The organism is Bradyrhizobium sp. (assembly GCF_016213215.1).
GTDB lineage: Bacteria > Pseudomonadota > Alphaproteobacteria > Rhizobiales > Xanthobacteraceae > Bradyrhizobium.
This window is the reverse complement of the sequence record NZ_JACRAW010000009.1, coordinates 1-57,671: the sequence shown is the minus strand read 5'-3', so window position 1 is coordinate 57,671 and position 57,671 is coordinate 1. Positions and strand designations below refer to the sequence as shown.

At 62.1% G+C, this 57,671-nt stretch carries 52 protein-coding genes and 1 tRNA gene (1 of these 53 running past the window's edge); 27 read left to right on the top strand and 26 right to left on the bottom strand.

What is annotated here, in order from left to right:
* The 5 genes from HY852_RS03020 to HY852_RS03000 all read right to left on the bottom strand — a co-directional run.
* On the bottom strand, window positions 1–1,063 hold the 5' portion of the coding sequence (locus HY852_RS03020; RefSeq protein WP_291602476.1) for a molybdopterin biosynthesis protein. 887 nt of this gene lie to the left of the window's left edge; the window shows 1,063 of its 1,950 coding nt (coding positions 1–1,063); its start codon is at window positions 1,061–1,063; its stop codon lies beyond the left edge, outside the window.
* A gap of 11 nt (window positions 1,064–1,074) precedes the next feature.
* Window positions 1,075–2,184, bottom strand: coding sequence for a molybdopterin-binding protein (locus HY852_RS03015; RefSeq protein WP_291602473.1), 1,110 nt, complete (start codon window positions 2,182–2,184; stop codon window positions 1,075–1,077).
* A gap of 104 nt (window positions 2,185–2,288) precedes the next feature.
* A complete protein-coding gene (locus HY852_RS03010; RefSeq protein ID WP_291602497.1) occupies window positions 2,289–3,062 on the bottom strand; it encodes a substrate-binding domain-containing protein in 774 nt (257 codons plus the stop codon).
* 76 nt (window positions 3,063–3,138) lie between these two features.
* Window positions 3,139–3,861 (bottom strand): ATP-binding cassette domain-containing protein, encoded by a 723-nt coding sequence (locus tag HY852_RS03005; RefSeq protein WP_291602495.1) that lies wholly within the window; start codon window positions 3,859–3,861, stop codon window positions 3,139–3,141.
* Entirely contained in the window at window positions 3,861–4,556 is a 696-nt protein-coding gene (locus HY852_RS03000; RefSeq protein ID WP_291602471.1) for an ABC transporter permease, read from the bottom strand. The genes HY852_RS03005 and HY852_RS03000 overlap by 1 nt, the downstream gene beginning before the upstream one ends.
* 88 nt (window positions 4,557–4,644) lie before the next feature.
* Between HY852_RS03000 and HY852_RS02995 the strand changes: the two genes are divergently transcribed.
* From HY852_RS02995 to HY852_RS02980, 4 genes are all read left to right on the top strand, one after another.
* Window positions 4,645–5,538 carry a helix-turn-helix transcriptional regulator gene (locus tag HY852_RS02995; RefSeq protein WP_291602493.1) on the top strand — a complete coding sequence of 298 codons (894 nt, stop codon included), beginning with the start codon at window positions 4,645–4,647 and terminating at the stop codon, window positions 5,536–5,538.
* Between the two features lie 229 nt (window positions 5,539–5,767).
* Window positions 5,768–6,913: an ABC transporter substrate-binding protein gene (locus HY852_RS02990; RefSeq protein ID WP_291602491.1), complete on the top strand. Its 1,146-nt coding sequence runs from the start codon at window positions 5,768–5,770 to the stop codon at window positions 6,911–6,913.
* Window positions 6,914–7,118: 205 nt separating this feature from the next.
* Window positions 7,119–8,108 (top strand): tripartite tricarboxylate transporter substrate binding protein, encoded by a 990-nt coding sequence (locus HY852_RS02985; protein ID WP_291602469.1) that lies wholly within the window; start codon window positions 7,119–7,121, stop codon window positions 8,106–8,108.
* Between the two features lie 155 nt (window positions 8,109–8,263).
* A tRNA-Ile gene (locus HY852_RS02980) sits at window positions 8,264–8,339 on the top strand.
* A 45-nt stretch (window positions 8,340–8,384) separates the two neighbouring features.
* Here HY852_RS02980 and HY852_RS02975 read toward each other — a convergent pair.
* From HY852_RS02975 to HY852_RS02930, 10 genes are all read right to left on the bottom strand, one after another.
* Window positions 8,385–9,863 carry an NAD-dependent succinate-semialdehyde dehydrogenase gene (locus HY852_RS02975; RefSeq protein WP_291602468.1) on the bottom strand — a complete coding sequence of 493 codons (1,479 nt, stop codon included), beginning with the start codon at window positions 9,861–9,863 and terminating at the stop codon, window positions 8,385–8,387.
* Window positions 9,860–11,134 (bottom strand): 4-aminobutyrate--2-oxoglutarate transaminase, encoded by a 1,275-nt coding sequence (locus HY852_RS02970; protein WP_291602467.1) that lies wholly within the window; start codon window positions 11,132–11,134, stop codon window positions 9,860–9,862. Before HY852_RS02970 ends, HY852_RS02975 begins: the two co-directional genes overlap by 4 nt.
* Before the next feature lie 67 nt (window positions 11,135–11,201).
* The gene (locus tag HY852_RS02965) at window positions 11,202–12,245 is read right to left on the bottom strand and encodes an ABC transporter permease (protein WP_291602466.1); all 1,044 of its coding nucleotides are present in this window, start codon (window positions 12,243–12,245) and stop codon (window positions 11,202–11,204) included.
* The gene (locus HY852_RS02960; protein ID WP_291602465.1) at window positions 12,242–13,759 is read right to left on the bottom strand and encodes a sugar ABC transporter ATP-binding protein; all 1,518 of its coding nucleotides are present in this window, start codon (window positions 13,757–13,759) and stop codon (window positions 12,242–12,244) included. The genes HY852_RS02965 and HY852_RS02960 overlap by 4 nt, the downstream gene beginning before the upstream one ends.
* A 62-nt stretch (window positions 13,760–13,821) precedes the next feature.
* Window positions 13,822–14,883: a TMAO reductase system periplasmic protein TorT gene (gene torT, locus HY852_RS02955; RefSeq protein ID WP_291602464.1), complete on the bottom strand. Its 1,062-nt coding sequence runs from the start codon at window positions 14,881–14,883 to the stop codon at window positions 13,822–13,824.
* Between the two features lie 60 nt (window positions 14,884–14,943).
* Entirely contained in the window at window positions 14,944–15,915 is a 972-nt protein-coding gene (locus HY852_RS02950) for a biotin-dependent carboxyltransferase family protein (RefSeq protein WP_291602462.1), read from the bottom strand.
* On the bottom strand, window positions 15,905–16,780 hold the full coding sequence (locus HY852_RS02945) for an allophanate hydrolase subunit 1 (RefSeq protein ID WP_291602460.1): 876 nt from the start codon (window positions 16,778–16,780) through the stop codon (window positions 15,905–15,907). Before HY852_RS02945 ends, HY852_RS02950 begins: the two co-directional genes overlap by 11 nt.
* Complete coding sequence (locus HY852_RS02940; RefSeq protein WP_291602459.1) at window positions 16,780–18,162, bottom strand: acetyl-CoA carboxylase biotin carboxylase subunit; 1,383 nt, start codon at window positions 18,160–18,162, stop codon at window positions 16,780–16,782. Before HY852_RS02940 ends, HY852_RS02945 begins: the two co-directional genes overlap by 1 nt.
* Window positions 18,159–18,401 (bottom strand): acetyl-CoA carboxylase, encoded by a 243-nt coding sequence (locus tag HY852_RS02935; RefSeq protein ID WP_291602457.1) that lies wholly within the window; start codon window positions 18,399–18,401, stop codon window positions 18,159–18,161. Before HY852_RS02935 ends, HY852_RS02940 begins: the two co-directional genes overlap by 4 nt.
* Window positions 18,398–19,195, bottom strand: a complete 798-nt coding sequence (locus tag HY852_RS02930; RefSeq protein WP_291602455.1) for a 5-oxoprolinase subunit PxpA — start codon at window positions 19,193–19,195, stop codon at window positions 18,398–18,400. The genes HY852_RS02935 and HY852_RS02930 overlap by 4 nt, the downstream gene beginning before the upstream one ends.
* Before the next feature lie 275 nt (window positions 19,196–19,470).
* On the opposite strand from HY852_RS02930, the gene HY852_RS02925 reads away from it, so the two are divergent.
* The 9 genes from HY852_RS02925 to HY852_RS02885 all read left to right on the top strand — a co-directional run bounded on the left by HY852_RS02925 (window position 19,471) and on the right by HY852_RS02885 (window position 29,392).
* Window positions 19,471–20,376, top strand: a complete 906-nt coding sequence (locus tag HY852_RS02925; protein ID WP_291602453.1) for a LysR family transcriptional regulator — start codon at window positions 19,471–19,473, stop codon at window positions 20,374–20,376.
* 279 nt (window positions 20,377–20,655) lie between these two features.
* The gene (locus HY852_RS02920; protein WP_291602451.1) at window positions 20,656–21,669 is read left to right on the top strand and encodes an NAD(P)-dependent alcohol dehydrogenase; all 1,014 of its coding nucleotides are present in this window, start codon (window positions 20,656–20,658) and stop codon (window positions 21,667–21,669) included.
* A 267-nt stretch (window positions 21,670–21,936) separates the two neighbouring features.
* Window positions 21,937–22,899, top strand: coding sequence for a tripartite tricarboxylate transporter substrate binding protein (locus tag HY852_RS02915; protein WP_291602449.1), 963 nt, complete (start codon window positions 21,937–21,939; stop codon window positions 22,897–22,899).
* Window positions 22,896–23,375: a tripartite tricarboxylate transporter TctB family protein gene (locus tag HY852_RS02910; protein ID WP_291602447.1), complete on the top strand. Its 480-nt coding sequence runs from the start codon at window positions 22,896–22,898 to the stop codon at window positions 23,373–23,375. The genes HY852_RS02915 and HY852_RS02910 overlap by 4 nt, the downstream gene beginning before the upstream one ends.
* Complete coding sequence (locus HY852_RS02905; protein ID WP_291602445.1) at window positions 23,375–24,898, top strand: tripartite tricarboxylate transporter permease; 1,524 nt, start codon at window positions 23,375–23,377, stop codon at window positions 24,896–24,898. Before HY852_RS02910 ends, HY852_RS02905 begins: the two co-directional genes overlap by 1 nt.
* Before the next feature lie 105 nt (window positions 24,899–25,003).
* Entirely contained in the window at window positions 25,004–25,828 is an 825-nt protein-coding gene (locus HY852_RS02900; protein WP_291602444.1) for an aspartate dehydrogenase, read from the top strand.
* 304 nt (window positions 25,829–26,132) lie between these two features.
* The gene (locus HY852_RS02895; protein WP_291602443.1) at window positions 26,133–27,269 is read left to right on the top strand and encodes a TRAP transporter substrate-binding protein; all 1,137 of its coding nucleotides are present in this window, start codon (window positions 26,133–26,135) and stop codon (window positions 27,267–27,269) included.
* A gap of 129 nt (window positions 27,270–27,398) precedes the next feature.
* Entirely contained in the window at window positions 27,399–27,989 is a 591-nt protein-coding gene (locus HY852_RS02890; protein WP_291602442.1) for a TRAP transporter small permease subunit, read from the top strand.
* Window positions 27,986–29,392, top strand: coding sequence for a TRAP transporter large permease subunit (locus HY852_RS02885; RefSeq protein WP_291602441.1), 1,407 nt, complete (start codon window positions 27,986–27,988; stop codon window positions 29,390–29,392). The genes HY852_RS02890 and HY852_RS02885 overlap by 4 nt, the downstream gene beginning before the upstream one ends.
* A 1,149-nt stretch (window positions 29,393–30,541) precedes the next feature.
* On the opposite strand, the gene HY852_RS02880 is transcribed toward HY852_RS02885, so the two are convergent.
* The gene (locus tag HY852_RS02880) at window positions 30,542–31,522 is read right to left on the bottom strand and encodes a tripartite tricarboxylate transporter substrate binding protein (RefSeq protein ID WP_291602439.1); all 981 of its coding nucleotides are present in this window, start codon (window positions 31,520–31,522) and stop codon (window positions 30,542–30,544) included.
* Between the two features lie 157 nt (window positions 31,523–31,679).
* On the opposite strand from HY852_RS02880, the gene HY852_RS02875 reads away from it, so the two are divergent.
* A complete protein-coding gene (locus HY852_RS02875; RefSeq protein WP_291602438.1) occupies window positions 31,680–32,936 on the top strand; it encodes an alpha/beta fold hydrolase in 1,257 nt (418 codons plus the stop codon).
* Window positions 32,937–33,322: 386 nt separating this feature from the next.
* Window positions 33,323–33,886, top strand: a complete 564-nt coding sequence (locus tag HY852_RS02870) for a DUF2269 family protein (RefSeq protein ID WP_291602489.1) — start codon at window positions 33,323–33,325, stop codon at window positions 33,884–33,886.
* A 183-nt stretch (window positions 33,887–34,069) separates the two neighbouring features.
* On the opposite strand, the gene HY852_RS02865 is transcribed toward HY852_RS02870, so the two are convergent.
* Together HY852_RS02865 and HY852_RS02860 are read right to left on the bottom strand one after the other, a co-directional pair.
* Window positions 34,070–35,218 carry an amidohydrolase/deacetylase family metallohydrolase gene (locus HY852_RS02865; RefSeq protein WP_291602437.1) on the bottom strand — a complete coding sequence of 383 codons (1,149 nt, stop codon included), beginning with the start codon at window positions 35,216–35,218 and terminating at the stop codon, window positions 34,070–34,072.
* A gap of 49 nt (window positions 35,219–35,267) precedes the next feature.
* Window positions 35,268–36,860, bottom strand: a complete 1,593-nt coding sequence (locus HY852_RS02860) for an FAD/NAD(P)-binding protein (RefSeq protein ID WP_291602436.1) — start codon at window positions 36,858–36,860, stop codon at window positions 35,268–35,270.
* A gap of 357 nt (window positions 36,861–37,217) precedes the next feature.
* Here HY852_RS02860 and HY852_RS02855 point away from each other — a divergent pair, with 357 nt between their 5' ends.
* Window positions 37,218–37,961 carry a FadR/GntR family transcriptional regulator gene (locus tag HY852_RS02855; RefSeq protein WP_291602434.1) on the top strand — a complete coding sequence of 248 codons (744 nt, stop codon included), beginning with the start codon at window positions 37,218–37,220 and terminating at the stop codon, window positions 37,959–37,961.
* Between the two features lie 160 nt (window positions 37,962–38,121).
* Here the strand turns inward: HY852_RS02855 and HY852_RS02850 are convergent, their stop codons facing one another.
* The 3 genes from HY852_RS02850 to HY852_RS02840 form a co-directional block, all read right to left on the bottom strand.
* Window positions 38,122–39,762, bottom strand: coding sequence for an acyl-CoA synthetase (locus tag HY852_RS02850; RefSeq protein WP_291602433.1), 1,641 nt, complete (start codon window positions 39,760–39,762; stop codon window positions 38,122–38,124).
* 72 nt (window positions 39,763–39,834) lie between these two features.
* Window positions 39,835–41,010: an acyl-CoA dehydrogenase family protein gene (locus HY852_RS02845; protein ID WP_291602432.1), complete on the bottom strand. Its 1,176-nt coding sequence runs from the start codon at window positions 41,008–41,010 to the stop codon at window positions 39,835–39,837.
* Window positions 41,011–41,023: 13 nt separating this feature from the next.
* A complete protein-coding gene (locus HY852_RS02840) occupies window positions 41,024–42,127 on the bottom strand; it encodes a phosphotransferase family protein (protein WP_291602431.1) in 1,104 nt (367 codons plus the stop codon).
* A 240-nt stretch (window positions 42,128–42,367) separates the two neighbouring features.
* Between HY852_RS02840 and HY852_RS02835 the strand changes: the two genes are divergently transcribed.
* Both HY852_RS02835 and HY852_RS02830 read left to right on the top strand, forming a co-directional pair.
* Complete coding sequence (locus HY852_RS02835; protein ID WP_291602430.1) at window positions 42,368–43,576, top strand: ABC transporter substrate-binding protein; 1,209 nt, start codon at window positions 42,368–42,370, stop codon at window positions 43,574–43,576.
* Window positions 43,577–43,843: 267 nt separating this feature from the next.
* The gene (locus HY852_RS02830) at window positions 43,844–44,233 is read left to right on the top strand and encodes a cytochrome c family protein (protein ID WP_291602429.1); all 390 of its coding nucleotides are present in this window, start codon (window positions 43,844–43,846) and stop codon (window positions 44,231–44,233) included.
* A 222-nt stretch (window positions 44,234–44,455) separates the two neighbouring features.
* On the opposite strand, the gene HY852_RS02825 is transcribed toward HY852_RS02830, so the two are convergent.
* The 3 genes from HY852_RS02825 to HY852_RS02815 all read right to left on the bottom strand — a co-directional run bounded on the left by HY852_RS02825 (window position 44,456) and on the right by HY852_RS02815 (window position 45,932).
* Window positions 44,456–44,761: a hypothetical protein gene (locus tag HY852_RS02825; protein WP_291602428.1), complete on the bottom strand. Its 306-nt coding sequence runs from the start codon at window positions 44,759–44,761 to the stop codon at window positions 44,456–44,458.
* A gap of 221 nt (window positions 44,762–44,982) precedes the next feature.
* Window positions 44,983–45,231, bottom strand: a complete 249-nt coding sequence (locus tag HY852_RS02820) for a hypothetical protein (protein WP_291602427.1) — start codon at window positions 45,229–45,231, stop codon at window positions 44,983–44,985.
* Window positions 45,232–45,425: 194 nt separating this feature from the next.
* The gene (locus HY852_RS02815) at window positions 45,426–45,932 is read right to left on the bottom strand and encodes a MarR family winged helix-turn-helix transcriptional regulator (protein ID WP_291602426.1); all 507 of its coding nucleotides are present in this window, start codon (window positions 45,930–45,932) and stop codon (window positions 45,426–45,428) included.
* A 127-nt stretch (window positions 45,933–46,059) separates the two neighbouring features.
* On the opposite strand from HY852_RS02815, the gene badH reads away from it, so the two are divergent.
* The 7 genes from badH (at window position 46,060) to HY852_RS02780 (ending at window position 52,872) form a co-directional block, all read left to right on the top strand.
* Window positions 46,060–46,827, top strand: a complete 768-nt coding sequence (gene badH / locus HY852_RS02810) for a 2-hydroxycyclohexanecarboxyl-CoA dehydrogenase (protein WP_291602425.1) — start codon at window positions 46,060–46,062, stop codon at window positions 46,825–46,827.
* A gap of 22 nt (window positions 46,828–46,849) precedes the next feature.
* Window positions 46,850–47,632: a 2-ketocyclohexanecarboxyl-CoA hydrolase gene (gene badI, locus HY852_RS02805; RefSeq protein WP_291602424.1), complete on the top strand. Its 783-nt coding sequence runs from the start codon at window positions 46,850–46,852 to the stop codon at window positions 47,630–47,632.
* Between the two features lie 70 nt (window positions 47,633–47,702).
* Window positions 47,703–48,854, top strand: coding sequence for a cyclohexanecarboxyl-CoA dehydrogenase (gene aliB / locus HY852_RS02800; protein ID WP_291602423.1), 1,152 nt, complete (start codon window positions 47,703–47,705; stop codon window positions 48,852–48,854).
* Between the two features lie 42 nt (window positions 48,855–48,896).
* Window positions 48,897–50,540 (top strand): cyclohexanecarboxylate-CoA ligase, encoded by a 1,644-nt coding sequence (aliA, locus tag HY852_RS02795; RefSeq protein WP_291602422.1) that lies wholly within the window; start codon window positions 48,897–48,899, stop codon window positions 50,538–50,540.
* Between the two features lie 68 nt (window positions 50,541–50,608).
* Window positions 50,609–51,628 (top strand): zinc-binding dehydrogenase, encoded by a 1,020-nt coding sequence (locus tag HY852_RS02790; protein WP_291602421.1) that lies wholly within the window; start codon window positions 50,609–50,611, stop codon window positions 51,626–51,628.
* Between the two features lie 69 nt (window positions 51,629–51,697).
* Window positions 51,698–52,252 carry a GNAT family N-acetyltransferase gene (locus HY852_RS02785; protein WP_291602420.1) on the top strand — a complete coding sequence of 185 codons (555 nt, stop codon included), beginning with the start codon at window positions 51,698–51,700 and terminating at the stop codon, window positions 52,250–52,252.
* Window positions 52,253–52,419: 167 nt separating this feature from the next.
* The gene (locus HY852_RS02780; RefSeq protein WP_291602419.1) at window positions 52,420–52,872 is read left to right on the top strand and encodes an Rrf2 family transcriptional regulator; all 453 of its coding nucleotides are present in this window, start codon (window positions 52,420–52,422) and stop codon (window positions 52,870–52,872) included.
* A 198-nt stretch (window positions 52,873–53,070) separates the two neighbouring features.
* Here the strand turns inward: HY852_RS02780 and HY852_RS02775 are convergent, their stop codons facing one another.
* Window positions 53,071–53,910 (bottom strand): 2-oxoacid:ferredoxin oxidoreductase subunit beta, encoded by an 840-nt coding sequence (locus HY852_RS02775; RefSeq protein WP_291602417.1) that lies wholly within the window; start codon window positions 53,908–53,910, stop codon window positions 53,071–53,073.
* Window positions 53,907–55,637, bottom strand: coding sequence for a 2-oxoacid:acceptor oxidoreductase subunit alpha (locus HY852_RS02770; protein WP_291602416.1), 1,731 nt, complete (start codon window positions 55,635–55,637; stop codon window positions 53,907–53,909). The genes HY852_RS02775 and HY852_RS02770 overlap by 4 nt, the downstream gene beginning before the upstream one ends.
* Before the next feature lie 280 nt (window positions 55,638–55,917).
* Here HY852_RS02770 and bcrC point away from each other — a divergent pair, with 280 nt between their 5' ends.
* A complete protein-coding gene (gene bcrC, locus HY852_RS02765) occupies window positions 55,918–57,102 on the top strand; it encodes a benzoyl-CoA reductase subunit C (RefSeq protein ID WP_291602415.1) in 1,185 nt (394 codons plus the stop codon).
* On the top strand, window positions 57,099–57,671 hold a 573-nt coding region (locus HY852_RS02760), incomplete at its 3' end, for a 2-hydroxyacyl-CoA dehydratase (protein ID WP_291602414.1). The genes bcrC and HY852_RS02760, both read left to right, overlap by 4 nt.

The following is a 57,671-nucleotide window of genomic DNA, read 5'->3' as shown; positions in this document are numbered from 1 at the left end:
GAACCTTGGCATCGGTGCGCGGCGGCAGGCCGGCCATCCGCCGCAATACCGGCACGATCATGTCGTGGAACGTGAACATCGCCGAGGTCGGAAATCCCGGCAGGATCACCACCGGTTTGCCGTCGCAAACCGCAAGGCACAGCGGCTTGCCCGGTTTGAGCGCCACGCCATGGGCGATGATGCCCGGCTTGCCGAGTCGGTCGATGATGCGGTGGGACAGATCGCCTGCGCCCTTCGACGTGCCGCCGGAAAGCACCAGCATGTCGCTTTCGAGGAGCGCCTGCCGCATTGCGGCCTCGAGCTTTGCCTCGTCGTCGGGAATGGCGCCGAGAAACATCGCCTTGCCGCCGTTCTCGTCAATTGCCGCGGCGACGATCGCGCCGTTGGTGTCGTAGATCGCCGCCGGCCTGAGCGGCGAGCCGGGCTGCACCAGTTCATCGCCGGTCGAGATGACGCCGACGCGCAGCTTGCGGATGACGGCAACTTCCGCGATCCCGCACGCCGCCAGCATGCCGATCTCACGCGAGCCGACTACCGTTCCCGCCCGCAGCACGGTTTCGCCGCGCGCGATGTCAGAACCCGCATAGGAGACGAACTGTCCGGGCGAAAGCGCGCGGCGAACGTCGATGGCGCCGGCACCCGCCGGCTGGGTGTACTCGACCATCACGACGGCGTCAGCGCCGCGGGGCAGGGGAGCGCCGGTTGCAACGAGCGTCGCGCTTCCCGACAGAACCGGCTTTGTCGGCGCGATGCCGCAGGCCACCGTTTCACCATTCAGGATCAGGCGAACCGGCGCGCCCTCGCCGGCGGAAGCAACATCAGCCGAGCGCACGGCAAAGCCGTCGACATTGGACCGATCGAACGGCGGCACGTCGAGCGGCGCGATCACATCTTCGGCAAGCGCGTGGCCGAGCGCGTCGGCAAGCCTGCGCCCCTCGCTCGGGATTTCGCGCGGAAACAGCGCGGCCTGAAACCGTTCAAGCGCCTCTTCTCGCGACAGGATAGTCAGGAACTGGTCCTGATCCAGGCTGTCGCCGTCTTTGGGCAGCGGAACCTTGTCCATTGTGTAACCTGTCACTCGCGCCATAGATGGGCATCGACGGGCGTGCCTGCAGCAAAGCCTTCGCTCCAGGCCGGAACCAGGAGCCAGGCCTCGGCGCGCACAATGGCCTCAAGCGACAGGTGGCCGACCGCGAGCGGCAACCATGCGCCTTCCCGCTGCTCGAGCAACGCAATCTCGGCCAGACCGACGCTGGAAGCAATCTTGCGCGCCAAAGGCCGTGTGACCGGGCTGCTGCGCTCTCGCCCGCACAAATGATCCAGCGCCGGCACAGCCAGCGTGAGCCACGCGGCCAACGCCTGATCCGGCGATCCCGGCAGAGCCAGTGCAGGAACGGCGCCAACGCGTGCGATAGCTGCAGTTCGTCCGGGCTGCAGCGCGACACCATGCACAAGAACCTCGCCGCGCCCGGCGAGCGCGGAAATCGTCGCGTCGTTGCGGCCGACGCCACTGCCGCCGATGGTGATCAGGAGGTCGCAGTCGCCGATATCGAGCATCCGCGCGACCGAGCCCGTATCGCGCGCCCTGGCTTCGATGTTCGTGACGCTGGCGCCGGTCGAGCGCGCGTAATCGGCGATCAGACGTGCGGTGGCGTCTCCGCCGGGAAGGTTGACGATGCGCAGCCGGGGGCGGCGCACCTGCAATTTGCCCAGGCCTGCCGCACGCGCGACCAGGAAATCCAGCGAACCTATGGGAATGCCCGGCACGATGGGCGGCGGACCTCCGGCGAGATCGCTGCCGGCACGCCGCACGCCCCGTCCCGGCGCCCCTTCCGCGACGATTTCGGCAATCGGACCGGAGGTTTCGACGGCGTCCGCATCAAGCACGCAGTCGCATCCGTCCGGCATGGCGTCGCCAACATTGACCCAGACCGGCGGCCTCACCTGCGGTAGCGGAGAATAGGACGAGGCGCCGATCACATCATTGGTGCCCACCGCCCAGCCATCGGCAGCGGCAACATCGAACGCTGGACATGGTGAAACAGCCGGCATCTCCGCCGCAATGCAGCCGAGCGCCTCTTCAAGCGAAAGCTCCATCGGCGGCACCGGCTGAAGCCCGTGCAGCAATGTTGCGAGCGCCTGGTCGTACGGCGTGAGCGATGATGGCAGGCGCTGGGTGGTCATGGGTATGGTGGACCATGCATCGCACGGTTTGGCAATCTCCCAGACGTCCCGGCGAAAGCGGGACGTCTCAAATCCAGATCGCGACAGCTCCGAGGTTGCGGCCCTCACCTTCCCCTCTTGTCGGCGTTGGGGAAGAACAGCTGCTGGCCGTCGATCCTGTAGCCGGCGATCCCCGTCTGGCCTTCCGGGGAGATCAGCCAATCGATGAAGGCCTGGCCAAGTTCCTTCTTCACCGATGGATGCTTTTCCGGATTCACCAGAATGATACCGTATTGGTTGAACAGGTGCTTGTCGCCTTCGACGAGGATGACGAGATCGCCGCGGTTCCTGAACGAGATCCAGGTGCCACGATCAGAGAGTACATAGGCGTTCATCGCGCTCGCCGTGTTGAGGGCCGCGCCCATGCCCTGCCCGATCTCGCGATACCACGGGCCCTTCGCACTCGCGATGTCGATCCCTGTCTGCCTCCACAATGCAAGTTCGGCCGCGTGGGTGCCGGAACGATCGCCGCGCGACACGAACGGCGCCGCCTTGGCTTCGATGGTCCTGAGCGCGGTTACGATGTCCCTGCCCTTGATACCTGCCGGATCGCTCTTCGGACCGATCAACACGAAGTCATTGTACATGACGTCGAACCGCTTCACGCCAAAGCCTTCTGCGACAAACTTCTCCTCCTGCGGTCTGGCGTGCACGAAGACGACATCGGCATCGCCGCGTCGGGCGGTGTCGAGCGCCTGCCCGGTTCCCTGCGCGATCACCTTCACCTCGATGCCGGTCCTCGCCTTGAAAATTGGCAACAGATAGCCGAACAGCCCGGAATCCTGCGTCGAGGTTGTCGAAGCGACGACAATCGAGCGCTCCTCGGCCAGCGTCGGCATGGACCCCGCGATGATGCCGAACAGGACCGCGAACGTGAATGACACAAGGCGAGAGCCCATGAAATCCTCCTTCCATTCAGATCACGAGATCGCCGCGCAGGAAGGTTGCAGCCTCCGATGTCGACGGACGATCGAAGAAATCGCCGACGGCGGCGCGTTCGCACACGGCCCCCCGCACCATAAAAACAACCTCGCCGGCGAGGCGCCGCACCTGGCCGAGATCATGCGAGGCCATCACGACCTTGACGCCCGATTGCGCCGCCATCCGCACCACATCTTCCACGCTGCGCGTTGCGGCGGGGTCGAGATTGGCGGTCGGCTCGTCCAGCAGGAGGATTTCTGGATCGCGCGCCAGCGCCCGTGCTAGCGCCAGGCGCTGCTGTTCGCCGCCGGACAGCCGCCGGGCCGGACGGTCGCCAAGCTCGGCAAGTCCCACGCGCTCCAGCAGAAAGGCGACCCGCTGCGCGCGCTCGCCGCGCAGCGTACCTGCCTGCGCCAATCCATAGGCGACGTTGGCCGCAACCGATCGCCGCAACATCGCCGGTCGCTGAAACACGATGGCGCGACGCACCGGCGCATGATCGGTACGGCCGCCCCAGCTGATGCGGCCACTGGTCGGCGCGACAAGCCCCATGCACAGCCGCAGCAGGCTGCTCTTGCCGGCGCCGTTCGGACCGACGATCAGCGTCGGCGCTCCAGGGGTGATCGTCAGGGTAATGCGATCCAAAATCGTGGTCGCACCCGCCCGCACCGATACATCATCGAGCAGCAACGGCAGGTTGCTCATCAGCGCGCGCATCATCCGCTCACCTGGCGTTCGGACCACAGGCGGGTGCCCCATGCCGCGGCATTGATGAGGAGCACGATGACGATGAGGATGGACCCCAATCCCATCGCCAGCGGCAGATTGCCCTTGGACGTCTCCAGCGCGATCGCCGTGGTCATGGTGCGGGTGAAGCCGTCGATATTGCCGCCGACGATCATCACGGCGCCGACTTCCGCGGCGGCGCGGCCGAAACCGGCGAGCCATGCGGTCACCAGGCTGAACCGCGCATCCCACAACAGGGTTGTGATCCGGCCGAGCGGGCCGACGTCCATGGCCGTCAATTCATCGCGATACTCGATCCAGAGGTCTTCGACGGTCTGCCGCGTCAGGGCGGCTATGATCGGCACGATCAGCACCGTCTGCGCGAACACCATCGCAGCGGGCGTGAACAGAATCCCGAATTCGCCGAGTGGCCCCGAGCGCGACAACAAAAGATAGAGCGCAAGCCCGACCACGACCGGCGGCAGGCCCATCATCGCGTTGAGCAGCACGACGACGACGGCGCGGCCGGGAAAACGAACGAGCGCTGCCAGCGCACCGAGCGGCATGCCGATGACGGCCGCGAGCGCGGCGGCGGACAGGCTGACCAGGAGCGAAAGGCACACGATCTCAAAGAGTGCTGGATCGCCCGTGATGATCAGTTGCCAAGCGGTTGGTTGATCGGACATGGTGCCTCCGTAACCGCATTCATCCGCAGGGATTCTAGCTGATAGTCAAATGGCGGAAAATAGGCAGAAGAATGCACAAAGGCGCAGCATGGAGTTCCTGACGACCAGTGAGGCCGCGGACTATCTCCGCCTTGGCGAGCGTAAGCTGTACGAACTGGTTACCTCAGGCGCGATCCCTTGCAGCAAGGTGACGGGCAAGTGGCTGTTTCCCCGCCCCGAACTCGACCTGTGGGTACTCTCGGGTCTGGCCCGGCCGGCCGGCATGCTGGTCGCCGAACCGCCGCCGATCATGGGCGGCAGCCAGGATGACCTCCTCGAATGGAGCCTGCGGGAGTCCGGCTCGGGGCTCGCCTCGCTGAACGAGGGCACCGGGCGGGGCATCGAACGGTTGCTGCGCGGGGAGGTCGTAGCCGCGGCTGTGCACTTCCACGGCGTCGATCCATCCGACGATCCCAGTAATGATGCCAATGTCACAGCGGTGCGGGCAACGCCGGGCCTGCATGACGCCGTGCTGGTGGGCATGGTGCGGCGCGAACAGGGTCTCCTGCTGCCGGCGGGCAACCCAAAGCAATTGCATAGCTTGGCCGACGTTCTTTCCTCCGGGGCGAGAATGGCGGTGCGGCAACCGGGCGCGGGGGCCCAGATGCTGCTCGAAGCGCTGCTGGCGCGCGCGGGCGCATCCCGCAACGATCTGCGCCGGCTCGATGCACCGTGTCTGACCGGTCCCGATCTCGCCGCCGCCATTCGCGCCGGTAACGCGGATTGCGGGGTGGCTACCCGCGCTGCAGCAAAGTCCGCCGGGCTCTACTTCGTACCGCTGGTCTGGGAGAACTTTGATCTGGTGATGCGGCAGCGCAGCTATTTTCGGCCGGCAATGCAGGCGCTGATCAGGTTCCTCACTCAGGATCGAATCAAGCAGCGAGCCCACGAGCTGACGGGGTACGATTCCGGACCTGCGGGCAGCATCCGCTTCGCAGCTTGAATCCCAGCTGCGGTCTCGGGATCCCGGCCCGAAAACAGCAGGCCGAGCGCCTTTGCCTCCAGGCGGAGGGCGTTGACGCCCACCCGCAAATAGTTGCAAAAGAAACCAATTGGCAAAAGCAATAGCGGCCAATGAGCCGCGGATGAGGGAGGACTATGTGAAAAGTGCCAGGAGAGGACTGTCCACCATTGCCGCTTTTGCGGCCGCGACGCTGCTGTCGTCGGCCGCAATGGCGCAAGCCTCAGATGACGTCGTCAAGATCGGTGTTCTCACCGACATGAACGGGCCGGCATCGACACCGACCGGCCAGGGCTCGGTGACCGCCGCCCAGATGGCGGTGGAGGATTTCGGCGGCACGGTGCTTGGCAAGCCGATCAGCGTCATCGTTGGCGACCATCAGCTCAAACCCGATATCGGCTCCAGTCTTGCGCGGCGCTGGTACGACGTCGATCAGGTCGATCTGATCGTCGATGTGCCGGTGTCGGCGGTCGGGCTTGCCGTGCAGAATGTCGCCAACGAACGGAAGAGGCTGTTCATAACGCATTCGACCGGCGCAACTGACTTCCACGGCAAGTTCTGCTCGCCTTACGCGATCCAGTGGGTGTTCGATACCCGGGCGCTCGCGGTTGGCACGGCGCAGGAAGTGGTGAAGCGCGGCGGCGACAGCTGGTTCTTCATCACCGACGACTATGCGTTCGGGCACTCGCTTGAAAAAGACGCATCAGCCGTCGTCACCAAGAACGGCGGCAAGGTGCTGGGCGCAGTGCGGCCGCCTTTTGCAACGCCCGATCTGTCGTCCTTCATTCTGCAGGCGCAGGCGTCGAAAGCGAAGATTATCGGCATTGCCGCCGGCCCCCCCAACAACATGAACGAGATCAAGACTGCCGGCGAGTTCGGCGTGTTCAAAGGCGGCCAGCAGATGGCCGCGCTGCTGGCGCTGATTACCGACATCCACGGCCTCGGATTGCAGGCGGCGCAGGGTCTGTTGCTGACGACCTCGTTCTACTGGGACATGGACGAAAAGACCCGGGAGTGGTCGAAGCGCTTCTTCGCCAAGACCAATCGCATGCCAACGATGTGGCAGGCCGGCGTCTATTCATCGGTCATGCACTATCTCAACGCGATCAAGGCGACAGGCACCGACGATCCGCTGAAGGTCACCGCGAAGATGCGGGAAAAGCCGATCGAGGATTTCTTCGCCCGCAACGGCAAGCTGCGCGAGGACAATCTGATGGTGCACGATCTGTGGCTGGTGCAGGTCAAGTCGCCACAGGACAGCAAATATCCGTGGGACTACTACAAGATCCTGACCAAGATCTCCGGCGAGGAAGCCTTCGGCCCGCCGGACCCGGCCTGCCCGTTGGGGAAGAAGTGACTGCGTAGCAGTCATTCCGGGATGCGCCAACTGGTCCGGCGAAGCGCGTCCCGATGAGGCTTCGCGCAGACCTGGAATCTCGAGAATCCACGGTGCGTAATTACGCACCGGGGTTTGCGTCATGCCGATTTGGCCAATTTGAGCCCTGCGGTGTAGGCAAGGTCGGGATTTTGTGGAAGCATGGGCCCAGCAACGACAAGAAAACATGGGGGGAATGATGATCCGTAGTTTCCGCACGCGCTTGTTCGGCCTGGTCTGCCTTGCGAGCCTTTTTGTGGCGACCGTCCCCGCAGCAGCCGCGGATTATCCGACCCGGCCGGTGCGATGGCTGATCGGATTTTCGGCCGGTGGCCCGGTCGACATCGTGGCAAGGATCATGGCGCAGTGGCTGTCGGATCATTTCGGCCAGCAGTTCATCGTGGAGAACCGAACCGGCTCGGGCGGGAACATCGCGGCTGCGGCCGCGATCAATTCGCCGCCGGACGGCTACACGCTGTTGTTCGTCGCGCCTAACAATGCGATCAGCACCTCGCTCTACAAGAAGCTGCCTTACGACTTCCTGCGCGACACCGCGCCGGTCGCCAGCATCATGCAGCTCACCAACCTGATGATCGTGTCGAACGCGATGCCGGCGAAGACCGTTCGGGAATTCATCGACTACTGCAAGGCCAATCCCGGCAAGATCTCCTACGCCTCCTCGGGCAACGGCACGTCGGTTCACATGTCGGCCGAGTTGTTCAAGGCGATGACCAAGTGCGACATGCTGCACGTGCCCTACCGCGGCTCGGCGGCGGCCCTGCCCGATGTCATCTCCAACAAGGTGCAGCTGATCTTCGACAACCTGCCGTCGGCACTGGAACAGGTGCGCGGCGGCACTGTGCGCCCGCTCGGCGTCACCTCCCCGCAGCGCTGGCCCGTGGTGCCCGATATTCCGGCGATTGCCGAAACCGTGCCGGGCTTTGAATCGGTCGGCTTCTACGGCATTTCCGCCCCCAAGGGCACGCCGCCGGAGGTCATCGAGATACTCAACAAGGCGGTCGGCGAGGCCCTGAAGGATCCGAAGCTGGTGGCGCGGCTCAAGGAAACCGGGGGCATCCCGAAGCCGATGACGCCTGCCGAGTTCGGCAAGCTGGTGGCGGACGAGACCGAAAAATGGCGCAAGGTGGTCGAGTTCGCCGGCGTGTCGGTGGACTGAAGCGCATCGCGCTTTAGTCCTTTGATTGAGCATGATCTTGTCGGAAAACCGGTCTCCACTTTTCCGGATCATGCTCGAGCCACGGCATTGCACCCTCGCCGCGCGCCCTGTAAACGGTGGCAGCACCGCTGCCGCCGTTTTGGCAGGTCGCGGCGGGGCCTGTAGCTCAATGGTTAGAGCCGGCCGCTCATAACGGTCTGGTTGCAGGTTCGAGTCCTGCCGGGCCCACCAACCAAATCAGTGGGTTAGCTAGCCCATGAACGACGATCGTGATCGTCACACCTGCATGCACAGATACTTGATCTCCAAGTAGTCTTCAGCGCCGTACTTCGAGCCTTCCCGTCCCTGACCCGACTGCTTGACACCTCCGAAAGGCGCGACTTCGGTCGAGATCAGACCGGTGTTTATGCCGATGATTCCATATTCCAGGGCCTCCGCGACCTTCCAAACACGAGAGAGATCGCGAGCGTAGAAATAGGCCGCAAGGCCGAAGATTGTATCGTTTGCCTGTGCGATCACATCGTCGACATCTTCGAAACGGAACAACGGAGCGACGGGGCCAAATGTCTCCTCGCCCGCGATGGTCATCTGGGCGTTGACGCCAGTGAGAACGGTCGGCTCGTAAAACGTGCCGCCGAGCGGATGCAGTTTACCACCCAGGGCGATGGTGCCGCCCTTTGCCAAAACATCCGCAACATGTCTCTCGACCTTCCGCAAGCTGTCCTGGTCAATCAGCGGACCAATATCGACGCCGGCGTCAAAGCCGCTTGCGACATTGAGCCGAGAAACCCGTGATGTTAATCGCCGCGCGAACTCGTCGTAGATCCCCGACTGAACATAGATTCGATTAGCACAGACGCATGTCTGGCCGGCATTGCGAAACTTCGACTGTATTGCGCCTTCTATGGCAGCGTCCATGTCTGCGTCGTCGAACACGATAAACGGAGCGTTGCCGCCTAATTCCAGGCTAACCTTCTTGATGTGCGCAGCGGACTGCCGCATCAGAATGCGGCCAACTTCCGTCGAGCCCGTAAAGCTGATCTTGCGGACTTTTTCGCTGGCGCAGAGCGTCCTCCCAATTGCCGGCCCATCGCTCCCGACAATAACGTTGAGAACGCCGGGCGGAATACCGGCCCGCTCGGCCAGAATCGCCAGGGCGACCGCGGAAAGCGGAGTTTGCTCGGCCGGTTTGGCCACGACGGTGCAACCGACGGCCAGAGCCGGTGCAAGCTTCCGGGCGATCATCGCATTTGGAAAGTTCCACGGCGTGATCACGCCTACCACGCCGATCGGTTGCTTCAGCACGATGATGCGCTTGTCGTGCTGATGCCCCGGTATCGTATCCCCGTAAATGCGCTTGGCTTCCTCGGCAAACCATTCGATATAGGCAGCACCGTAAAGAACCTCGCCGCGGGCCTCGGCAAGGGGCTTGCCCATCTCCGCAGTAAGTATGATCGCCAAATCGTCGACATTTGCCACGATCAGATCGTACCAGCGACGAAGCACCGCGCTCCGTGCTTTGCCTGTGAGGGCGGCCCAACTCTTGAAGGCCGAGTAAGCCGCGTTGATCGCGGCCTCGGTCTCCGTGCAGGCCATCTCGGGCGCGGTCGCGACCTTATCGCCCGTCGCGGGGTCCAGGATCTCGAACCGCCGGCCGTCCGAGACATTGTCGATCCACGTGCCGCCAATCAGTCCGGCGGCGCGCAGCAAGCTACCGTCCTTCAGTTTTGCTGCAATTGTTTGCGATACACTCATGCTCTGGCGTCTCTGATTGCAGCCTCGAGTAGGTCGAGCGCCTCGTTCATGACGCTGTCCTCGATGGTAATCGGTGAAAGAAAACGGATGACGTTGCCGTATACGCCACAGGTTAGCAGGATCAGCCCTCTCTCAAGGGCTTTCAGCCTGACGGTCCCTGCGAACTTCTCCGACGGCAAACCCTTCATCGCATCGTTGAACTCGATCGCGTTCATGAAGCCGGGCCCGCGAATGTCCGCGATCTCCGGCACGTCCTCGCGCAGCGATTCGAGCCGCTGCTTCAAGCGCGCACCAAGCAGACTGGCACGGTCGCACAGCTTCTCTTCCTCGATGACGTCGAGCACGGCATGCGCGGCGGCGATGCCGACCGGATTGCCGCCATACGTGCCGCCAAGGCCGCCTGGGCCCGGCGCATCCATCAACTCGGCCCGGCCCGTAACCGCCGCAAGCGGAAAACCGCCGCCAAGGCTCTTTGCCATGGTGGTGATATCAGCCACCACACCGGGACGTTCCATGGCAAACATTCGCCCCGTCCGCGCGAAGCCGGTCTGCACTTCGTCTGCGATCAAGAGGATGCCGCGCTGGTCGCAGATCTCACGCAGGGCAACCAGGAAATCGCGCGGCGACTCGTAGAAGCCGCCCTCGCCCTGAACCGGCTCGACAATGATGGCCGCGACACGAGCGGGGTCCACGTCGGCTTTGAACAGTCTCTCGAGCGCCGCAAGCGAGTCGGCCACGGAGATGCCGTGCAGCGCCACCGGGAACGGCACATGAAAGACGTCGCCCGGCATCGAGCCGAAGCCGATCTTGTAGGGAGCGACCTTCCCCGTCAGGGCCATGCCCATGAACGTGCGCCCGTGGAAGCCCCCGGAGAAGGCGACAACCGCTGAGCGCCCCGTCGCAGCTCTCGCGATCTTGACGGCGTTTTCGACAGCTTCAGCTCCCGTCGTCACGAAGATCGTCTTCTTGGCGAAAGATCCGGGCACAAGCCGGTTCAGCCGCTCGGCCAAATGCACATAATTTTCGTAAGGAACAACCTGATGGCACGTGTGCGTGAACCGATCGAGCTGCTCCTTGGCCGCGGCGATGACCTTGGGATGGCAGTGGCCGGTATTCAGCACGGCGATGCCGGACGCGAAATCGATATAGCGGCGTCCTTCGGCGTCCCAGATCTCCGAATTGCGTGCGCGGGCCGCATAGATCTGCGTCGTCACCCCAACTCCGCGGGAAATAGCCTCAGTGCGCCGTGCGGCGATCGATGCATTGCTCAAGTTCAGTCTCCTGGTATGTGCGGCACTGGTCTCGAGCCTGGCCGAAGGCCCGAACGCGCTCTTTGCGTTAGCGATCCCCGATCAGCAGCCGATAGCGAAGTTGATCGAGGATGACGGCGAGCACCAGCAACGAGCCCAACAGCACCATCTGCATGTACGAGCCGATCTGGGCGATGTTCATCCCGTTTTGCAGCAGCGTGATGAAGAACGCGCCCAGCACCACGTTTTCCACGCGGCCGATGCCGCCGCGCAGCGACACTCCGGCAATGACGCAAGCCGCGATCGACTCGAGCGCGATCTTGCCTCCGAGATTGGTTTCTCCAGATCCGACCCGCGCCGTCAGAAGAAGGCCGGCAATCGACGCCAGCAGCGCGCACAGCACATAAGTGATGAACAACACCCTCTTCGTGTTGACGCCCGACAGATGTGCCGCCTTTAGATTGCCCCCGACGGCATGGATGTGTTTGCCGAGGCGGGTGCGGTTCATCAGGATCCAGACCGCAACCGATGCCACCACCGCGACCGCCACCGGAATGGGGATATCGAAGATGCGGCCGAAACCAAGGACGTCCCCGAACTGGTACGGCATGCCCGATACCGGTACGCCGCCGGTCAGAAACAGTGCGACGCCAGCACCGACCGACTGCACGCCGAGCGTCATGATGAAAGGAGAGACGCCAAACTGCGCGACACCAATTCCATTGAAACCGCCAACCACCAACCCCGCACCCAGGCCGGCGCATATTCCGAGCGCGACCACAAGCCAAACCATTCCGGGCAGGACCGGCGTCAGCGCCACCATCGCGATCGCAGATACGACAGAGGTCAGCGCGATCGCGGTGCCGACCGACAAATCGAAGCCGCCGGTCACGAGCGCCAGCATCTGCCCGATCGATACCAGGATCAGATACACCGACTGTCGCGCGACATTGGTCAGATTTTGCAGCGCAAGGAACTCACGCGATATCAAAGCAAACGCGACAAGGGTCGCGACGAGGAAGAACGGCAAAACGCCGACCCGCAGAAATACGTAAGTAATGGCCGAGAAGAGGACGTTGGAGCGGCGGGGTGCACTGGTCTCCTCGACGACCGACGTGGTCTGAATGCTCACGCTGAACCCTCCGTTTGGGCAAAGAAGTATTTCAGGACGGTTTCTTCGCAGATTTCCGCGTTGCTAAGCTCGGCAGAGATCCTGCCCTTGGCGAAGACGACCAGGCGATGGGCAAGATTCATGACTTCCGCAAGGTCGGACGAAATCACCACCACGGCCTTGCCCGCCTCGGCGATCTCCTTGATCAACTGATAGAGCGCCACGCGCGTGGACATGTCGACGCCGACTGTTGGCTCGTCAAGAATGTAAACGTCGCGCGGTTCGCCGAATCCTTTGCCGAACAGGACCTTCTGCTGGTTTCCGCCTGACAGCTTCGATACCGCGCGATCCATTGCTCCCTTGGCAACACCGACTTTCTCACCAATGGAATCGGTGAGACTCCGGCTGCGCCGCGACGATACGATGCCCATCCGGCCGACGACGTCCGGCCGGTCTAGCAGGCTGAGCTCGATATTCTCACGCGCGGTCGCCGTCATCTGCAGCCCATCACTCTTGCGATCGGAGGGGAGGAAAAAGACCCCGCTCCTGAGCAGATGTCCTGTCGGCTGATGGGTGACATCGCGGCTCTTCAAACTGACGGTGCCAGCGGTGATCGGCTGCAGCCCGAGTGCGCCTCGCCAGATCCGGGACTTCCCGCTTCCCACGAGTCCTGCAACCCCGAGCACTTCGCCGGCCCGCACCTCCAGATCGACCCCATGGACGCCGGCTGTGTGGATTCCACGAAGTGTCATTACCGCCGGGCCGTCGGGCTGCCGGTCGATCTTTGGGTAAATCATGTCGATCGAGCGCCCGGTCATCAGCTCGATCAGCTTGTTTTCCGAAATGCCCTTTGCCGGGACGGTGGCGATCAGGCGACCGTCGCGCAGAACGCTGATCCTGTCCGCAATCTTTTCAAATTCGTGTATCCGGTGCGAGATGTAGATGATGCCGACGCCGGCGGCAGAGGCCTTAGCGATGAACGAGAAGAGTTTCTCGGTCTCGCGCTCAGTCAGCGACGCGGTCGGCTCGTCGAGGATAAGCACCCGTGCATTGGAGAGGAACGCTTTCGCGATCTCGACCATCTGCTGCTGGGCGCGCGAGAGGCTTGATGCCGGTCGATGGACATCGATGTCGAAGTCGAGATCCTCGAACAGCTTGCGCGCGCCGGCAACCATTGCCCGGCGGTCGATAAAGGGCCCGCGCTTGAGTTCGCGGCCAAGATAGAGATTTTCGAACACGGTCAATGTCGGAACTAGCGAGAATTCCTGGAACACCGTGCCGATGCCGGCATCCGTCGCGTCGTGCACCGAGTGAAAATGAACCTCCTCGCCGTCGATGCTGATAGAGCCGGCGCTTGGCCGGTAGACGCCGGAGAGGATCGAGATCAGGGTCGATTTCCCGGCGCCATTCTCGCCGAAGAGGACGTGGACCTCGCCCCGCTCCACCGTCAGGTGAACGCCGCTCAGCGCTCTGACGCCCGGAAACTCTTTCGAAATTCCCGTCATCTGTACCAGGGGTAATGCTGCGCCGCTCATTTCTCTGCCTCGACCATCCGGCCATGTTCAGCTGAACACGGCCGGATGATGATTGTGTCGGATCAGTTGAAGACCGGCTTGAAGCCTTCAGGCGGCAAGATGTTCGCCTGCGGCACCGTGTTGATGTTCTTGGAATCCACCACGAAGATCTTCGGACCGAGATGCTTAACGTAGTCCTTGCCCTCCAGGATGCGGACCGCCTGATCGACGGCGATGCGGCCCTGGATCACCATGGAATCGGCGGGTGCAGCCAGGATAAAGCCGCGCTTGATGCCTTCGTAGACGCCGGGCGTCATGTAGAACGCCAGGAGATCGACCTTGCCCTGCAGGCCGCGCTCGCGGATCACACCTTGTGCAGCTTCAGCGGTCACGGCCGTACCGACGACATAGCGAATATTCGGGTCAGCCTGCAGCGCGTCCTCGACGAGCTTCTGCTGCACCTCCTTGCCGGTATCGCCATATTTCGGCTGAAGCACCTTTACAGCCGACCCTTTGATGGCTTCGAGGAAGCCCTTGTTGGCGGCTTCGACCCAGCCGGCGCCCGCCGGCCCCGGGAACCAGCCAACCACCACCTCGGGCGAACCCGCCGGATGCTTCTTGGCAAGGTAAGCGCCGGCTTGCGCGCCCATCGTGTAGAATGACACCAGCGACTTGGCGGAGACTTCTGGAGAAGAAATTCCGTTGACGAGGTCGATTACCGGAATCTTCTTCTTGGCGATCTCGGCAATGACCTTGTTCAGTCCGTCGGACGAAATCGCTCCGATGATGACTGCATCGGTGCCGCTCGCCACGCAATCCTCGATCTGCGAGATCTGCTTGTTGAGCTCGGTGTAACCGCCCGCCTCCACCAGGTTCATCTTGACGCCGAGGCGCTTGCTCTCCTCCGCAACACCATAGTCGACGCCGAGCCAGTAGGCGTCTTTCATGTGCGGAAACGAAACGCACAGCTTCCAGGGCTTGGACGCCTTCTCCAGGGGAACGTACTTCACGTCGACTGATTTTCCGTCGGCCGCAAAGGGGGGATCGATTTTCGCCGCGTCGTAAGGGAACCAGTCTCCGGCGCAGGCTGCGCCGGCAAACAGCGTTGCCGACGATGCTAATAGCAGTCGTGCAAAGTACTTCATCTTCAACTACCCTCTCTGTGTTGCTAGCTCTCGCATCGACCCGCTCTTCGACCCTGCAAATCAGGCGAGAGCGTTTCGAATCTTTTGTAACAACTTCGCCCGCTCGGCACGGGCGCGGAGCGCGCTGTCCATGTCGACTTCGACAAAGCTTGTCGGCATGTTCGGTTGAAGTTGCCCGATCAGATCCATGTCGGCAGAAATGACGGTGCCAACCATGAAGTAGCCGCCGCCGGACACGGCATCGCGATGCAGGATGATCGGCTCCTTGCCTCCCGGTATCTGGATCGAGCCATATGGGTAGCAGCTATCGACGATGTTCGACGGATCCGATCCTGCGCCGAACGGCTGTTCGCGCTCGACGAAGTGCATCGGCTGGCCGCCGCGGAAGCGATAACCCATGCGATCGGCTTCCGGCGCCACCTTCCAGTGGTCGCTGAAAAAGCTCTTCTGCGACTCGGGGGTGATACGGTGCCAGTACAATCCGGTCAGGACGCGCAGCTCAGCGGGATTTCCCGGCCGCCGGCGCAACTCGCCGGGTACGCCAAGTCGTGCTTTCCGGTGTGAAGCTTCACCGACGGGCAATGTGTCGCCCGCGGCGATTGCGCGCCCCTTGAAGCCGCCCAGCGCACCGATCGGATAGGTCGAACGACTGCCCAGTGCGAGCGGCACGTCGATCCCGCCGGCGATCGCGATGTAGATGCGCGCGCCGGCCTGTAGATAGCCAAACGTCAGCACTTGACCCGCCTTGACCTCAAGCGCGGTCCAGCCCGGCCTTTCCTCATCATCGAGCTTGATGGGCATGTCGGCGCCGGTTACCGCGATGATCGCGTCGCGGGTAAACTCCAGGTGCGGCCCGATGAAGACCGCCTCGAGACAGGCGGCGCCTTCGTCGTTACCGACAAGCAGGTTTGCCGCGCGAAGCGCCAGGCGGTCCATGGCCCCGCCGATCGGGATACCGAGATGAAAATATCCGGGACGGCCGAGATCCTGGACAGTGGTCGACAGACCGGGATTGATTACCCTAACGGGCATGGAGCGCGCCCTCCAGTTTGGTGTTGTAGCCGTTCATGTCTTTCTGAAACTCGCGAAAATCAAAGGTGACGTCGCGAATGATCGGCGCGAAGCGCCCGGCGGCAACGTCCTCGACCGCCTGATCATAGGCGTCGCGGCCGATCGGCTTGAACTTCACGATGTCGCCGGGCCGGAAGAACACCATGAACTCGCGCAGATATCCGATCTTCTGCTCGGGATCGAAGATCGGCATCGGCGTGATTCCGAACATCTGATAGCCGCCCGCGCCGCGAACGGAATAGATGCAGGAGAAACAGCCGCCGTGGCCGATCGTAAGCTTGGGTGTATCGGTGCGCGGCCGCAGATATTTGGGTACCTGAAGCTGCCGCGCCCGCTCGACCATCTGGTACATGAACGGGAGCCCCGCCACGAAACCGACCATCGATACGAACCAGGGCGATCCGGAATGCGCCGCGATGAACGCATCGACGTCGGGCAGGCCATTGACCCGCGCGGCGTATTCGAGATCGGTCGCGGTCGGATCCTGGTGCCGTTCGCGGAATCGCATCAACGTCTCATGCGTCCATGGATCCTGATAGAACACCGGGATCTCGATAATCCGGGTGTTGATGACCGGATCGTGTTTTTCGGCCGCGCTTTCGATCGCCTTCACTTCCCGCAAGATCTCGCTCGGCTTGATCAAGTCGGGATCGAACTTGATCTGGAACGATGCGTTGGCGGGACATATTTCGGTGACCCCTTTGATGCGGCTGTCGCGCACCGCGTTGGTCATCGAGAGGCTCTTGAAGAAGGCATCGAGCGACATCGCTTCGTCGCATTCGACAAAGAGATGTTCGTCACCTCCGAAAGAGTAGCGTGTCGTCATCAGGCCTCCTCCTTGGCGCGCGTCAGCGCCGCGAAATCGGTATCGAGCCAATGCTCGAGAAAGCGGGTGTGGGTCCGTCCGGCCCTCACATGGGGGTCGGCAACGAGCGCTGAATGAAGCGGAATCGTGGTCGGGATTCCGGTGATCGCCAAGCGATCGAGAGCGTCGCGCAGCTTGTCCAGGCATGCGGCGCGGTCATCGTCATGAACAATGAGCTTGCCGAGGAGGGAGTCGTAGAACGGCGGTACCGCATATCCGGGAAACAGCAGCGTATCGAAACGAATCCCGCCGCCATTGGGTACGGACAGCGTCTCGACCGTTCCCGGCCAGGGCATGAAGTTCCTTAAAGGATCCTCGGCGTTGATGCGGCATTCGATGGAATGGCCCTTGATACGGATATCTTCCTGACGGACGGAGAGATTTTCGCCACCCGCAATCCGCAACATCTCCTGAACCAGATCAAGACCCGTGATCATTTCGGTCACGGGGTGCTCGACCTGAATGCGCGTGTTGACCTCGATGAAATAGAACTGCTGCGTCGCGTCGTCGTAGAGATATTCGACAGTACCCGCGCCGCTGTAACGAACGGCGCGGGCCAGCGCCACCGCGCTTGCGCACAGCCGCTCCCGAATATTGTCGGGCAAGCCGACGGCCGGAGCCTCTTCCCAGACCTTCTGCCGGCGCCGCTGCAGCGAGCATTCGCGCTCGAAGCAATGCACGAAGTTCTCGCCATCACCTAAGATCTGCACCTCGATGTGCCGCGCCCGCTCGATCAGCTTTTCGATGTAGAGGCCGCCATCGCCAAAAGCTGCGGCCGCTTCGGCGGAGGCCTGTGGAAACTGCCGCTCGAACACCTCGACGCTGTCGGCCATGCGGATGCCGCGGCCACCGCCGCCCGCCGCCGCCTTCAGCATCACCGGAAAGCCGATACGAGCCGCGATTGCCGTGGCTTCAGCAAGGTCCGACACCCGACCGTTACTACCCGGCACAGTAGGCACACCGGCCTTCTCCGCGACCTGTCGCGCCATCACCTTGTCGCCCAACAGCCGGATCGCCTCGCCGCTCGGGCCCACGAATTTCATTCCGGCCGCGGTCACGGCGTCCGCGAAATCGGCGTTCTCGGCAAGAAAGCCGTAGCCTGGATGTACCGCGTCAACATCCGCGGCTTTGGCTGCCGCAAGAACGGCTTCGATGTTGAGGTACGACTTCTTTGCCGCGGGCGGCCCGATTTCGATCGCTTCATCTGCAAGCTGAACCGGCAGCGATTCAGCATCGGCCCGGCTGTAAACCTGGACGGTTCGGAGCCCGAGGGCCTTCGCGGCACGGATGATCCGCACCGCGATCTCGCCCCGGTTGGCTACCAGAACCGAGCGGATGTTCATTGCTGAACCTCCGCAAGAGTCTGCCCCGCCATGATCGCATCGGCATCATCCACCACGAAGCGGATGGAAGCCCCAGCGATGCCGGCGCGGACTTCGTGGAACGACTTCATCACCTCGATCAGTCCGACAACATCGTCTGCGGCAACGGCATCGCCGTCATTCTTGAAGGGCGCACTGTCCGGCGAGGGCTTGCGGTAGAAGACGCCCGGGAGGGGCGACTTGATGTCTGCTGTGGTCATTGCGACGCCTGTTCCTTCTGGGGAATGATTTCCGAGACGGGAGCAATCCTGATTCCGCTCGCAATCAACGCCGCGCGCATCGCGCTGGCGATTTCCAGCGCGCCCGGCGTGTCGGAATGGAAGCAGATGGATTCGAATTCGATATCAATATCCTCGCCTTCAACCGTGCGAACCTTGCCGGTTTGGCAGGCGCGCACGACCTTTTCGGCCACCGTCTGCGCATCGAGCTTCTTGCCGTGGCGGGTGAACACGATCGAGCCAGAGCGGTCGTAGTCGCGGTCGGCGTAGAACTCGCGGATGACCGGCTGCCCCGCTTCGACGGCGATGCGGTACGTTTGCGAAATGTCCATGCAGAACACGAACGCGGTGGGAGCGACCGTTCGCATGAGCTTGATGAATGAGCGGGAGAGCGCCTCGTTGGCTGCGAGCTCCATGTAAAGGGCGCCGTGCGGCTTGACGTGCTGCAGATCTGCGCCGTGACGGCGGGCAAATTCGCGCAGCGCGCCGATCTGGTAGACCACGTCGTTGACGATCTCGTCGCTTGCGCCGTCGATCCTGCGGCGCCCGAAGCCCTGAAGGTCCCGGTATCCCGGATGAGCCCCGATCCCGACGCCATAATGCGCGGCCAGGCGCACCGTCGTGTCCATCAAGTTGGGATCGCCGGCATGAAATCCCGCGGCGATGTTCGCCGAACTGATCACCTGCATGAGCTTGGCGTCGTCAGCGTCGCTCAGCCGCCATGGGCCGAATGCTTCACCCAAGTCGCAATTGATATCGACGGCCTTGACCGGCACCGATGCCCTCCCCCAAGCGTCGCCTTCGAATTCCGGAGACGTGGGCGGACATTATGTCGACAAGCCAATATAGGAAAATACTATTATTGGAGCTCTATTTTCGTTTTTTTCTATGCTGCATTGCCTGCTTTATAGGCAGGCAATGTTACCAATGCACTGAGCGCATTAGCGAATCTTACCGACTAAATTTGCATCAGCGCTGCGTAACGGGTAATCTATTCATAGGATACGAATGCGTACCGCATAAGAATCTGATTTTTTGATGGAGAGTCTAGGTGTCGGTCAGCCTGCGGCAGATCCGTTATTTTGTCGCCACCGCCGAGCAGGGGCAGATCACCCAGGCGGCAGCGGCTCTCTCCATTTCGCAGTCCGCGATCACCACGGCCATCAAGGATCTCGAACAGTCCGTCGGTGCCGAGCTCTTCAGCCGCTCGCCGCAAGGCATGGAGCTGACGACCGTCGGACGCCAGTTCCTGTTTCATGCCTACGACATCCTCAACAAGGTCCAGGAAGCAACCAGCCTCAAGGTCCCGACGAGTGACGTCGAAGGCAGTCTGACGGTTGCAGCGACCTACACGGTGATCGGATATTTTCTTCCCAATCACCTCGAACGTTTGAAGCGCAATTTTCCAAACCTCGAAATCCAGCTATTCGAGCTCAACCGCGAAGCGATCGAGGAAGGGTTGTTGTCAAACCGCTATGACATTGCCGTTCTGCTCACCTCGAACGTCCAGAATCCGGACTTGTCGACCGAAACACTGATCAGCTCGCGACGTCGATTGTGGGTCGCCTCTAAACACCATCTGTTGCACAAGGATTCCGTAGGACTAAAGGAAGTCGCTGCGGAGCCTTACATCATGCTCACCGTCGACGAAGCGGCGAACACGTCTCTTAGATATTGGAGCAATACGCCGTATCGGCCGACGGTCACGCTGCGCACCTCCTCGGTGGAGGCCGTGCGGTCGATGGTCGCGAACGGACAAGGCGTAGCAATACTTTCCGACATGGTGCTGCGGCCCTGGTCGCTCGAAGGCCGGCGCATCGAGACCGTGGTGCTGAGGGATCCGATACCGGCCATGGACGTTGGATTGGCATGGCGACGCGACGTCGAGTTCACGCCGTCAATGGAAGTATTCCGCTCGTATTTCAGACAGGCGTTTTACATACCTGCCATCCGCTAACACGCAGCGCAGCACCTCCGCCGTCTCACCCGCGTTCATGTCAACGTAAGGTATTTCACCGGGCGGTTTCTTGTTGCTCCAAACGCGACGCGAGGCGACCCACACGCCTGCCCGCTTTGCGCCCAGAACCGGTCGCACTTAGAGCTAGCCGGTTACCGGTCGCTCCAGAGGAACTTCGGCACCTCCGCATAGCCTCGCGGCAGATAACGGGATACGGTCCGTCGAATTTCGAATCCGTTCTCAATCGGAGCGGCACCGAACTCAGGAGGAGTGCTACCGTTGAAGAGCTATGAACTACGCGGCCCGAATGGAATTGACGGGCTCACGCTCGTCGACAAGCCCGTGCCGACACCTGGTTCGGGTGAGGTACTCGTCCGATTAAAGGCAGCGACCCTCAACTACCGTGATCTCCTCACGATCAAGGGTGGGTATGGTTCACGGCAGAAGTTTCCGCTCATTCCCGTGTCAGACGGGGCGGGAGTGGTCGAGTCGGTTGGTCCGGATGTGAGCGCATTCTCGCCGGGCGACCGCGTCATCGGCAGCTTCTTCGAAGATTGGATCAGCGGCGAGCCGACCGAAGCAAAGATGCGGACAGCGCTTGGCGGTGGAGTGGACGGCGTCTTGACGCAGTACCGGGTATTTCGCGCGCGCTCGTTGGTAAGAACGCCAGAGCACCTCAGCGATATTGAGGCTGCCGCCCTTCCCTGCGCCGGGCTCACGGCCTGGAACGCCGTCGTCAAGCTTGGCAATCTCAAGCCGGGCCAGACAATTCTCACACAAGGGACAGGAGGGGTCTCCATCTTCGCGCTTCAATTTGCAAAGCTGTGCGGCGCTCGCGTGATCGCAACCTCATCCAGCGATGCGAAGATCGAGCGGCTCAAGATGATCGGCGCTGATGTCGCGCTCAATTACAAGGACACGCCCGATTGGGGAAAGCGAGCCCGGGAACTGACCGGCCGCGGCGTCGACCTTGTTGTGGAAGTTGGCGGAGTCGGCACACTCAACGAATCGATCAGGGCGACCAGGATCGGCGGCACAATTGCGTTCATTGGCGTTCTTGCCGGACCGCCGCCGCCTGAGCTGCGCCTTCCGCTGATGGTCATGCAGCAGCAAAGGCTCGAAGGCGTGACGGTGGGGTCCGTCGAAGATCTCCAGGCGTTAGTTGATGCGATCGCAATCAACCGAATGAAGCCGGTCATCGACAAGACGTTCTCGTTTGATCGGGCGAAACAGGCCCTCACGTACATGGCGAGCGGAGCGCATTTCGGGAAAGTGGCGATCGCGATCGATTGAGGGAGCTATCAGGGCGTGCTGCATGCAACGGCTTTCGGCAGCTACGCGGATGGCCGGCCCTTAGCCGACCACCGCAGCGCGCATAATCGGCAGCGCGGCGCGCATACAATGCATGGTGCCCCTCACATGCGAGGCGCAGCGCCCGTCAGCACCGCACCCTTTGCTCGCTCTTCGACTCCCCGCCGCAGGACTTTCCCCTGCGTGGCTCGACTGCTATTGTCCCGATCGAGAGCCTGAATGGCCCACCAGACAACAGGGAGATGACGGATGGCAAGGACGTTCGTGACGATGGCCGGCGCCGCCGCGCTGACCGGTGTACTTGCCGCTTTATCGGCGCCCGCGATGGCGCAATATCCTGACCGCCCCATCAAGATGATCGTGCCGTGGGCCGCGGGCGGCGATACCGACAACATCTTCCGGCCATTCGCCGCCGAATTCCAGAAGCAACTTGGCCAACCGGTAGTCATCGCCAATGTCGCCGGCGCATCCGGCACGGTCGGCGCGCGCGAAGCCCAGAAGGCGGCGCCCGACGGCTACACCGTCTACGCGGTGCACGACTATATCCATCTGACGTTTTACGCGGGCATCAGCGAGGTCAAATACAGCGACTTCGAGCCGATCTGCCTGGTCGCGGCGACGCCCTCGATACTGACCGCAAGCGCCAAAACGCCATGGAAGAACTGGCAGGAGCTCGCCGACGACGCCAAGAAGCGGCCGGGCCAGATCTCGGTCGGCGCTACGCTCGGGTCGACCAGCCATATCTTCCCGGCGATCGTCGAGAAGATGGCCGGCTTGAAGTTCAAATACGTGTCCTACGACGGTCTGGCTCCGCGCATGAACGCGCTGCTCGGCGGCCACATCGACCTCACCGATTCCAATCTGACGCAGAAGGGCAAAGTCGAAGCCGGCCTGCTGCGCTTCATCGCGATCGCGAGCGAGAAGCGCGATCCGGAATCTGCCGACGTGCCGACGTTCAAAGAACTCGGCATGAACATCGTGTACGAAGTGGCGCGCGGCATCTTGGTCCCCAAGGGGACGCCCGCGCCAGTGCGCACCAAGCTCGAGGAGTCCTGCGCAAAGGCGACCAAGGAACCGAGCTTCGCCCAGGCGATGAAGGTGCAAGGCACACGCGTGGCGTTCCTTAATGCCAGTGACTATGGCCAGTTCCTCGCCAAGATCGACAACGACAACAAGGTCGTCATGACCGATCTCGGCCTGATCAAGAAATGAGCATCGGCCGCGACGGAATTGCCGGGCTGGTCCTGCTCGCGATCAGCCTGGTCCTCCTGGTCAAGTCCTTTCAGCTTCCGTCCCTTCCGATCGTTCCGGTCGGGCCGGGCTTTTATCCGTCCATCGTGCTGTCCTTCATGGCGACCGCGAGCGCGCTATTGGTCCTGCAGGACCTCTTGAAGCGCCGCACGCCGGCCGTAGCCGGCGCGGACGAGGGGCCGCGGCGAAGTTATGGTCTGGTCGTGATCGCATTCGCGATCGTCGGCGCCTACGTGGTGCTGCTGCCGCTGCTGGGGTTTCGCGTCGCTACGGTCTTGTTCGTCGGCGCGCTGCAGGCCGCATTGGGCCGGCCGCAAACGGCGCGGCAATGGGTGGTGCTCGCTGCGATCGCGCTCGGCACCGCCGTGCTGAGCTATTTCATTTTTGAAAAATACCTGCTGGTGCTGCTGCCTCGTGGCGCATGGACGGGTTTCTGATGCTCGATTTGCTTGCGAATGGCCTCGTCAACATCGCCCAGTGGAAATACCTTTTGCCGCTGCTTGCGGGCACATTCGTCGGCGTGATCGGCGGTTCTCTGCCGGGCGTCACCATCACCATGACGGTGATCGTGGTGTTGCCGTTCACCTACGGGCTCGATCCGCTGGCGGGCCTTGCGGCGATGACCGGCGTCTATGTCGGCGGATCGACCGGCGGCCTTATCGCCTGCTGCCTGCTCGGTATCCCGGGCTCGCCGGCTTCGATCGCCACCACGTTTGACGGCTTTCCAATGGCACGCAACGGCGAGCCTGGCCGCGCCATCTGGCTGGGCGTGTGGGCCTCGGTCTGGGGCGGTCTGCTCGGCGCCTTCTTCCTGGTGTTCCTCACCGGTCCACTTGCGGCGATCGCGCTGGAATTCGGGCCGTGGGAGTACTTCTCACTATTCGTGCTCGCCATGGCGATGGTAGCTGGGCTGACCGAATCCTCGCTCCTCAAGGGACTGATCTCGACCGCCATCGGGCTGTTGATCACGGTGGTCGGTCACGATCCGATCGGCAGCGTGCCGCGGTTCACCTTCGGCTCGGAGTTCATCGGCAGCGGCTTTTCGTTCCTCCCCGTGCTGATCGGCATTTTCGCCTTCGCGCAGATCATGACCGATCTGGAGAAGCTGAACCAGCCGCGCGGCCAGGCGGCAGAGTCGTTGATCGGGGTCAGGCTCGAGCGTTTCTCGCATCTCAAGGTGAACCTGGAAATCTTCAAGCAGCCGTTCCTGCTCGCGTGGTCAACGATCGTCGGGCTGATCATCGGAATCCTGCCAGCGATCGGCGGCAGCGCATCCAGCGTCATGGCCTATGACCAGGCCAAGAAATTCTCGAAAACGCCGGAGCGTTTCGGCAAAGGCCACCCCGAGGGGATCATCGCGTCGGAAGCCTCGAACAACGCCAATGTCAGCGGCTCACTGATGACCATAATGGCGTTCGGGATTCCCGGCGACGCTGTCACCGCGGTGATGCTTGGCGCAATGACGATCCACGGCATTCAGTCGGGACCGCTGTTCATCTCTCAAAACCCCGACATCGCCTATGGCATCTATGCGGCCTACATCCTGGCGCACCCCTGCATGCTGCTGATCTGCTTCGTGCTGATGCCGCTGATGCTACGCGTGACCTCGGTGCGGATGGCGGTGCTGGCACCGGTCGTGCTCGTGCTCTGCGTGGTCGGCGCCTACGCGCTCAACAACACGATGCAGAGCGTCTACGTGCTTCTGATGTTCGGCGTCGTCGGCTACGTGCTGGTCAAGCTCGGCTTTCCGCTGGCGCCCCTGATCCTCGGCTTGATTCTCGGCGACCAGATCGAGATCAACCTTGTGCGCGCGATTATGACCGACGCGAATCCCTGGCTCTTCCTGACGCGGCCGATTTCCGGTCTGCTGCTCCTGGCGGCGGCAGCCTCGGTCGTGTTGGCCATATGGCAGCATCTGCGTCACCGGAATCGGGTGGCCGAGGAAGAGCCGGATTTTTGAACCGAGGTGATGGTGCCTTTTTGACCAGAAAGAGGATTACAGCTATCACGACAGTGTTCCGGGAGACCGCTGCTGAGCGGTCGCAGGGGATCGCGAAGCTACTCGATGGCAAACACGAGCTTACGACCTGACTTGCGAATTGCGGTTGCCGGGCTGGGAGCAATTGGAACCCGGGTCGTCGAAGCGCTGGACCGGGGAATTGATGGATTGGTGCTCACCGCCGTGTCGGTGCAAAACCCCGAAAAGCACCGAGGCCGGCTTGCCAGTCTGACAAGAACGCCCGCCGTCCTGCCGATCGAGGCGCTCGTCGATGTCGCCGACATCGTAATCGAATGCGCCCCGAGCAAGCTCGTCAGGTCAATCGTTGCGCCGTTTGTAGCTAATGGAAAGACCGCGGTCGTCCTCAGCGCAGGTGCGCTCCTCGAGCTCGAAGACCTTGTTGAACTTGCCAAGCAAAATGGCGGGCAAATTGTGGTGCCCACGGGCGCGCTCATTGGCCTCGACGCGGTGACCGCTGCAGCGGTCGGGACAATCCATTCGGTCCGGATGGTAACCCGGAAGCCGATCCGTGGGCTCGCAGGCGCTCCATATATCGTCGAGAACAACATAGACATCGAACAGATTACCACACCTCTCAAGATATTCGACGGTACCGCACGCGAGGCGGCAAAAGGATTTCCGGCAAATGTGAATGTTGCTGCGGCACTGTCACTTGCCGGGATAGGTCCGGATCGAACGAAAATCGAGATCTGGGCAGACCCCACATTGACGCGCAACACGCACCGGATCGACGTGGACTCCGATTCCGCCCGCTTTTCCATGTCGATCGAAAACATCCCGTCAGAAAATCCAAAAACGGGTCTCATCACCGCGCTCTCCGTCATCGCCTATCTTCGCAAGCTGCGTGCATCGCTTCGCGTCGGGACATGAACAAGGCGCGCGGGATGCTCCACCACATTGGCGCTCGGAGCGATAACGAGAGTGCATCTCCTCGGTCGCCATTGTCCTGACGACGATGGAACGCGCACGACGTCGTCAGTCTCGGAACTTTGATCGCTATTGACGGCAATTCGATCCGGAGCGGGCGAGGCGCCGGTTGCGTGAGGCGTGCCAAAATGCCCTGAGGCGGAGCAGAGCGATTGATTTGATGCGCAAAAGCTCCTACCCTGCCGGCATTAGACTGCGCCACAACAAGAAACCAAAAACCAGTGGCGCCTTTGGGAGGAGACAGGAAATGCGTAGACGCATAACGATCCTGCTCGCCTTGGCGGTAGCAGGTCTTTTCTTGGCTTCGCCGGCCCCAGTGTTGTCCCAGGCCGCTCCGACGCCGTTGCTTCTGAAGGGACAGTCCTCGCATCCCGCTGCAGCCAACTTCCACCAGATCTTCAAGCTCTGGGCCGAGGAAGTGGAGAAGATGTCGGGAGGCCGGCTGAAGATCGAGGTCTTGCCGGGCGGCGCGATCGTCCCGCCTTTCGAAGTGTTCGATGCGACTTCGAAGGGTGTGCTGGACGTCGGCATGGCGCCTTTCGGGTACATCCAGGGCAGGAACACGGCGACAATTCCCATGTCGCACGGGCCGCTGTTCGGGATGGACGGGCAGGACTATTACGCCTGGTACTATGACGGCGGCGGCACGAAGCTGCTCGATGAGTTCTACCGCGATGTCCTCAAGCTGAACGTTGTGGGCTTCCCCATCCCCACCGACTATCCGCAAGGGCTTGGCTGGTTCAAGAAGCCGATCAACAGCCTGGCCGATCTCAAGGGCTTGAAGTACCGCATCTACGGCATCGGTGCCGAGACCTATGGAAGGCTTGGCGTCTCGGTTGTGACGATACCCGGCCAGGAAATCGTGCCGGCGATGGAGCGCGGCGTGATCGAGGGCGCGGAATGGATCAATTGCCTGGAAGACAAGAAGCTCGGTCTGCACAAGGTTGCCAAGCACTACTACACACCGGGCATGCACGAGCCGGTGACCGGCGGACAGTTGATGATCAATGCGGACGTCTGGAAGAAGCTTACGCCCGACCTGCAGGAGATCGTCAAAGTGGCGTCCGTGTACGCCACGAACATGCGCAATTTCGCATTCAACCGCGAAACCGCCGACGCCTGCCTGGAACTGCTGAAGGAAGGAGTCCAGATCCACCGCACGCCGGATGAGATCCTGAAGAACTTCCTGGACGAGTGGGAGAAGATCCAGGCCGAGTACGCCGCGAAGAACCCCTTCTATCAGAAGGTGATGGACAGTCAGAAGAAGTACGCGGAGACCGTGGTGCCCTTCCGCCTGTCGTGGTGGCCCCCGTACGACTTCGCGGGACTCTACTACTGGAAGGACAAGATCTACCGCAAGGCGGCGGAAGCGCCTGCGAAATAGGGAGCTGGCACGCGCAGCTCGCGACCTGTGCCGCGGCGGGCCGCCGGATTCTTCGGCGCCCGCCACGCGCAGGCACGGGCGGCGAGCACGCCCCTCGTCCGCATGTAAGGCTGGCCAAAGGGAGCATCGATGCCGGCAGACACCGCGAGGTCGCGCGCTGACGGCGCAAGCGGCGGTTTCCCGCGCGCGTTCTACGCCGTCATTCGCTGGATCGACCATTTCTCGGACCTCACGGGAAAGCTGATCGCCCTCTCGATGCTCTTCCTGGTGGCATCGATCACCTACGAGGTGGTCGCGCGATACTTCTTTCGCGCCCCCACAATCTGGGTCTACGAATCAAGCTTCATGGTGAACGGTTCCGCGTTCATGCTCGGCTGCGCCTATGCGCTGCTCAAGGGCGCACACATTCGAACCGACATCTTCTGGGACAATTATTCCGAACGCACCAAGGGCCTCATCGACCTCGCGTCATACCTGATCCTCTTCTTCCCGACGATGATCACCATGATGATGATCAGCATCGACGACGCATGGAGTTCGTACCAACTCGACGAACGCTCGCAGGAGAGCGTCTGGCGCGCGGTCATGTGGCCGTTCCGCGCCGCAATTCCGCTCGCGGCGCTCCTCTTCATGATCCAGGGCATCTCCGAAGCGCTCAAGTGCTGGTACCGGATCCGTTTCGGGCGCGAGTTCGAGCATCGGGAGAAACTCGAAGTATGACCGGCCTCGAACTCCTCGGCGCGGTGATGCTGCTGGTGATGCTGGCAGCGATCTTCATCGGCCTGCCGATCAGCTTCACCTTGCTGTTCCTCGCGCTGATCTTCGGCTACTTCGGTCTCGGCGTCCGCGTCTTCAACCTCGCCTATCTGCAGACCATCGGCCTGATGAAGCAGGACGAGTTCGTTGCGGTCCCGATGTTCATCCTCATGGGATACGTGTGCGACCAGGCGGGTCTCATGGAACGGCTGTTCAGGGCGTTCCGCGATCTGTTCGCGCCGGTGCGGGGCGCGCTCTATGTGGTGGTGATCGTGACCGCCACCCTGTTCGGCATCGCCGCGGGCACGGTCGGAGCAACCGTGGCGCTGCTCGGCATCATGGCTGGCCCGATGATGATCAAGGCCGGCTATGACGTCCGCATGTCGGCGGGGGCGATCGCGGCCGGCGGCACGCTGGGCATCCTCATCCCGCCATCGGTGATGCTCGTGGTGATGGCGCCGGTGCTCGACATCTCGATCATCGACCTCTACGCCGCCGCATTCGGCCCCGGCTTTCTGCTGTCGGGCATGTACATCGCCTACACGCTGGCGCGCAGCTACTGGAATCCGAGGCTCGGTCCGCCCGTGCCAAAGGAGGAGCGGCCCGAGTCCATGAAGATCGTGCTGTGGGAGTGCCTTGTCGGCCTCGTTCCGGTCACGGTCCTCACCATCATGACCCTGGGTGTGATCCTGATGGGGCTGACCACGGCTGCCGAAGCGGCCGCGCTTGGCGCGCTCGGCGCCATCCTGCTCGTCATCGCCTACGGCCGCTTCACCTGGCACGGTTTGCTCGACGCCTGCTACAAGACGCTTGCGACGACCAGCATGGTGCTATTCCTCGCGGTCGCCTCCAATGTTTTCGGCGCCGTGTTCGCCTGGCTCGGCACCGCAAGCTGGATCACCAACACTCTGATTGCAGCGCCCTTGCCCGCATGGGGGACGATGTCTGTGCTGCTGGCCGTCATCTTCCTGCTCGGCTGGCCGTTCGAATGGCCGGCGATCGTGCTCATCTTCCTGCCGTTGCTTGCTCCCGTTGCCAAGGGGCTGGGTTACGACATGGTGTGGTTCGGCTGCATCGTGGCAGTGGTGTTGCAGACCGCATTCCTTTCGCCGCCGGTCGCGATGTCGGCCTATTACCTCAAGCAGGTGGTCCGGGAATGGAATCTGAAGCTGATCTACCGCGGCATGGCGGACTTCATGGTGATCCAGTGCATCTGCGTGGTGCTGGTGCTCGCGTTTCCGTCGATTGCCATGTGGTTCCCGAACTGGCTCGATGAGCGCCGCAAGGCGGAGCGGTCCGTGCAGCTCGAGCAGCCTCTGCCGGCCAGCGCGCTGTTGGAGGAGGGCCGGATCAGGATCGTGCGTTGACGACGCGGACGGACACCACTTCGGCCGAAGCGCTCGCAAACGGTTTCTCCGCATCATTCTCAAACGGCCGAGGGAGCGTGAGTCCGCATTCTCGCGGCGCTTTGCGCCCGAGTTTTGCTGTACTTCCACACCCTCTTTTGAAGAGGGCGCAGGGAAGGCCGGGTGCCGGCTGGCACCCGCGGTCCGTGCGCAAGACGCACACGGCTTGGACCACAGGGCAGCCGGAGCAACCCGGCCTTCCCTGCGCGGATGGTTTACGGCTTATGTCGTGATCTCCCCGGTGAGACGAGCTCTATTGCCACCGTCGCCGCGCGGTTCTGTGGCGCCTCACACCGGTTGGCCTGAGACACCGCCACGGGCTTGACGCCAGCTTCGGGCGCCAGGACCACACGATTTCGCCGTCCGCGGACGTCCTCGCCGGGCTGTCGACGGCTGGCGTGTGCTCACCATCGAGACCCAAGCGAAGACGCTCTTCAGCGCCGTTCGTCCGCGCGCCGCATGATCGCTCACGGGAATACTCTTGGACCCGCCCTGCGATTTCCTGCGCGCCCGACGCTGCCGCGTCCACCGCATCCCGACCCGCGTTCGTGACGACGTACGACCGCCCCCTTCGGGGGTGGGACGAACGCCATATACGCCAATTCCGAAATTCGGAAAAGGAGAATATTTTTGCAGCGGAGACTTGACAGGCTTTTGGATCGATTTGCCCGTCGGGCGCACATTTGACCCGAAAGCGCAGCTGATCGCCGCGGCCACGCTGCCGCCTTGCAGCCAAAGCATCTGCGGTAGCGGAAGAGCAATTCGATCGAGGGCGCGTACTCGTAAATCGAGCTTGATTGGTGCGGGCTCGGTCAATGTCCGTTATGCCCCGGCAGCGACGCAATTCGAAATGACGCGATGGGCCAACTCCGGACATCCTGAGTGGTCGCCTCCAGACGGAGGGTCAATCGCGTATGGCGGGCGTACTTACCGCCCACCGAGCCGCGGAGCCGGTCGGTTACGCTGAATTGCTATATCAGTGGGCCGGAGATATCCCGTTCACCAACTATCGATGGCGTCCCCGACGGCTTCTCAATTACCCCTCGTCGTGCGCCGCGCGACGCTCACTCTTGCGATGGTACCGGGGACAAGTCCACGACCGAGCGCAACCTAATCGTGCAACTTTATACCCGCTTCTCTAATCAGCTTCGCCCATTTCGGAATCTCGTCGTCAATGACGGCGGCGAATTCCGCGGGTGAATTCCCGATCGGCTCGATTCCAAGGTCACCGAAGCGCTTGCGTATGTCGGGAATGGCGAGAATCCTCGCTGTTTCACGGTACAGCTTGTCGACGATCGCCGGTGGAGTTCTGGCAGGCGCCAAGAGGCCGAACCATACTGTAAGGTCGAAGTCAGGGAAGCCTGACTCTGCCATCGTCGGGAGATCGGGCGCGCCGGCATGGCGCTTCAACGACGTCATCGCGAGCGCCTTGACTTTTCCGTCGCGCGCGAGCGGCAAGGCGCCGGTAGGAGGAACAAAGGCCATGCTGATCCGTCCAGCGACCACCTCCTGCCCAAACGCAGTGCCGCCATACGGAACGTGTAGGATATCCACTTTGGCCATGGACTTCAGCAGTTCCCCGGCGAGGTGCAGCGTTGAGCCAAATCCTGCGGACGCATAGGTGAGTGCGCCCGGCCGCGCGCGTGCCAGTGCCACAAGCTCTTGCACATTCTTCGCCGGCACGTCGTTGCTGACGATGAGGATGTTTCCATAAGCACACACCTGAGAGATCGGCACAAGCTCCCGGACCGGGTCGAACGGCATCTTCTCATAGAGGCTCGGGTTGATGACAATACCTGGGGCGGCCGCGAGCAGCAGCGTATGGCCGTCCGGCTTGGTCCTCGCGACGCGCTCCCCGGCAATATTGCCGTTGGCGCCGACCGTGTTCTCGATGACGACCGGCTTGCCCCATGCCTGGAAAAACTGATCGCCGAGCAAGCGCGCGACAATATCTGGCGCGGTGCCCGGTCCGAAACCGACAACAATTCGGACCGTCCGGGCTGGATAATCCAGCGCCTGAGCAGTCCGTCCCGGCGTGACAGCGATAATCAGAGTGGCAAAAACCAACACCAATGAATGCTGAAGCTTCATTGTTGCCTCCGTTCTGTTATATCATCCGTCTCTGCGGGGTATCATTCGTCCGCCTACCGGCTTGGTGCCCTTTGCAAGGCATCCGAAGTAATCCGGGTGGCCCGCCCCCCAGCGGGTCGAGACTGCCACGCCGGGTATCCGATGTAACGATGGCGCGATGAAATTCCGCCGAAATATCGGTGAAGGTGGCAAGACGCATAAGGTCGCGGTGGAGGTGAGGATGCATTCCAACTCCCCCCGGGTGCTCTGCTTCAGCGGTTACGCCCTCGACTTGCAGCGCTGCGCCGTATTGCGCGGCGGGCGAGAGCTTCAACTTCGGCCGAAATCCTTCGACGTGCTACGCTATCTCGCCGAGCACGCTGGCCAGCTCGTTCCCAAGGAAGAGTTGATCAGGGCAACCTGGCCCGACGTGTTTGTATCCGATGACTCTCTCGTCCAATGTATCAAGGACATTCGCGAAGCGCTATCTGACGATGCCCATGAGATCGTCAGGACCGTTCCACGCCGCGGCTACCTGTTTGCGGCCGAGTTGACCGGCGTCGAACTGAACAATCGACCGTCAGCGATCGGTTCGCGCGGTCAGGAGCTTACATTCTGCCGGACCCAAGACGACGTCAATATTGCCGTTGCTTGGGTGGGTCAGGGCATGCCCCTTGTGTGTATTCCCACCTGGGCCACCCACCTGGAGTACGACTGGCAGAGTCCTATCCGCGGACCGCTTTGGCGTTTCCTCGTCGACCGCGTCCGGCTCGTTCGCTACGATGGTCGAGGCTTTGGGTTTTCCGATCGAGACGTCACCGATATTTCTTTCACAACGTTCGAGCGCGACCTGGACGCGGTGGTGGATGCTTTGCATCTGCATCGTTACGCCATCCTAGGCATATCGCAGGGAGCCGCAATCGCCATCGCTCACGCTGCCCGCTATCCCGAACGTGTGTCGAAATTGATCCTTCACGGCGGCTTTGCGCTGGGCCGCAACAAACGCGGCTCCCCGAAAGAGGCCGAAATCGCCAAGGCGTGGATTGCCATCATGCGACAGGGATGGAGCGACGACAATTCCGCCCTGCTAAGGATATTCAGCTCTGTCTTTCTTCCCGGCGCTTCTGCCGAGCAGATCAGGTGGTACGCAAACCTGCTGCGTCTGTCGACAACGGTCGAAAACGCGACCATGAACCGATACGCTGTTGACGAAATCGACATTCTCGATCTATTGCCGAAGGTATCGGCCCCCACCTTGGTCCTTCACTGTCGTAACGACAACGCGGCGCCGTTTGACGAGGGGCGCCGGATCGCCACGACCATCCCAAACGCCAAATTCGTGGTCCTGGATTCAGAGAACCACGTCCCCATACCGGGCGAGCCCGCTTGGTCAAAGTTCATCGGCGAAATTGAGACGTTCTTGTTGAATCTCTGACACTACCTGTTCGCGCATTTCGAGCGAAGGCGAGCTTGCGTTGGGATTGCAGGAGAAGTGTTGTTCTTTGACTCGCTTGTCTCCTCTGACAGGAGCCGCTGGAACGATATTCTGTTCTTCGATGAAGCGCTGCATACCGAACCTCCACGCCGAGTGGGCAGTTCCGGTTAGGGAACCAGCGCCTCTATCAAAAGCGCGCAAGTTAAAATGGGGGCGCGGACTGCGTCGCAGGGTAGAGTACATCCGCTCTGAATAGACCTTATCGATAGTCCAGAAACGGAGAGGTAATCTAGATTTCGCCCACCACGCATATTGCTCGTCGCCGCCCCAAATCCACTTTGCCAGGACCATGAGTTGGAAGGAGTGACGCTGTGGAATATGGTTTGGTGAAGTTCTTCCATCTCGTCGGTGCTATTCTCATGGGTGGTGGGCTCATAGGCGTGTGGATGTCCGATTTGCGCTCGCGGCAGCTGTACGAGCTAAAGCCCTTTTCGGAGGCGGTTCGCAATATCGCGGTTTTCTACGACGGACTTGTCGTGCCGGGGGCCCTATTGCTACTGGGTTCTGGCACTTGGATGATCGTGACGTTCTATGGGGGTTGGAACTTCTTACACTTGCCTTGGCTCGCAGGAATGGTTGGGCTGTTCGCCTTCGAGTTCATAGAGGGCAACACGGTTACGCGCCTTTATTTCATGCGGTTGCGCCGTCTGACGCGGTCTGCGCTTAACGCGGGCGAGGTGACGCCTGAACTCCAGAAGGCGCGGGCCGAGCGCGTGCCCACATTCACGCACTTTCTCGATCTACCGATGCTGTTTCTCATCGTAGCTCTTGGGGCTATACAGCCAACGACTTGGTCGTTGTTTATTGCTGGTTTGGTTGCGGCGGTGGCGCTTGCGACAATACTGACGCTCGTCATTCCCCGGCTCTATCCCTGGGGTTCGGAGGCATAACCTGGCTAGGACCAAGTACCTGGCTAGGGCCAAGTCATTTTCGAACCAGGTACCCGATTAGCTTAGCATTTCGCGTCTGCTGATATGAGTGCAGATGCTTCTCTTGGCACTGCTGATAATGCCTTTCATGGCACGCGGCCTTGGTCGAGACTTCGCCGCGAGCGTATTCCTCAGCCTTTTGGTTCACCGTGATGGCGTCGGGTGCCACCAACGACCGCCGATGACGACCCCTTCGGAGACAATCTTGCGATCGCCGATCAGGTGCTCGCCGACCACGTCGACGTAATCGAAACGGCCTTCCCTCATCGAGATAACAGTGGCGTCTCCGACGCTTCCCGGCTTGAGGCTTCCGAGTTCGGGACGCCGCAGTGCCATGGCGGCGTTGACCGTCGAGGCCGCCACGACGTCAGGCAGCGGCATGCCCATGCAGAGGAATTTCGACATCGTGGTCACCTGATCAAACGCGGGACCGTCGATGCACAGCGCATGGACGTCCGAGGAGATGGTGTCCGGGTAGAAGCCGTTGGCGAGCATCGCACGCGCGGTCTTGAACGCGAAGGAGCCCTTGCCGTGGCCGATGTCAAACAGCACGCCGCGTGCTCGCGCCTCCAGCACAGGCCTTTTCACCGTTCCCTGGGCGGTGGCGAGTGAATTGGGAAACGGGCGGAAGGCGTGGGTCAGGATATCGCCTGGACGCAGGCGGGCGAGAACCTCCTCGTTGCCGGGCGGCGGATGGTCGAGATGCACCATCACCGGCATGCCGACCTGCTCGGCGACCTCCAGCGCGATTTCAAGCGGCGCGATTCCCGAGGTGCCACCGGAGTTGCGGCCGACCCGCACCTTGATGCCGACGATAACGTCGCGGTTGGCGTCCGCCACCTCTGCTGTATCGATCGGGTTGAGCAGCCGGAGGTCCTCGCTCTCACCGACCATCACCCGCTGCGAGAAGCCGAAGACACCGGCGTGCGAGACATGCAGATAGGCCAGAATGCGGACCTCGCTCCGTTCGATGACGTGCTTGCGGAAGCCTGCGAAATTGCCGGGGCCGGCACTGCCGGTATCGACCGCCGTGGTGACGCCGGACATCCGGCAATAATGTTCAGCGTCGATGCTGATCGAGGAGCCGCCCCAATAGACGTGGGTGTGCAAGTCGATCAGCCCCGGAGTGACGATATAGCCGGACACGTCGCGGACGTCCGTTCCAGGATCCGCCTTTAGTCCGTTCCCGACCATGGCCACCTTGCCGGCTGAAAAGCCGACATCCGTCACGGAGTCGAGCTTCTGAGACGGGTCGATCACCCGACCTCCGCGCAGGATCAGATCGAAAGGCATCGCGATCTCCAAAATTGCCGCACCGCTCCCGGGAGGTTCGCCAGGCCCGTCAGCGGCCGGCTGCCGGTTCTGCCGGGACAAACATCCCCGCCAACAGCCGCTCGATCACGGTTGCCATGATGAAGGCGCCGCTGGTGAAGAAACCCGGGCCCCACAGCAGCATGCTTGCAAGATAGACGTTTTGCGAGCCCTCCGCCCGCAGGGTCTTCATGTCGACGGTTGCCCCGAGCGTCGCGAGGCCATCGCGATCGTAGGCGTGCAGCAGGCCCTGGCGAGCGAGATCGCGGATCAGCTCGGGCTGTCCGGCACTGTTGACGTCGCGGTTCATCCTGCTCGTCGTGTTGACAAGGTTGAGTGCCCGCTCGACGCCAAAGTCGTGGACAATTCGATACTCGTCCGAACCCGCATCGAAAATCACCTCGCGGACGCCCCTGACAATCGACAGGCGACCGGCAGCGTGCAAGGCGGCCAGTTTCTCCAGCGTAGAGACCGGACACGGGGCCGCGTAGCCCAGCGTCGATGATTCCAACTTTGCCCGGTAGAGTCTTTCATCATCGGGCGCGAGGACCCGCTCACCGAACACATCCCAGACGTCGATCCTGGCATCGGAGAAGAGGTCGACGAGAAAGTTCCGAGCCTGCGGATCGCCAGCTTCCGCGATGGCGTGACGAAGAAGCTCTCCGGCCCGGTCGTTCACCTCTGCACCGGATTTGCAGCCGGCATACGGTTCGCTCACCGACGGCCAATCGACCGCAACTCCGTTGGCATCGGCCTCGCGCTGGATCGCCGCGGCAATGTCGGCAAGACGCAAGCCGTCCGTCGCGGCCGCCGCACGCATCGCCGCCGGCGTGAAATGGCGACGCGTCAGTTTGCGTGGATAACGGCTCTGGGCATGCTTGAGGCGGCCGGTGCGCGAGCAAAGAACGACATGCCGCTGGTTGGGCCCGGGCCGAAACGTCAACACGCCACCGACCCGTTCGAACGCGCAGCCGGTCTCCGGCGAGAACAGCCGGTTTATCACGTCATAAGCGCTGAGCGAGGCACCAAGAACGTGCACCGTGGCATCGAGCGGAAGAGAGTCCAAGGTGTCGGTCCGAATGTGGGTCGGGAAGTATCTGGCCCGCGAGCCCGCAGTCGGGTGCGGATAGGGATCGAACTCCGGACACCGACCGGTCGTCAGAATTGCGGCGTCTGCTTCGACTTCCCCCGAGGCGGATCGAAGCATGACCCGGCCGCTTGCCGTCTCTCGCAGCGCCGTGACTTCCTCAGACACGAGACTGACATTGATCCCCTTGATTGCCGCGACCGTGCAGGTGGCCGCGAAAGCATCCTTCAGAAACGCGCCGTACACCCATCTCGGCAAGTGCCCCTTCTCGTCGAGGCCCGGGGCGAGATCGGGCCGGCCCTTCAGCCAGGTCACGAAGGCCCGGAGATTGGAAGGGACCAGGCACAGCGTATCGCTCGTATTGTTGAGCAGGTACTCGGCACACTCATCCAACCGGTAGGGATAGCCTGGACCAAAGTCGCCGGTCGCCTCGAAGATCGTGATCTGCTTGACGGGATAGCGGTCGACGAGCTGAAAGAAGGCGCTGGTGCCGGTGAAGCCGCAGCCAACGATCGCAATGTGATTGGGTGTCGTCACGAGTGTCCCCCCAGGTGACGAGGAAAGTGCGGATGCCGGATCAGCCATCCTCGCCGACCCCCGTGGCAGACACTACTCCATCACCCTCCAACAATTCCACTACTGTCCGACAATGGATCGCGTCATCGACAGGCTCAGACGCCGGGCAGTTCTTCCGGACCTTTGTCCGGCCGAGACCTGGTTGAGAGGCAATCGTTTTGGTGAGGCTTGCCGATGGATCAGATCCGAGCGACCGGGATTGCAGGCGACCGTTATCTGTTGAATGGTCGGACGATCAAACTATAATTCCCAACTGCAATCGTTGACGGCACGGCGCCTTTGGGGACAACCGGCCTCATTCTACCATTGGTGGGACACTTGGCCTTAAAGCTTGAGCCGATCCGAAACGAGCCGGCCTATCGGATCGTGGCGCGCGAAATCGGGGACAGGATCATTCGCGGCGAGATTGCGGTCGGAGAAGCCCTGCCTTCGGAAATGGCGCTCGCCGAACAGCTCAAGGTCAACCGCTCCACCGTCCGCGAAGCCATTCGCGTGGTCGAACAGAACGGCCTCGTTCGCCGCAGGGATGGCGGCAAGAAACTCTACGTTACGGCGCCTCGCAGTGCGGACCTCGCCAAAGGCGTGCAAGCCGCGATGATCCTTCAGGAGGTCACGTTCCGCGAGCTTTGGGAAGTGCTGCAGGCCGTCGAACCGCTGGCCGCCGAGGCATCGGCGCGCAACGCCACCCAGGAGCAGATCGACAAGCTTGCGGACAATTTCGAGCGGACCAGATACGCGCTCGACAACCGTCACAACCTCACCGAACTCGATATCGAGTTCCATCACCTCGTCGCGGAAGCCTCCGGCAACCGCGCACTTCAGCTGTCGCTCGCCCCGATAAGCCAGCTGTTCTATCCCGCCTTCTACAAGGTCTTTGCCCGCCTCAATGCGGGCGACCGGCTGTTGTTCGCGCACCAGAAGATTATCGAGGCAATCAAAACCAAGGACGAGCGCGAGGCGCGGGCCTGGATGGAAAGGCATATCGCCGACTTCAAGCGCGGTTACGAGCTTGCGAACCTCGACATGGAAACGGTCGTCGGCCCCGCCAGGTCCGAGCCCTAAGGCATGAGAGGGCTCAGGTCTGGCGGGAGACCGCACCCCTCACCCGGCGCTTCGCGCCGAACCTCTCCCTATGGGAGAGGTGACCTACGTTCTGGCCGACTGACAATCGCGAAAACCTGATGATGCGCCGTCACGCTCGCCGCCATCAAGGTCGGGCTTCTCACGCTGCCGGTTGCTCGCCGTTCGAAAGCTGGGATCGCCGCTGCTCCAGATCGCGCAAAGCCCGGCGCTGCGTCTTGCCGGTCGCGGTCTTCGGCAGCTCGCCGACGAATTCGATGGCGCGCGGGTACTTGTAAGGCGCGGTTGACCGTTTCACGCACTCCTGGATCGACTCCGCGAGAGCATCCGAAGCCGCAACGCCGGGACGCAGCACGATGAATGCCTTGACGATCTCCCCGCGTTCCTTGTCCGGCGAAGCGACTACCGCGCACTCGAGCACATCCGGGTGCTCCAGAACCGCATTCTCGACTTCCGACGGGCCGATGCGGTATCCCGCCGAACTGATGATGTCGTCACGCCGGCCGCGGTAGAAGAAATACCCGTCTTCATCGCAAACGCCGAGATCTCCGGTCACGAACCAGCGGCCGTCCGGACCGTCCACGAACGATTCCCTGGTGCGTGCTTCGTCGCGCCAATAGCCGAGCATCAGCTGAGGATTTGGCGTGAGCAGCGCGATGTCGCCCTCCGTTCCCGGAGGAAGCCTGCGGCCGTTGCCGTCGATGACACCGAGCTCGACGCCGGGAGCTGCAAGCCCCATCGAACCGGCCTTCTGCGGCGTATCCACGATGTTGAGTACAGTCATCAGCGTTTCGGTTTGACCATAGGCTTCCAGGATCGGCCGCCCTGTCGCCTCGCGCCACTTGTCCGATACCACCGTGTTCAACGCCTCGCCAGCGGAGACGGTACGGCGAAGCTTTCCGAGATTGTAGGCACTGACGTCCTCCGCCACGACGCGGAAGAGCTCCGTTCCCGGCGCGCAGTAAACCGTGACCCCGTATTTCTCAAGCAGGTGAAGCCGCTGTTTCGGCTCGAACGGGCCATCGTAGAACAGGGCGCAAGCGCCCCAGCTCCAGGGTCCGAACAGGATCGAAGTTCCGGCCTTGCTCCAGCCGGTGTCGGCCGTGCACCAGATGACGTCATCATGCGAGAGACCAAGCCAGTAGCGAGCTGACATGCGCCAGGCATAGAGTGCCCGCGTGGCGTGAAGCACGCCCTTCGGGTTTCCCGTCGATCCGCTCGTGTAATAGAGGATGGCGGGATCGTCCTTATCCATCGGGCTCGCCGCAAAATCCTCGCTCGCCGCCGCCATGGCGTTGTCGTAGCTTTCGAAGCTCGATGCTTCGCCGATACAGATTCGCACCGGCAGCATCGACTCCAGGCCGTCGAACTTGCCGGCATGCTCCGCCCTGACGAACGCGCCGCGGGCGCCCGAATTCTCCACTCGGTACGCGATGTCCTTTGGCGTCAGCATCTCGATACAGGGAATGGGAACCGCGCCGAGCTTCAGACAGCCAACGATCGCGATCTGCCACTCCGGAATGCGCGGCATCATCACCAGGATGCGATCTCCCTTTCGCAGCCCGCGCTGATGCAAGGCGGAGGCGAAGCGCGAGGCCAGCCGCGACATTTCCGAAAACGTAAACGTGCGCTCCTCTCCCGCCGCATTGGTCCAGATCAGCGCCGGACCGTCGGCCTCGCGCGCGATCCTATCGACGACGTCCGCGGCGAAGTTGAACGTATCCGGGACATCCCAGCGAAACGCCTGCTGGACTGCACGATAGGACGTGAGCGCGTCCGCCATGTCTTCCTCCATTACTTGTCGTTCATCCGTAGCATCATCCGCAAAACCCGCAACTGCCGCCTTGCGCGGCCGTCACGTCCTCACCCTGCCCAGCTTGCGCGCAATGCTCCATCGGTGGACCTCGGACGGACCGTCGTAAATCCGGAAGGCGCGCACATCCCTGAAGATGCGTTCCACTTCGGTGTCTCGCGTAATCCCAAGGCCTCCCAGAACCTGGACGCAGCGATCGACAATGCGCCAGACCGCCTCGGAAACGTAGACCTTCGTCATGCTGCTCTCGAGGTCGGCACGCTCGCCCTGGTCGAGCAGCCAGGCGGCGTGTCGGATCGCAAGCTGCGCGGTATGCATGTCGATCGCGTTGTCGGCGAGCATGAAGCCGACGCCTTCGTGGGAGATGATCGGGCTACCGAAGGCATGCCGGCGGCGAGAATGCTCCAGCGCGATGTCGTGCGCGCGCCTGGCCGCGCCCAGCCACCGCATGCAATGAGTGAGGCGCGCCGGCACCAGGCGAACCTGCGCGTTGCGGAATCCCTCCCCGATCGAGCCCAGCACGTCAGTCGCGGGCACCCGCAGATCCTCCAGAACAATCTCCCCATGCCCTCCCGTGAACGAGCTGTCGAGCGTATCAAGCGAACGAACGCAGCGGAAACCCGGCATCGGCAGATCGCAAAGGAACATGGTGGCGCCGACATCCTGCCCGTCCACGACCGTGCGGGCCATGATGATGGCAAAGGCGGCTCCTTCGGCTCCCGTGATCAGCCATTTGCGCCCGTTGATGATGAATTCATCCCCGCTCTTGACCGCGGTCGTCATCAACAGCGAAGGATCCGCACCGGCCCCGGGATGCGGCTCGGTCATGCAGAAGCAGGAGCGCGTCTCGCCCGCCGCCAAATGTCGCAGCCAGCGTTCCTTCTGTTCCGGCGTGGCGATCCTCTCCATCAGATGCATGTTGCCTTCATCCGGCGCCGCGCAATTCATCGCGACCGGCCCCAGCATGGAGTAGCCGGCGGCTTCAAAGACCACGGCTCTGCCCAAATGCGTGAGGTCGAGTCCCCCCATGTCCCGGGACACGTGCGGGCTGAGCAGGCCGGCCGCGCGGGCATGCGCGATCAGTTCGTGCCTCAGTGCATCGTCGGGTCCATGAGCGGTTCGCCGCGGATCTCTCTCATAGGGAATGATCGTATCCCGTATGAAGGATTGCGTGCGGTCTTGAAGCTCGCGGAGCTCGCTCGTCAGGCTGAAGTCCATTTGCGCAGCACCTTTAGAATATCTTGTCGTTGATGATTTGCAGGGTGAAGGCGAAGAGGTCGTTGCCCAGATCGCCAAACGCCGCATAGCGGACGTCGTTGGTCTCGCCCGACCGGTATCGGAAGTTGAGTTGATGAAATACCACGCCAAGCTTGAGCATGGTCAGGACGCGGTAGGGCTTGATTTCCGCGATCGAACGGCCCGTGATACGGTCGTACATCTGCGCCGCCGCTTCCCGGTCGGGAAAGCCCTCGCGCGCGGTCGGCATCTGCGCGAGGCGGTGCATGCACGCGGCATCGTTCGCCTGGCACCAATAGCTCAGCGTCGTCGCAAGATCGAACAGCGGATCGCCCTGCGTTCCCATGTCCCAGTCGAGAATTGCCGTCGGCATCAGGCTCGCCGAATCAAGCAGAAGATTGTCGAGCTTGAAGTCGTTGTGCAGCAGGGTGGCACGGTCGACTTTCGGAGCCGGCGCACGGTCGAGCCATTCGGCGATCGCCGCAGCGTCGTTGGACAATCCGCCTTCGATCACTCGGGAAGCGCGATCGACCCAGCTCGCGGCGGTGCGCCGGAAGAAGCCGCCCGGCCGGCCGAGATCTTCAAGTCCTGCCTTTCGAACATCGACCGCATGAATCGCGCTAAGGGTTTCGATCATCGTGTTGGCGAGGCTGCGCGCAACGACCGCGGTCTCGCCCAGCGGTGCCATCCGGTCACCGCGGACGGCAACCCCGGATCGGAATTCGAGCAGCTGGAACGGCGCGCCGGCCACCGCCGCATCATCGCAATAATGCAGGCTGCGAGGCGCGAGGGGCAGTTCGCGCCATAGGCCGGAAAGGATCCTGTGTTCGCGCCGCATGTCATGGGCGCCGGGAGGCAGCGGTCCATCGGGTGGACGGCGCAGCACGACCCAGCCGGACTCGAGCCGAACCAGGAAGTTCAGGTTGGCGAGCCCGCCCGAAAACTGTCGCGGCGTGAAGGTTCGGTCGAAGGCGAGGCCGCTGCGCTCAAGTCGCTGAGCAATTCCGTACCAATCAAGCGGGCGCGTTTCCTCGGCGCCCTTCAGCGCGATCCCTGTCGGTAGCGCCAATGGGGCTCGATCGTCAGCGGCTTTGGACATCAAACGGCGACCTTTTTCGTATGATTGTCTGACAATTATTTTGGCGTCAAGAAGGTTGCTGGCATGACGGTCCTACCGCTTTTTCAGCGTATATGTCTGTTTATACTCCAGTATTTAGCTGATGCAGCCGAATTCGAGGTATGTTCCCTTAGGGCTTTATCAAACTTAATTGTCGGGCTATCGTACAAAAAAGGACGGGGCCACCCGTCCCTAATCGTTGTGCAGGAGGAGGAAAGGCCCATGAAGAGAGGATTGGCAGCCGCCATCATGACCGCGGCAATCTGCTTCGCGTCGACCGCGAGCGGACAGCAGACGGCGGTCAAAATCGGAATTCTCAACGATCAGTCCGGACCCTACGCCGATCTTGGCGGCGCCGGGTCGATCGTCGCCGCGCAAATGGCGATCGAGGACTTCGGCGGCAAGGCGCTTGGCAAGCCCGTCGAGCTGACCAGCGCCGACCATCAGAACAAGCCGGATATCGGCGGGGCCATCGCCCGGCGCTGGGTCGACGTTGAGAACGTGGATGCGATCGTGGACGTCCCGCATTCCGCCACCGCGTTCTCGGTCCTGTCCGTGACGCAGGCCACCAACCGCATGCTCCTGCTTTCCGGACCGGCTCACACGGACTTCACCGGCAAGAGGTGCGCACCGACCACGATCCATTGGACATATGACAGCTATGCGATGGCCAATGGTACCGCTCGCGCGATGGTCAAGGGCGGCGGCAACACCTGGTTTTTCCTGACCGGAGACAATGCCGGCACGATTGCGCTGCAGGACGACGCGAAGCGCTTCGTCGAGCAGGCCGGCGGCAGCGTCCTCGGCGCGGTGCGTGCGCCGCTCAACAGCCCCGACTTCTCATCGTTCCTGCTTCAGGCGCAGGCATCGAAGGCGAAAGTCATCGGGCTGGCGAATGCCGGCGCCGATACGGTGAATTCCGTCAAGCAGGCGGCCGAATTCAACATCGTCAATCAAGGCCAGAAGCTTGCGGGACTTCTGATCTTCCTCTCCGACGTTCACGGCATCGGACTCAAGGAAGCGCACGGGCTCGTCGCCACGGAAGCCTTCTACTGGGATCTCAACGACGAAACCCGCGCCTGGTCGAAGCGCTTCATGGAGCGCCACAAGGGTCGGGCGCCCACCAGCGTGCAGGCCGGCGTCTACGGCGCGGTGCTGCATTATCTGAAAGCCGTCAACGCCGCGAATACCAAGGATTCCGTGGCGGTCGCCAAGAAGATGAAGGAGTTGCGGGTCAATGATTTCTTCAGCAAGGATGTCGTTATCCGGGAGGACGGCCGCGTGGTGCGCGACATGTATCTGCTTGAGGTGAAGAAGCCGGAGGAGTCGAAATATCCCTGGGACTACTACAAGGTGATGGCGACGATCCCCGGCGCGGAGGCGTTCCGTCCGATGGCTGAAGGCGGATGTCCTCTGGTGAAAACCCAATAGCAGGACATCACGGAGAGGTCCTTGAACGTTTCAGACGCTGTTGCAGCGCGAATCTCGGTGAGAGCGTTCAAGTTTGCGGGTCCTTCTGCGAACCGCTCGCACCAGCGCAACCTGGTGGGAGCGGTTTAACTTGAGGAAACCCTTCCGCGTGGAACAGGCTCACTTGACCGGCACAAAAAATACGGCTTTGAAACCGGCCATTTGATGGGCGGCTTATTTTCGCTTATCGGTTATCCCGTTCTGACCCCGTTCCCAAAGGAGAAATGAATGAAACGACTGGTCCTCGCCGCCCTGGCCATGGGACTTGCCGCAGGCAATGCGTCCGCCCAGGACGCGGCCGCCGGCGAAAAGGTATTCGTGGTGTGCAAGGCCTGCCACCAGGTGGGCGATAGCGCCAAGAACACCGTCGGCCCCGTGCTGAACGGGCTGTTCGGCCGCAAGGCTGGAACCGTCGATGGCTACAGCTATTCGGCCGGCAACAAGAGCTCGGGCCTGACCTGGGATGAGGCGACTTTCTCCGATTATATCAAGGACCCCAAAGCCAAGGTTCCGGGCACGAAGATGGCCTATGCCGGCCTCAAGGACGAGCAGAAGATCAAGGATCTGATCGCCTACCTGCACACGTTCGACAAGGCGCCGGTCAAGGTCGCGCAATAACGAAAAGCTGCCATGGTGATGACCGGCGTGATTGGCATTTGCCAACGTCACGCCGGCGTCACCTGGCAACTCCGCGCGCCGAGACGGATGGATCCGAGAGGTTGCAGCCACCCGTCACATCGGGCTTCCCGGACGAAGCCGCGTGTTTGCCATCGACGGCGGCCACCAGCGTCAGCGTGTCAACGACGACGCCAGAGATCGGCGGTCGCTCATACCCGATCGTCAGTCTTCAGCCTTACCGCCATCTATCACTGTAAGCAGCGGACCGGGCTGCGCGGCCTCCGCGAGCAGTTCATCAATCATGGCGGTCGCCGCCTCGACGTACTTCCGCGTTGGCCGGTCCAAGGGACGCTTGGCTTCGTCCTCAAGGGCAAGTTTGGCTGCCTCAACGACCCGCCGCATACGCACCGCCGACTCATCCCCGACCGTGAGCGCTGCCCTGGCAATCGTTCGTAGTACAAACAGCTCGCCTTCCAGACGCAGCAGGCGATCGTTAAGCTTGGCCAGGGCGATGTTGATGTCCGACATCACGAATTTCCCAAAAAACTGCTTAAATCTAATCCACGGAAAGAGATCACGTGGCGATCGAAACGCGCAACAGGAAACATTTGCGCAATTGCCCCGCGGCACGTTCAAGGAATCCTGGCTGGTCGTATCCAAGGCCCGGCTGCGTATCTACTTGAAGACGAACTCTTGACGGGCACCTCCCTGTACGAGCCCTACACCAACATCCTCCCTCGATCGCCCCTTCACCTCCGAGACCGCCTCAGACCAAACCAGCCGAAGCGGGGCTGCTCGGTTTCCCTTCTGACAACCTTCAGCCCCGCATTCTGCAGCTCGATCAGGTTGCCCCGGCCTGCCCGGACAGATTCGACCAGCTCGTCAGCAATGCGCCTTCTCAGCTCATGGCTATCCTTGTCGGCGGGGATCTTCTTGCAGACATAATCCAGAGCCGCCGTCAGCATGACGATGGTGTTTTGATCGAACCTGGTCAGCATGCTTTCTCCCTCGTCCGGCCAGCCGAATCATGGAGCAACCGTTGACTGGCGGGGCGTGCTTGACGTTTCCAGTACCCGATTCCTTCGGCCGCCCGAAGCACTCCGCGCGCAGATTCGATCACGCGCCAACTTAGAGCTCTGAATGCTTGCTCAACGGCCCGTGAAGCTCCGCAACCTGACAATTCGCGCGACCATCAATCGTCGGCGCCAGGCTCACCCTGGTCGATCCGCTGCATGGCTTCCAGCATCTTGAGCAGGTAGTGGAGCGCATGCGCGATATCGTTGATTGAAAAGTCGGCGAGGACCTTGTCGTAGTATGCATGGATCTTTGGCAGCGCCCTGTCCTGCCAGACCCGACGGCCCGCCGCGGTCATCGTTACAATTCGAGAGCGCCGATCGCGGGTGTCGGCAGCTACCGCGATATGGCCGTCACGCTCCATCCGGCCGACGAGTCCGGCCAGGTTCTGCCGGCTCACCATCAGATACTTGGCAAGATCGCCGATGCTGACCCCGTGCTGCGCGCCTTCGCGTGACAGCGCGCCGAGCACAGCCCATTGCTGGGTGGTGAGACCTTCGACCTCGACCGCACGGCTTCCGGTCTTATGCAACATGTTGGCGCATTGATAGAGACGAAAGAACAGCCTGTTGGCCAGTTCAAGCTTGGCTTCTTCTCGAGTTCCGTTCGTCTTTACCTTCGGCATGAAGCGAGCGCTCTTGTAAGTGGGGACATCTTATGACAATATATTGTCATATCTGGTCCGGGCAAGGATATTACCCCGGGGCCGGGGCGAGGGCCCGAGAGAGGCCAAAGCGCGACGGGGAGGTGCCATGAAGCGTTTCGAAAACAGAACTGTGATCGTCACGGGCGGCGGCGGCGGCATTGGCGGCGCGACGTGTCGCAGGTTTGCCCGGGAGGGCGCGCGGGTCGCCGTGTTCGATCTGAACCTCGATGCGGCGGAGAAGGTCGCGGCCTCCATCCGGACGGACGGCGGCGTCGCCCAGGCATTTCGCTGCGACATAACGGACAGAACGAGCGTCGATGCCGCCCTCGCCGCGGCAGAATCCGGCCTGGGACCCGTTGACATATTGGTCAACAACGCAGGCTGGGACGTCTTCCGTCCCTTCACCAAGACCGAACCGGCGCAATGGGACCGGCTCATCGCCATCAACCTTGTCGGCGCACTGCATATGCATCACGCGGTGCTGCCCGGCATGGTTTCGCGGAGGTCGGGACGGATCGTCAATATTTCGTCGGATGCCGCCCGCGTCGGATCGTCGGGCGAGGCCGTCTATGCAGCCTGCAAGGGCGGCATTGTGGCGTTCTCGAAGACGATCGCCCGCGAACATTCCCGCCATGGCATCACCGTGAACGTGGTCTGTCCAGGACCGACCGACACGGCCCTGTTTGCCGATTACAAGGAAGGCGCCGGGAACCCGGAAAAGCTCGAGGAAGCTTTCAAGCGCTCAATTCCCCTCGGGCGGATCGGCCAGCCCGAGGATTTGCCGGGCGCCATCCTGTTCTTCGCGAGCGACGACGCAGGCTATGTGACCGGCCAGGTGCTGAGCGTCTCCGGCGGACTGACCATGAACGGCTAATCTGGAGTGCGGGAGTAAAGTCATGGAATTCGAGGATCTCATCTACGAAATCCGCAACGGCGTCGCCTGGATCATCATCAACCGTCCCGACAAGATGAACGCGTTTCGCGGCAGGACGTGCGACGAACTGATCAAGGCGCTGTACAAGGCCGGCTACGACAAGAACGTCGGCGCGATCGTGCTTGCGGGTGCGGGTGACCGCGCCTTCTGCACCGGCGGCGACCAGTCGTCCCACGACGGCAACTACGATGGGCGCGGCACCATCGGCCTTCCCATGGAAGAATTGCATACGGCGATCCGCGACGTGCCGAAGCCGGTGATCGCGCGCGTCCAGGGCTATGCCATCGGCGGCGGCAACGTGCTGTGCACGATTTGCGATCTGACGATCTGTTCCGAAAAGGCCATCTTCGGCCAGGTCGGCCCCAAAATGGGCTCCGTCGATCCCGGTTATGGAACCGCCTTCCTGGCTCGCGTGGTCGGAGAAAAGAAGGCGCGCGAGATGTGGTACCTGTGCCGCCGCTACACGGGGCAGGAGGCGGTCGCGATGGGGCTCGCCAACGCCTGCGTGCCGCACGACCAGCTCGATGCGGAAGTGCAGAAGTGGGGCGAGGAATTGTGCGAACGCAGCCCGACCGCGATCGCAATTGCCAAGCGCAGCTTCAACATGGATACCGCGCACCAGGCCGGCATCGCCGGCATGGGAATGTATGCCCTCAAGCTCTACTACGAAACGGATGAATCGCGCGAAGGGGTCAAAGCGCTGCAGGAGAAGCGCAAACCCGAATTCCGCAAGTTCGCCAAATAGCGGACCGCACCGACATCGTTCAAAGACCGTCTCAGGCGGCGAGCCGACATAAGCCCCGGGAGCTGACAAGGTGAATCCATATCTGGACGAAGATCTGGTCGCGCTCGGCGAGCAGGCCCGCCGTTTCGCGGCCGATCGCGTCGCGCCCGGATATCTTGAACGCGACAGGACGCGCGTTCTCGATCGGGGGCTGATGAAACAGATGGGCGCGATGGGGTTCATCGCGCCCGAGCTGCCGGAGCAATTTGGCGGCCTGGGCATGAGCTGCCTGGCCGCGGGCGTGATCCACGAGGAGATCGCCCGCGCTGATCTTTCCATCTCCTACATCAACCTGCTCGGCTCGCTGAACGGCCAGATTCTCGCGCATCACGGCCGGCCCGAGGTCGTCCGCCCGTGGCTCAGTCGGCTGATCGCCGGCGAGGCATTGCTCGCGCTCGCGTTGACCGAGCCGCGAGGCGGCTCCGATGCCGGCAACCTGCGGCTTCAGATCGAACGCGCTGGCGAGGAATACATCCTCAACGGCGAGAAAACGTCGATTTCGGCTGCGGATCAGGCCGATGCGGCCGTGGTGTTCGGCCGCACCGGCGCTCCCGACTCCGGCGCCCATGGGGTAACGGCGGTGCTGGTTCCGATGGACCTGCCCGGCGTGACAAGAAGTCGATTCGATTGCCATGGTCAGCGCGCCATCGGACGCGGCTCCATCTTCTTCGAGAATGTCCGCGTTCCGGCTTCCCATCGCCTCGGCGAGGAGAACAAGGGGTTCGTGCAGGTCATGCAGGGCTTCGACTTCTCGCGCGCCCTGATCGGCCTGCAGGTCCTCGCCGTTGCGCGCGTCGCTCTGGAGGAGACCTGGGTCTATGTCGCCGAACGGCAGTCCTTCGGCAAGCCGCTGTCGGCCTTTCAGGGCGTGTCGCATCCCCTCGCCGATCTCGACACCCAGGTCGAGGCGGCGCGTCTGCTTTGCCTGCAGGCGCTGTGGCTGAAAGACCGGGGAGCCCCGCACAGCGCCGAGGCGGCCATGTGCAAATGGTGGGCGCCGAAGCTCGCATACGAAGCCGTCCATCAGTGCCTGCTGATGCACGGCCACGGCGGCTATGATCGTGGTCCGATGGAACAGCGGCTCCGCGACGTGCTCGGCTTTCAGATCGGCGACGGCACGGCCCAGATCATGAAGACAATTATCGCGCGCGCCCGTGCCGGCCGCAACGCGGTCCCGGCCTGACAACAAGAACGCGAATCGTGGCAACGACATTGGAGAGGAAACATGGAATTCGATGCCGTTCTCCTGCCGAGGCGGCGCGCCGAGAGCATCGCACGCGGATATTGGCATGACCATACGATCAATACCTATGTGGACGCCTGCGTTGCCGCCTGCCCCGACAAGCGCGCACTGACCGCAGTCCGCGCGGACAGCGGCGAGGTTCGCCAGTTTACCTACCGGGAACTCGCAACGCTGGCCGATCGCATCGCAATCGGGCTGTCTCGTCTTGGCGTTGGACGCAACGATGTCGTTGCCATGCAACTGCCGAACTGGTGGCAGTTTACGGCGCTGTACCTTGCCTGTTCACGCATCGGCGCCGTTCTCAATCCGCTCATGCCGATCTTTCGGGAGCGGGAGCTCGGCTTCATGCTGAGGCATGGCGAGGCAAAGGTCCTCGTTGTTCCGAAACAGTTCCGGAACTTCGACCACGAGGCCATGGCAAGGAACCTGAAGCCGGAGCTTCCGTCGCTGACGCGTATCGTTGTCGTCGACGGTGGCGGCGCGGACGACTTCGATACGCTGCTGACGAAACCGGAATGGGAGAAGCAACCGGACGCGCGCGACATACTGGCGGCGAACCGTCCCGGGCCGGACGATATCACGCAACTGATCTACACCTCCGGCACGACCGGCGAACCAAAGGGCGTGATGCATTCGGCCAACACGCTCATGTCCAACATCATTCCCTACGCGGAAAGGCTGAAGCTCGGAAGTGACGACGTCGTCCTGATGGCCTCTCCGATGGCACACCAGACCGGCTTCATGTACGGCCTGATCATGCCGATCATGCTGCAGGCCCGCGCCGTGCTGCAGGATATCTGGAATCCGGAAGTAGCCGCCGATGTGATCCGTCGGGAGGGTGTCACCTTCACCATGGCCTCCACGCCTTTCCTGACCGACCTCACGCGCGTGGTATCGGAGACCGGCAAAGCGGTGCCGAGCCTGAAGACCTTCCTCTGCGCGGGAGCTCCGATCCCCGGGCCGCTGGTCGAGCAGGCGCGCAAGACCCTCGGGACCAAGATCGTTTCGGCGTGGGGAATGACCGAAAACGGCGCGGTTACCTTGATCAGGCTCGAGGATGACGACGTCCGCGCCTTCACGACCGACGGCTGCGCCCTGCCGGGGGTCGGGATCAAGATCGCCGACTCCGAAGGCAAGACATTGCCGCCCGGCGAGCCCGGCAAGCTTCTCGTCCGAGCCTGCTCGAACTTCGGCGGATATCTTAAACGCCCGCAATGGAACGGCACCGATGCCGACGGCTGGTTCGACACCGGCGATCTCGCGCGCATGGATGCGGCCGGCTATATTCGCATTACCGGCCGCAGCAAGGACGTCATCATCAGAGGCGGCGAGAACATACCCGTCGTCGAGATCGAGGCCCTGCTCTACAGGCACCCTGCGGTGGCGCAAGTCGCGATCATTGCCTACCCGGACGAACGTCTCGGCGAGCGCGCCTGCGCGGTGATCGTGCCGAAATTCAACCAGGCCATCGACCAGGCGGCGATGGCGGAATTTCTCAAGTCGCAAAAGGTCGCGATTCAGTACGTTCCGGAGCGCCTGATCCTGACCGAGGCGATGCCCGCGACGCCTTCCGGCAAGATCCAGAAATTCAAGCTCCGCGAGATGCTGCGCGGCAACGAATTGTGAGGTTTGCTGCGTCCGCAGCGATGACGTCATAGCGGGCATCGGCACGAGAAATATTTGAGGCAGGAACAATGAAAGCAGCTTTTTTGACCGGCCACGGCGGCAATGAGGTCGTCACCGTTGGAGAGCGGCCGATCCCGCGGCGCGGAGCTGGTGAAATTCTCGTTCGCATGAAAGCCGCGACGGTCAATCGCGTCGATCTCTATATGCGCGACAGCGGTGCCGGCATCACCCACAGCCTGCCGCAGATCATGGGCGTCGATGGTGCCGGCGTGATCGAAGAAGCCGATTCGAGCGATCTGATCGGCCGCAATGTGACGCTGTATCCCGGGATCGTGTGCGGGCGCTGCGAATTCTGCAGCCGCGGCGAGCCGGTGCTTTGCGCCAGGATGAGCCTGCTCGGCGAGCATCGCGACGGAACCATGGCCGAATTTGTCTGCCTTCCCGCCCAGAACGCTCTGCCTCTGCCGGGCACTGTGGATTTCGCGCAGGGAGCCGCGCTCGGTGTCAATTATCTCACGGCATGGCGCATGCTGTTCACCAAGGCCAGGCTTCAACCCGGCGAAACCGTGCTGGTCTTTGGGGTCGGCGGCGGCGTATCGCAGGCAGCGCTGCAGATTGCCAAGGCCGCCGGAGCCCGCGTCTTCGTCACCTCACGCAGCAAAGACAAGCTCGACCGCGCCAGAGAACTGGGAGCCGATGCCACCATCGACGCCCCACCGGACAAGATTCCTGCCCGGGTCATGGAGTTGACGCAGGGCCGCGGCGTCGACGTGGTGATCGAGAACATCGGCGGCGCGATATGGAGCGCGGCGCTGAAATGCCTCGTCCGCGGCGGCCGGATCGCAACTTGCGGCGCGACCATCGGCGACCAGCCGCCGGCAGATCTGCGCCGGGTCTTCATCCGCCAGCTGCAGATCTTCGGATCGACCCTCGGCAATCCGGACGAATTCTCGAGCCTCATCGAGTGGTGCGCGCAAAGCCGCATCCGGCCGCCGATCGACGCCCGCTACAAACTCGATGACGTTCACGCCGCCCTCTCCCATCTCGAGTCGGGCACGCAGTTCGGCAAGATAGCCGTCGATATCTGAAGCACAGGAAAAGCGACTTTCCCGCTCCAGGCGATATTTGCCTTGCCAAATATGTATTAGAGTACCAGAATGTCAGGAAAGATTTCCTCGCAACGAGGCGGGGGGCTGAAGTCCCGGGCGAAAGCGGCGCTCAAGGCAACTGCCACGATGGATGCAGCGAAGAGCGAAGACAGCAGGAAAGCGTATGGCTCTCGCATCAGGCGAGCCACGAGCGCCGATCTGCCGGCGATCGTGAAGCTCGACCAGGCAACGAGCGGAAGATCGAAACCGGAATACTGGCGCGACAAGCTTGCTCAATTCTCGGATACCCATGCGGACAAGCGCGTCTTTCTCGTCGCCGAGGTCGAGGGGCAGATCGTCGGCTTCATCACCGGTGAGATCCGCGACTTCGAGTTCGGTGCCGATCCTCGCGGCTGGGTTTTCGCCGTTTCCGTCGATCCCAAGATGCGCGTCAAGAATATCGGTACGCGCCTGTTCGACGAGATCTGCGAGATCTTTCGGCGCGCCGGAGTGGACAAGGTATCCACCCTGATCGAGCGCGATTCGGAGCTCGTGCTGGCGTTCTTCCGGAGTCAAGGAATGATCTTCGGTCGCTATATCCAGATGGAAAAGGATATTGGTTGACGTACAACAAATGAAGCGCGTTCCATTCCGCTAATTAACGGCGGAGAATCGTCCTGGAGCCTTCCGCGCCGAGAATGTGCGGGAGCGAAGGCACTAGGTGGCAGGCCAAAAAGAGGCTATTTCCATCTGAGCCGAACCGGGATGGAAGACGGAAAGACCCCGAATCGATGAAACTGCAGAAGGCGACCATCTGCGGACTTTATGCGGTGCTCGAACTTGCGACGCACGCAGAAGAGCAGACGCATGCCGCAGACATCGCCAGGAAATACGACATATCGCTCAACCACCTGAACAAGGTCTTGCGTACGCTGGTGCGTGCGCGGCTCATCGAATCGGTGCGGGGACGAGGCGGAGGCTACCGCTTTTGCGGCAATCCCAAGCGCCTGACGCTATTGGACGTCGTCGAACTGTTCGAGGACCCCTCGCCTGATCTCGATCAGGCCGACATCCGCGACAACACCGAGAGCCGGACGCTGCACAGGATCCTGACCGAGATCGACGATATCGCGATTGCTACGTTGCGTTCGGTCTCCATCACCTCGCTGGTCAAAATGATCGACAGCGAGCGACGCAAGAATGAGCGTAGCCCCGGGCGCGCGGCGCGGGTTGCTGCCGAATAGCGCTTTCGGGCGTACGAGCGACGCGAAAGGCCAGACGCACTCCTCCCGCTATATCTTCTCATCGTGAGGAGCTTGCGAAGCAAGCGTCTCGAAGGATGAAGGCCCGCTTCGGGCCTCATGGTTCGAGACGGCGCTACGCGCCTCCTCACCATGAGGGGCGGCCGAACCCGATATCTCAACAGCAGTGGTGATTTCTTCCTAAACCTCGAATTCGGCCTCCAGGAAGCTCGGGTCGCAATCGCCGAACGGCTGCTGACGGTAGGCTTCGCGCTTGCCGCGATAGAGAATGCCGGTGTTGAACCCGTCGTCGGTCATCAGGCGCCGGGCCGCGCGAGCGGGATCGTCCGTCTCAGGCACGACGGCCTTGCGAACCTGTTCCCTCCACGCCTTCTGCTGGTCGGCCCGGAACGTCACGCAAGGGCTGAGAATTTGCACAAATGAGAAGCCGGGCCAACGTACCGCTTCCACGATCAGCCTGGTACAGCCCGCCAGATCACCCGAGAAGCCGCGCGCGATGAAATTGGCGCCAGAGGCAAGCGCAATGACGAGCGGATGAAACGGCGTCACCCCGGTGCCTTCCGGCGCAATGTCCGTTTCCCAGTCCGGCTCGGTCGTCGGAGACGGCTGGCCCTTGGTCATGCCGTAAATGCGGTTGTCCATGACGATGTAGGTGACATCGATATTGCGACGGCAGGCGTGCAGGAAATGGTTGCCGCCGATCGAAAAGCCGTCGCCGTCGCCGCTGGCAACGATCACCGTGAGATCCGGCCGGGCTACCTTGAGCCCGGTGGCAAGCGGAAGCGAGCGGCCATGAACGCCGTGAAAGCCGTAGCAATTCGTATACGCGGGAATGCGCGACGAACAGCCGATCCCCGACACGATCGCAACCTGTTCCGGCGGCAGGGCAAGCTCGGCCAGCGCCCGCTGGAACATCAACAGCACCGAATGATCGCCGCATCCCGGACACCACACCGGTTTCACGGATGACTTGTAATCCGCCGGCTTGAACTCGCGCCTCATGTCCGCCATCCTGTTCATGCGCTGGCTCCCTTCTGGATGTGGGCGAGGACCTCGCCCGGCCTGATCGGCAGCGGACCGGGACAGGCAATCGAGACGACCTCGGCAGGCAGATCGTAGTACGCGCGCAGGTAGCGCCAGAACTGCGCGCCATGGCTCTGCTCGATCACCAGCACGCGCCTGACACCTTCCAGTGCCCTCGCCAGCAGCGCGGGTTGCGGCGGCGAAATCAATCGGAGCGCAATCAGTTTCACGTTGATTCCCTGGCTGCGCGCGATCTCGATCGCTTCGCGCAACGGCTCGCTTGACGAGCCCCAGGTCAGCAGCGCGAGTTCTCCTTGGCCATCGATCTCGGCCCAGTGCGTCGAGAAGTCGAATGCATCGAGCTTGTGCTGCCGCTTGTGCAGCTGTTCGACGTGATCCTGCGCCTGGCTCGACGGAACTCCTCTTGCGTTGTGGGTCAGCCCATCGGCCGTGTATTGCCCGCAGCGCTGGCCGGGAATCGACATCGGCGAAACGCCGGATTCGGTCGCCGCATAGCGCGCATAGTTATCGATCGGCTCGGTCGGCGTGAGGCGCCTTGTGCCGAACGAGATTTCTTTCGGTCTGTCGATGACCGCACGCGCCTGACCGATCGACTGGTCCGACAGCACGATGACGGGCGTCTGCAGGCTTTCCGCCAGATGCACTGACCATTGCGCCGTCAGCAGGCAATCGGAAATGGACAGGGGGGCCGTGACGACATGAGGCGCATCGCCGTGCAGGCCGTAGACGGCGATGTTGAGATCGCTTTGCTCCGACTTGGTTGCAATCCCGGTGGATGGGCCGGAACGCATCACGTCGACCACCACGATCGGTGTCTCGGAAGCGACCGCGAGCCCAAGAGACTCGATCATCAGGGACAATCCCGGCCCGGCCGTGGCCGTCAATGCCGGTGCGCCGCCGAAACTCGCGCCCATCACCATATTGATGGAGGCGAGTTCGTCCTCGGCCTGAACCAGCGCTCCCCCGCATTGCGGCAAGGCACCGGCCATCCATTCGAGAATCTCCGTGGCGGGCGTGATCGGGTAGCCGCCGACGAATTTCACCCCGCCCCTGATCGCGCCGTAGCCGGTCGCCTCGTTGCCGCTGATCGACCAGCGGCCCTGGGGCTTGCTCGCGGGAGTCGCAAGACGAGGAATCGTCACGTCGGGCGCATGGGCGGACCCGAGTTGCAACGCCTCTTCGCTCGCGGCGAGCGCTTCCGGCTTCCTGCGCCCGATCGATGCGGCAACGGCGTCGCTGACGGCTTGCTCCGGTAAGCCGATGAGGCGGGCGAGGACGCCGAGCGCGATCATGGCGCTGCGCCCGCCACTCACGCTCTTGGCAAGCTTGGCCATCGGCACCTGCGCGACGCGCGCTCCGGAAGCGCGAAGAAAGGCGGGTATATCGCCGGCCGCAGGGTCCGCGATGATAAGGCCGGACGAATCGAGCGGCAGCTCCGCCGCGAAGCGCTGGACGTTGTCGAAATCGAGGGCGAGCAGGACGTCGAACCTGTCGCCGGGCGACTGCACCACCTTGGGCGAGAGACGGACCATGGCCGCCGCTTCGCCGCCCCTGATTTGCGGACCTGTCGACCGGGTCATCAGGCCGTAGAGGCCGCAGCGCGTTGCCGCTTCCAGGAGCAGCTGCCCCGCGGTCATCACGCCGGCACCGCCCGAACCCGTCAGCGCAATCGACAGGGACACGGCTTCCCCGCTCGTGATCATGCTTTCCTCCCTCCCGTGAAGTGCGGTTGATCCAGATCAATTTTAAATTCGCATTCTAATACTAGATTACAAATTAAGAGCGCTCCCCGCAACCGCGTTGACGAGGGAAGCCGAAAGACAGGAAACGAGTTCGGGGAGGACGCCGATGGGCGTGATGAATCGCGATGAGCGTCGCATAAGCGCGCGACGGATTGCCTGCTTGCTTCCCCGCATCAATCTGCCCTCACGCCGAAGAGCGCCTTCAGCGAACGTTCCACTCTAAGCCGGGAGGATTCCAGGCATGCTTGACAGGCCGAACCCCACGACGGGTGAAATCGTCAAACGCTGCGAGGAGCTGTTCAGTGATCTGACCTTTGCCGCCGCACGCCAGTGGAAGGCAGCCGAACCCGGCCGCATCGTCATCGGCTTCATGCCCTACTATGCGCCGCGCGAACTCGTGCATGCGGCGGGCGGCCTGCCGCTCGGAATCTTCGGCGGCGGCGATCAGCTCGAGGTGATCCACGGCGACGCCTATTACCAGAGCTACATCTGCCGAATTCCCCGCTCGACCATCGAACTCGGCGTATCGGGCCGCCTCGACTTCGTCGACGGCATGATGTTCCCATCGATCTGCGACGTGATCCGCAATCTGTCGGGGATGTGGAAGCTGATGTTCCCTGACAAGGGAGCTCGCTATATCGACCTGCCGCACAATTTCGAAGACGATCTCGGCGGTGAATTCTACGTCAGCGAGCTCCGAGAGACCTGTCACTGGCTTTCCGCCATGACCGGCAAGCCGATTACGGACGAGGCGCTGCGCGCCTCGATTGCCGTCTTCAACGAAAACCGCAGGCTGGTCCGCGAGGCTTATCAACTGCGCGCGGACGAACCGTGGAACATACCCTCGTCCGAGCTTTACCTGCTGCTTCGCGCCGGGATGGTCATCCCGGTCGAGGAGCACAACAAGATGCTGCGCGACTATCTCGCCGCCGCCCGCCTCCAGCAGCGGCCGCGCAAGGACAATGCGCGGGTCGTCATCTCCGGTGTATTCTGCGAACAGCCGCCGCTCAACCTCATCAGGTCCATCGAAATAGCCGGTTGCTACATCGTCGATGACGACTTCATCCTGGTCACGCGCTGGGAGAATTCCGACGTCGAACTTGCCGGCGATCCGCTGACCAACCTGGCGCGCGCCTATCTGCACGACTCCAAATCGACGCCTCCGAAGTACGAACCGGACGAGGCGAAGAAGGGCCTCTATCTGGTCGACAGTGTGCGCAGGAACCGCGCCGAAGGCGTGATCTTCGCCATGACCAGCTTCTGCGATCCCGGCCTGCTGGAGCGCCCGATGCTGCAGGCGGTGCTCAAGAAGCACAATATCCCGCAGATCGCGTTCAAATACGCGGAAAATTCCGGCCAGATGCAGCCGATCCGAGAACAGGCCGGCACTTTCGCCGATTCCATCAAACTGTGGAGCGGAACATGACGGTTATCGTCACACCAAAGGCCCCCTCGCCTGAAGTCATCAAGGACGCCTCGATGGCCAGGCAGAAGGAGATGGTCAACGCCCACTACGACCGTCTCGCCAGCGCAAAGGAGAACGGCGAGAAGGTTGCCGCGACCTTCGTTCCGGGCAACCTGAACGAACTCCTGATGTGCTTCGGCTTCGTCAACAATCTCCCCGAGATCAACGCCATCCAGAACGGGCTTCGCCGCCAAAGCGGAGCCTACGTCCTGGAAGCCGAAAAGCTTGGCCACTCGGAGGACGTCTGCACTTACGTCAAGTCCGATATCGGCATGATGGCCAAAGGCAACATCGGACCGAACGGCCGCCCGCTGCCGAATCCCGATGTCCTTCTCCTGTCCTATACCGGCTGCTTCACCTTCATGAAGTGGTTCGAACTGCTGCGCCGGCAATACGGCTGCGAGACCATCATGTTCCAGACGCCCTACATGGCGGACGGCAAGATCACCAGGGACATGATCAGCTACATGGTCAAGCAGCTCAGGCAGGACGTGATTCCGAAGCTGGAGCGGATCTCGGGCATCAAGTTC

Bases quoted from the DNA above. Each gene is read 5' to 3' on its own strand.
- HY852_RS03015 (WP_291602473.1), bottom strand. From the start codon at position 2,184: ATGACCACCCAGCGCCTGCCATCATCGCTCACGCCGTACGACCAGGCG.
- HY852_RS03010 (WP_291602497.1), bottom strand. From the start codon at position 3,062: ATGCCGACGCTGGCCGAGGAGCGCTCGATTGTCGTCGCTTCGACAACC.
- HY852_RS03005 (WP_291602495.1), bottom strand. From the start codon at position 3,861: ATGCGCGCGCTGATGAGCAACCTGCCGTTGCTGCTCGATGATGTATCG.
- HY852_RS03000 (WP_291602471.1), bottom strand. From the start codon at position 4,556: ATGTCCGATCAACCAACCGCTTGGCAACTGATCATCACGGGCGATCCA.
- HY852_RS02995 (WP_291602493.1), top strand. From the start codon at position 4,645: ATGGAGTTCCTGACGACCAGTGAGGCCGCGGACTATCTCCGCCTTGGC.
- HY852_RS02990 (WP_291602491.1), top strand. From the start codon at position 5,768: ATGGCGCAAGCCTCAGATGACGTCGTCAAGATCGGTGTTCTCACCGAC.
- HY852_RS02985 (WP_291602469.1), top strand. From the start codon at position 7,119: ATGGGGGGAATGATGATCCGTAGTTTCCGCACGCGCTTGTTCGGCCTG.
- HY852_RS02975 (WP_291602468.1), bottom strand. From the start codon at position 9,863: ATGAGTGTATCGCAAACAATTGCAGCAAAACTGAAGGACGGTAGCTTG.
- HY852_RS02960 (WP_291602465.1), bottom strand. From the start codon at position 13,759: ATGAGCGGCGCAGCATTACCCCTGGTACAGATGACGGGAATTTCGAAA.
- torT (WP_291602464.1), bottom strand. From the start codon at position 14,883: ATGAAGTACTTTGCACGACTGCTATTAGCATCGTCGGCAACGCTGTTT.
- HY852_RS02950 (WP_291602462.1), bottom strand. From the start codon at position 15,915: ATGCCCGTTAGGGTAATCAATCCCGGTCTGTCGACCACTGTCCAGGAT.
- HY852_RS02945 (WP_291602460.1), bottom strand. From the start codon at position 16,780: ATGACGACACGCTACTCTTTCGGAGGTGACGAACATCTCTTTGTCGAA.
- HY852_RS02940 (WP_291602459.1), bottom strand. From the start codon at position 18,162: ATGAACATCCGCTCGGTTCTGGTAGCCAACCGGGGCGAGATCGCGGTG.
- HY852_RS02935 (WP_291602457.1), bottom strand. From the start codon at position 18,401: ATGACCACAGCAGACATCAAGTCGCCCCTCCCGGGCGTCTTCTACCGC.
- HY852_RS02915 (WP_291602449.1), top strand. From the start codon at position 21,937: ATGGCAAGGACGTTCGTGACGATGGCCGGCGCCGCCGCGCTGACCGGT.
- HY852_RS02910 (WP_291602447.1), top strand. From the start codon at position 22,896: ATGAGCATCGGCCGCGACGGAATTGCCGGGCTGGTCCTGCTCGCGATC.
- HY852_RS02905 (WP_291602445.1), top strand. From the start codon at position 23,375: ATGCTCGATTTGCTTGCGAATGGCCTCGTCAACATCGCCCAGTGGAAA.
- HY852_RS02900 (WP_291602444.1), top strand. From the start codon at position 25,004: ATGGCAAACACGAGCTTACGACCTGACTTGCGAATTGCGGTTGCCGGG.
- HY852_RS02895 (WP_291602443.1), top strand. From the start codon at position 26,133: ATGCGTAGACGCATAACGATCCTGCTCGCCTTGGCGGTAGCAGGTCTT.
- HY852_RS02890 (WP_291602442.1), top strand. From the start codon at position 27,399: ATGCCGGCAGACACCGCGAGGTCGCGCGCTGACGGCGCAAGCGGCGGT.
- HY852_RS02885 (WP_291602441.1), top strand. From the start codon at position 27,986: ATGACCGGCCTCGAACTCCTCGGCGCGGTGATGCTGCTGGTGATGCTG.
- HY852_RS02880 (WP_291602439.1), bottom strand. From the start codon at position 31,522: ATGAAGCTTCAGCATTCATTGGTGTTGGTTTTTGCCACTCTGATTATC.
- HY852_RS02875 (WP_291602438.1), top strand. From the start codon at position 31,680: ATGAAATTCCGCCGAAATATCGGTGAAGGTGGCAAGACGCATAAGGTC.
- HY852_RS02865 (WP_291602437.1), bottom strand. From the start codon at position 35,218: ATGCCTTTCGATCTGATCCTGCGCGGAGGTCGGGTGATCGACCCGTCT.
- HY852_RS02850 (WP_291602433.1), bottom strand. From the start codon at position 39,762: ATGGCGGACGCGCTCACGTCCTATCGTGCAGTCCAGCAGGCGTTTCGC.
- HY852_RS02845 (WP_291602432.1), bottom strand. From the start codon at position 41,010: ATGGACTTCAGCCTGACGAGCGAGCTCCGCGAGCTTCAAGACCGCACG.
- HY852_RS02840 (WP_291602431.1), bottom strand. From the start codon at position 42,127: ATGTCCAAAGCCGCTGACGATCGAGCCCCATTGGCGCTACCGACAGGG.
- HY852_RS02835 (WP_291602430.1), top strand. From the start codon at position 42,368: ATGAAGAGAGGATTGGCAGCCGCCATCATGACCGCGGCAATCTGCTTC.
- HY852_RS02830 (WP_291602429.1), top strand. From the start codon at position 43,844: ATGAAACGACTGGTCCTCGCCGCCCTGGCCATGGGACTTGCCGCAGGC.
- HY852_RS02825 (WP_291602428.1), bottom strand. From the start codon at position 44,761: ATGTCGGACATCAACATCGCCCTGGCCAAGCTTAACGATCGCCTGCTG.
- HY852_RS02820 (WP_291602427.1), bottom strand. From the start codon at position 45,231: ATGCTGACCAGGTTCGATCAAAACACCATCGTCATGCTGACGGCGGCT.
- HY852_RS02815 (WP_291602426.1), bottom strand. From the start codon at position 45,932: ATGCCGAAGGTAAAGACGAACGGAACTCGAGAAGAAGCCAAGCTTGAA.
- badH (WP_291602425.1), top strand. From the start codon at position 46,060: ATGAAGCGTTTCGAAAACAGAACTGTGATCGTCACGGGCGGCGGCGGC.
- badI (WP_291602424.1), top strand. From the start codon at position 46,850: ATGGAATTCGAGGATCTCATCTACGAAATCCGCAACGGCGTCGCCTGG.
- aliA (WP_291602422.1), top strand. From the start codon at position 48,897: ATGGAATTCGATGCCGTTCTCCTGCCGAGGCGGCGCGCCGAGAGCATC.
- HY852_RS02790 (WP_291602421.1), top strand. From the start codon at position 50,609: ATGAAAGCAGCTTTTTTGACCGGCCACGGCGGCAATGAGGTCGTCACC.
- HY852_RS02785 (WP_291602420.1), top strand. From the start codon at position 51,698: ATGTCAGGAAAGATTTCCTCGCAACGAGGCGGGGGGCTGAAGTCCCGG.
- HY852_RS02780 (WP_291602419.1), top strand. From the start codon at position 52,420: ATGAAACTGCAGAAGGCGACCATCTGCGGACTTTATGCGGTGCTCGAA.
- HY852_RS02775 (WP_291602417.1), bottom strand. From the start codon at position 53,910: ATGAACAGGATGGCGGACATGAGGCGCGAGTTCAAGCCGGCGGATTAC.
- HY852_RS02770 (WP_291602416.1), bottom strand. From the start codon at position 55,637: ATGATCACGAGCGGGGAAGCCGTGTCCCTGTCGATTGCGCTGACGGGT.
- bcrC (WP_291602415.1), top strand. From the start codon at position 55,918: ATGCTTGACAGGCCGAACCCCACGACGGGTGAAATCGTCAAACGCTGC.